42 protein-coding genes (2 of these 42 cut by a window edge) are annotated in these 57,671 nt (G+C 72.8%); 10 read left to right on the top strand and 32 right to left on the bottom strand.

Annotation, left to right across the window (positions count from 1 at the left end):
• On the bottom strand, window positions 1-869 hold the 5' portion of the coding sequence (locus ABTZ91_RS26155; protein WP_352079684.1) for a GTP-binding protein. Its footprint begins 190 nt before the window's first position; 869 of the gene's 1,059 nt are visible here — the first part of the coding sequence; the start codon lies at window positions 867-869; its stop codon lies beyond the left edge, outside the window.
• Window positions 870-1,078: 209 nt separating this feature from the next.
• On the opposite strand from ABTZ91_RS26155, the gene ABTZ91_RS26150 reads away from it, so the two are divergent.
• Window positions 1,079-2,746, top strand: coding sequence for a sensor histidine kinase (locus tag ABTZ91_RS26150; protein WP_352079683.1), 1,668 nt, complete (start codon window positions 1,079-1,081; stop codon window positions 2,744-2,746).
• The gene (locus tag ABTZ91_RS26145; RefSeq protein WP_352079682.1) at window positions 2,743-3,435 is read left to right on the top strand and encodes a response regulator; all 693 of its coding nucleotides are present in this window, start codon (window positions 2,743-2,745) and stop codon (window positions 3,433-3,435) included. Before ABTZ91_RS26150 ends, ABTZ91_RS26145 begins: the two co-directional genes overlap by 4 nt.
• A 204-nt stretch (window positions 3,436-3,639) precedes the next feature.
• On the opposite strand, the gene ABTZ91_RS26140 is transcribed toward ABTZ91_RS26145, so the two are convergent.
• From ABTZ91_RS26140 to ABTZ91_RS26130, 3 genes are all read right to left on the bottom strand, one after another.
• Window positions 3,640-5,232 carry a cation acetate symporter gene (locus ABTZ91_RS26140; protein ID WP_352079681.1) on the bottom strand — a complete coding sequence of 531 codons (1,593 nt, stop codon included), beginning with the start codon at window positions 5,230-5,232 and terminating at the stop codon, window positions 3,640-3,642.
• Window positions 5,229-5,783 (bottom strand): DUF485 domain-containing protein, encoded by a 555-nt coding sequence (locus ABTZ91_RS26135; protein WP_352079680.1) that lies wholly within the window; start codon window positions 5,781-5,783, stop codon window positions 5,229-5,231. Before ABTZ91_RS26135 ends, ABTZ91_RS26140 begins: the two co-directional genes overlap by 4 nt.
• Window positions 5,784-6,027: 244 nt before the next feature.
• On the bottom strand, window positions 6,028-8,145 hold the full coding sequence (locus ABTZ91_RS26130; protein ID WP_352079679.1) for a DNA topoisomerase IV subunit B: 2,118 nt from the start codon (window positions 8,143-8,145) through the stop codon (window positions 6,028-6,030).
• 432 nt (window positions 8,146-8,577) lie between these two features.
• Between ABTZ91_RS26130 and ABTZ91_RS26125 the strand changes: the two genes are divergently transcribed.
• On the top strand, window positions 8,578-8,808 hold the full coding sequence (locus ABTZ91_RS26125) for a hypothetical protein (protein ID WP_046910811.1): 231 nt from the start codon (window positions 8,578-8,580) through the stop codon (window positions 8,806-8,808).
• A 132-nt stretch (window positions 8,809-8,940) separates the two neighbouring features.
• Here the strand turns inward: ABTZ91_RS26125 and ABTZ91_RS26120 are convergent, their stop codons facing one another.
• The 7 genes from ABTZ91_RS26120 to ABTZ91_RS26090 form a co-directional block, all read right to left on the bottom strand.
• Window positions 8,941-9,759 (bottom strand): serine protease, encoded by an 819-nt coding sequence (locus tag ABTZ91_RS26120; protein WP_352079678.1) that lies wholly within the window; start codon window positions 9,757-9,759, stop codon window positions 8,941-8,943.
• 142 nt (window positions 9,760-9,901) lie between these two features.
• Window positions 9,902-11,449, bottom strand: coding sequence for an RNA polymerase sigma factor (locus ABTZ91_RS26115; RefSeq protein WP_352079692.1), 1,548 nt, complete (start codon window positions 11,447-11,449; stop codon window positions 9,902-9,904).
• Between the two features lie 420 nt (window positions 11,450-11,869).
• Window positions 11,870-12,754, bottom strand: a complete 885-nt coding sequence (locus ABTZ91_RS26110; RefSeq protein ID WP_352079677.1) for an FCD domain-containing protein — start codon at window positions 12,752-12,754, stop codon at window positions 11,870-11,872.
• 160 nt (window positions 12,755-12,914) lie between these two features.
• Window positions 12,915-14,801: an ABC transporter ATP-binding protein gene (locus tag ABTZ91_RS26105; RefSeq protein ID WP_352079676.1), complete on the bottom strand. Its 1,887-nt coding sequence runs from the start codon at window positions 14,799-14,801 to the stop codon at window positions 12,915-12,917.
• A gap of 120 nt (window positions 14,802-14,921) precedes the next feature.
• The gene (locus ABTZ91_RS26100) at window positions 14,922-15,692 is read right to left on the bottom strand and encodes an NUDIX domain-containing protein (protein WP_352079675.1); all 771 of its coding nucleotides are present in this window, start codon (window positions 15,690-15,692) and stop codon (window positions 14,922-14,924) included.
• Between the two features lie 141 nt (window positions 15,693-15,833).
• Window positions 15,834-17,888 carry a glycogen debranching N-terminal domain-containing protein gene (locus tag ABTZ91_RS26095; protein WP_352079674.1) on the bottom strand — a complete coding sequence of 685 codons (2,055 nt, stop codon included), beginning with the start codon at window positions 17,886-17,888 and terminating at the stop codon, window positions 15,834-15,836.
• Between the two features lie 760 nt (window positions 17,889-18,648).
• The gene (locus tag ABTZ91_RS26090; RefSeq protein ID WP_352079673.1) at window positions 18,649-20,226 is read right to left on the bottom strand and encodes a DUF4192 domain-containing protein; all 1,578 of its coding nucleotides are present in this window, start codon (window positions 20,224-20,226) and stop codon (window positions 18,649-18,651) included.
• 133 nt (window positions 20,227-20,359) lie between these two features.
• Between ABTZ91_RS26090 and ABTZ91_RS26085 the strand changes: the two genes are divergently transcribed.
• Both ABTZ91_RS26085 and ABTZ91_RS26080 read left to right on the top strand, forming a co-directional pair.
• Window positions 20,360-22,543 (top strand): RecQ family ATP-dependent DNA helicase, encoded by a 2,184-nt coding sequence (locus tag ABTZ91_RS26085; protein WP_352079672.1) that lies wholly within the window; start codon window positions 20,360-20,362, stop codon window positions 22,541-22,543.
• Window positions 22,544-22,759: 216 nt separating this feature from the next.
• Window positions 22,760-23,386, top strand: coding sequence for a hypothetical protein (locus tag ABTZ91_RS26080; protein ID WP_352079671.1), 627 nt, complete (start codon window positions 22,760-22,762; stop codon window positions 23,384-23,386).
• A gap of 141 nt (window positions 23,387-23,527) precedes the next feature.
• Here ABTZ91_RS26080 and ABTZ91_RS26075 read toward each other — a convergent pair whose 3' ends face one another.
• The 6 genes from ABTZ91_RS26075 to ABTZ91_RS26050 form a co-directional block, all read right to left on the bottom strand.
• The gene (locus ABTZ91_RS26075) at window positions 23,528-24,154 is read right to left on the bottom strand and encodes a hypothetical protein (RefSeq protein ID WP_352079670.1); all 627 of its coding nucleotides are present in this window, start codon (window positions 24,152-24,154) and stop codon (window positions 23,528-23,530) included.
• Between the two features lie 160 nt (window positions 24,155-24,314).
• Window positions 24,315-25,025, bottom strand: a complete 711-nt coding sequence (locus tag ABTZ91_RS26070; RefSeq protein WP_352079669.1) for a ribonuclease HII — start codon at window positions 25,023-25,025, stop codon at window positions 24,315-24,317.
• Window positions 25,026-25,366: 341 nt separating this feature from the next.
• Complete coding sequence (locus ABTZ91_RS26065; RefSeq protein ID WP_352079668.1) at window positions 25,367-27,193, bottom strand: DUF4173 domain-containing protein; 1,827 nt, start codon at window positions 27,191-27,193, stop codon at window positions 25,367-25,369.
• A 258-nt stretch (window positions 27,194-27,451) separates the two neighbouring features.
• Window positions 27,452-28,363 carry an ADP-ribosylglycohydrolase family protein gene (locus ABTZ91_RS26060; RefSeq protein WP_352079667.1) on the bottom strand — a complete coding sequence of 304 codons (912 nt, stop codon included), beginning with the start codon at window positions 28,361-28,363 and terminating at the stop codon, window positions 27,452-27,454.
• Window positions 28,364-28,375: 12 nt separating this feature from the next.
• The gene (locus ABTZ91_RS26055; protein WP_352079666.1) at window positions 28,376-29,035 is read right to left on the bottom strand and encodes a histidine phosphatase family protein; all 660 of its coding nucleotides are present in this window, start codon (window positions 29,033-29,035) and stop codon (window positions 28,376-28,378) included.
• Window positions 29,036-29,069: 34 nt separating this feature from the next.
• Entirely contained in the window at window positions 29,070-30,680 is a 1,611-nt protein-coding gene (locus tag ABTZ91_RS26050) for an ABC-F family ATP-binding cassette domain-containing protein (protein ID WP_352079665.1), read from the bottom strand.
• A 112-nt stretch (window positions 30,681-30,792) separates the two neighbouring features.
• On the opposite strand from ABTZ91_RS26050, the gene ABTZ91_RS26045 reads away from it, so the two are divergent.
• Complete coding sequence (locus ABTZ91_RS26045; protein WP_352079664.1) at window positions 30,793-31,494, top strand: TetR/AcrR family transcriptional regulator; 702 nt, start codon at window positions 30,793-30,795, stop codon at window positions 31,492-31,494.
• A gap of 147 nt (window positions 31,495-31,641) precedes the next feature.
• On the opposite strand, the gene ABTZ91_RS26040 is transcribed toward ABTZ91_RS26045, so the two are convergent.
• Window positions 31,642-32,247, bottom strand: a complete 606-nt coding sequence (locus ABTZ91_RS26040) for a YdbC family protein (protein WP_352079663.1) — start codon at window positions 32,245-32,247, stop codon at window positions 31,642-31,644.
• A gap of 325 nt (window positions 32,248-32,572) precedes the next feature.
• On the opposite strand from ABTZ91_RS26040, the gene ABTZ91_RS26035 reads away from it, so the two are divergent.
• Complete coding sequence (locus ABTZ91_RS26035; protein ID WP_352079662.1) at window positions 32,573-33,103, top strand: TerD family protein; 531 nt, start codon at window positions 32,573-32,575, stop codon at window positions 33,101-33,103.
• A gap of 56 nt (window positions 33,104-33,159) precedes the next feature.
• Here the strand turns inward: ABTZ91_RS26035 and ABTZ91_RS26030 are convergent, their stop codons facing one another.
• From ABTZ91_RS26030 to nrdR, 3 genes are all read right to left on the bottom strand, one after another.
• Entirely contained in the window at window positions 33,160-33,918 is a 759-nt protein-coding gene (locus ABTZ91_RS26030; RefSeq protein ID WP_352079661.1) for a DUF6215 domain-containing protein, read from the bottom strand.
• Between the two features lie 144 nt (window positions 33,919-34,062).
• Complete coding sequence (locus tag ABTZ91_RS26025) at window positions 34,063-36,954, bottom strand: vitamin B12-dependent ribonucleotide reductase (protein WP_352079660.1); 2,892 nt, start codon at window positions 36,952-36,954, stop codon at window positions 34,063-34,065.
• 176 nt (window positions 36,955-37,130) lie between these two features.
• The gene (gene nrdR, locus ABTZ91_RS26020; RefSeq protein WP_352079659.1) at window positions 37,131-37,640 is read right to left on the bottom strand and encodes a transcriptional regulator NrdR; all 510 of its coding nucleotides are present in this window, start codon (window positions 37,638-37,640) and stop codon (window positions 37,131-37,133) included.
• Window positions 37,641-38,141: 501 nt separating this feature from the next.
• On the opposite strand from nrdR, the gene lexA reads away from it, so the two are divergent.
• On the top strand, window positions 38,142-38,933 hold the full coding sequence (lexA, locus tag ABTZ91_RS26015) for a transcriptional repressor LexA (RefSeq protein ID WP_352079658.1): 792 nt from the start codon (window positions 38,142-38,144) through the stop codon (window positions 38,931-38,933).
• A gap of 204 nt (window positions 38,934-39,137) precedes the next feature.
• Here the strand turns inward: lexA and ABTZ91_RS26010 are convergent, their stop codons facing one another.
• The 5 genes from ABTZ91_RS26010 to ABTZ91_RS25990 form a co-directional block, all read right to left on the bottom strand.
• A complete protein-coding gene (locus ABTZ91_RS26010; RefSeq protein WP_352079657.1) occupies window positions 39,138-41,120 on the bottom strand; it encodes an ATP-dependent DNA helicase in 1,983 nt (660 codons plus the stop codon).
• A 49-nt stretch (window positions 41,121-41,169) separates the two neighbouring features.
• Window positions 41,170-42,972, bottom strand: coding sequence for an IucA/IucC family siderophore biosynthesis protein (locus ABTZ91_RS26005; protein ID WP_352079656.1), 1,803 nt, complete (start codon window positions 42,970-42,972; stop codon window positions 41,170-41,172).
• Between the two features lie 60 nt (window positions 42,973-43,032).
• Window positions 43,033-43,755, bottom strand: a complete 723-nt coding sequence (locus tag ABTZ91_RS26000; protein WP_352079655.1) for a GNAT family N-acetyltransferase — start codon at window positions 43,753-43,755, stop codon at window positions 43,033-43,035.
• Window positions 43,756-43,875: 120 nt separating this feature from the next.
• Window positions 43,876-45,750 carry an IucA/IucC family protein gene (locus tag ABTZ91_RS25995; RefSeq protein WP_352079654.1) on the bottom strand — a complete coding sequence of 625 codons (1,875 nt, stop codon included), beginning with the start codon at window positions 45,748-45,750 and terminating at the stop codon, window positions 43,876-43,878.
• Between the two features lie 47 nt (window positions 45,751-45,797).
• The gene (locus ABTZ91_RS25990; protein ID WP_352079653.1) at window positions 45,798-47,213 is read right to left on the bottom strand and encodes a diaminobutyrate--2-oxoglutarate transaminase family protein; all 1,416 of its coding nucleotides are present in this window, start codon (window positions 47,211-47,213) and stop codon (window positions 45,798-45,800) included.
• 321 nt (window positions 47,214-47,534) lie between these two features.
• Between ABTZ91_RS25990 and ABTZ91_RS25985 the strand changes: the two genes are divergently transcribed.
• Together ABTZ91_RS25985 and ABTZ91_RS25980 are read left to right on the top strand one after the other, a co-directional pair.
• Entirely contained in the window at window positions 47,535-48,716 is a 1,182-nt protein-coding gene (locus ABTZ91_RS25985) for a hypothetical protein (protein ID WP_352079652.1), read from the top strand.
• A gap of 154 nt (window positions 48,717-48,870) precedes the next feature.
• Window positions 48,871-50,046 (top strand): hypothetical protein, encoded by a 1,176-nt coding sequence (locus ABTZ91_RS25980; protein ID WP_352079651.1) that lies wholly within the window; start codon window positions 48,871-48,873, stop codon window positions 50,044-50,046.
• Between the two features lie 104 nt (window positions 50,047-50,150).
• On the opposite strand, the gene hflX is transcribed toward ABTZ91_RS25980, so the two are convergent.
• The 6 genes from hflX to miaA form a co-directional block, all read right to left on the bottom strand.
• Window positions 50,151-51,644, bottom strand: coding sequence for a GTPase HflX (hflX, locus tag ABTZ91_RS25975; protein ID WP_352079650.1), 1,494 nt, complete (start codon window positions 51,642-51,644; stop codon window positions 50,151-50,153).
• 133 nt (window positions 51,645-51,777) lie between these two features.
• Window positions 51,778-53,286, bottom strand: a complete 1,509-nt coding sequence (locus tag ABTZ91_RS25970) for a M1 family metallopeptidase (RefSeq protein ID WP_352079649.1) — start codon at window positions 53,284-53,286, stop codon at window positions 51,778-51,780.
• A 219-nt stretch (window positions 53,287-53,505) separates the two neighbouring features.
• Window positions 53,506-55,662 (bottom strand): HD domain-containing protein, encoded by a 2,157-nt coding sequence (locus tag ABTZ91_RS25965; RefSeq protein ID WP_352079648.1) that lies wholly within the window; start codon window positions 55,660-55,662, stop codon window positions 53,506-53,508.
• Between the two features lie 195 nt (window positions 55,663-55,857).
• A complete protein-coding gene (dapF, locus tag ABTZ91_RS25960) occupies window positions 55,858-56,736 on the bottom strand; it encodes a diaminopimelate epimerase (RefSeq protein WP_352079647.1) in 879 nt (292 codons plus the stop codon).
• A gap of 230 nt (window positions 56,737-56,966) precedes the next feature.
• On the bottom strand, window positions 56,967-57,431 hold the full coding sequence (locus ABTZ91_RS25955; RefSeq protein WP_352079691.1) for a hypothetical protein: 465 nt from the start codon (window positions 57,429-57,431) through the stop codon (window positions 56,967-56,969).
• Between the two features lie 108 nt (window positions 57,432-57,539).
• On the bottom strand, window positions 57,540-57,671 hold the 3' portion of the coding sequence (gene miaA / locus ABTZ91_RS25950; protein ID WP_352079646.1) for a tRNA (adenosine(37)-N6)-dimethylallyltransferase MiaA. 807 nt of this gene lie beyond the right edge of the window; the window shows 132 of its 939 coding nt (coding positions 808-939); its start codon lies beyond the right edge, outside the window — the gene reads right to left on this strand; it ends in the stop codon at window positions 57,540-57,542.

Below are 57,671 nucleotides of genomic sequence, written 5' to 3'. Positions count from 1 at the left end.
CAGGGCTCGGGGTAGAAGCGCAGGAAGCGGCCGACGGCGTGGACGCCGTAGCGGTTGGCCGGGTCGGCGGGGCCGAAGTCGACGAAGCCCTTGATGCGGTAGAGGCCCTCGGGGCGTGAGTCGAGGAATGCCATCAGGCGGCGCGGGTGGAGCGGGGTGGAGGTCGCCAGCGAGACGGTCTCGTAGGCCGCGTGCGGGTGGGCGTGGTCCTCGTCCTCGGGGCCGTACAGGATGTCCTCGATCGACATCTGGCCGGTGATCTCGCCCTCGGGGACGACCCGGTCGAAGAGCAGTTCCGGGTCGACGCGACCCTGGACGGCCTCGACCACGGCCGCCCGCCCGGCGAGGGCCGTGACCGTCTCCCGTACGGTACGGAGCTCCTCGGGCGCCACCCGGTCGATCTTGTTCACGACGACGAGGTCGGCGGCGGCGAGGTGGCGGTCGGTCTCCGGGTGGCGGGAACGGGTGGACGCGAACTCGGCCGCGTCGACCACCTCGATCAGCCCGCCGTACACGGTCCGCTCGTTGTCACTGGCCAGCACCATGCGGACGAGCTCCTGCGGCTCGGCGAGACCACTGGCTTCGATCACGATCACGTCGAGGCGGAGCTCGGGGCGGGTCAGCACCTCCAGGTACTCGTCGAGTTCGCTCGCGTCCACGGCGCAGCACAGGCAGCCGTTGCCGAGGGAGACGGTGGAGCCGACCTGGCCGGCGACGGTCATGGCGTCGATGCCGATGTCGCCGAAGTCGTTGACCATGACCCCGATCCGCGTCCCGCGCGCGCTGCGCAGCAGATGGTTGAGCAGGGTCGTCTTCCCCGCCCCGAGAAACCCGGCCAGGACGACGACGGGGATCTGCTGGGTGGTCAAGGGTGATGCCTCCGGGGCCGTCGGTGGTACGTACGTCGACACGTCGGTTCGTCGCTGTGTCGCTGTGTCGCTGTGTGATGGTGTCGCCGCCACGGGCGGTGACCGCGCCGGCGAAGCCCCAGGATAGGCAGACCGCCCCGGTGGTCGGCCCCGGTGGTCGGGCCGGCGACATTTCCGGTCGGCGCCCTCCTCCCCGTACCGTTTCCGCCATGAGCCCCGCACCCTCCTCCCCCGCGCGGCCGCCCGTCCGCCGGCGCAGGTTCGGGTGGCCGCAGCGGGTGTTCTCGCAGGTCCTGCTGATGCAGCTGGCCATCGCGACCGGTGTGACGGTGCTCGCCACGGGCCTGTTCCTCGCCCCGCTCAGCGCCCAGCTCGACGACCAGGCCATGCGCCGCGCCCTCGCCATCGCCCAGACCACCGCCTCCACGCGGGTGGCCGGCGATCTGCTGTCCACCCGTCCGTCGGCCACGGGACCGGTGCAGGCGGAGGCGGAGCGGATCCGGCGTGCGACGGGCGCCGAGTACGTGGTGGTCATGGACACGCACGGGGTGCGCTGGTCCCACACCGACCCGGCCCGCATCGGCGGGCGCGTCTCCACCGACCCGAGCGACGTGCTCGCGGGCCGCGAGGTGATGGAGATCGACAGCGGCACCCTGGGCCGCTCCGCCCGGGGCAAGGCCCCGCTGCGCGACAGGCGCGGGGAGATCGTCGGCGCGGTCTCGGTGGGCATCGAGTACGACAGCGTCCGCGACCGGCTCGTCGCCGCGATCCCGGGTCTCCTCCGCTACGCCGGCGGCGCCCTCGCGGCGGGCGCGCTCGCCGCGTACCTGATCTCACGGCGGCTGCAGCGGCAGACGCACGACCTGGCCTTCTCCGACATCTCGGCGCTGCTCGCCGAGCGCGAGGCGATGCTGCACGGCATCCGCGAGGGCGTGGTGGCCCTCGACCGCACCGGCAGGATCCGGCTGATGAACGACGAGGCCCAGCGGCTGCTCGGGCTCGGCCCCGAGGCCACCGGCCGGCCGCTCGACGAGGTCCTGGGCTCGGGTCGTACCGCCGACGTCCTCGCCGGCCGCGCGACCGGCGAGGACCTGGTGACCGTACGGGGCAGCCGGGTGCTCATCGCCAACCGGATGCCGACGGACGACGGAGGCGCCGTCGCCACCCTGCGCGACCGCACCGAACTGGAGCGGCTCGGCCGGGAGCTGGACTCCACCCGCGGCCTCATCGACGCCCTGCGCGCCCAGGACCACGAGCACGCCAACCGGCTGCACACGCTCCTCGGCCTGCTGGAACTGGAGATGTACGAGGACGCCGCCGCCTTCGTCACCGAGGTGGTCGGCGTCCACCGCGCCACCGCCGAGCAGGTCACCGAGAAAGTCCACGACCCGCTGGTCGCCGCGCTCCTGGTCGGCAAGGCCACCGTCGCCGCCGAGCGGGGCGTCTCGCTGCGCGTCGCGCCCGGGTCGCTGCTCCCCGACCGGCTCGTCGACCCGCGGGAGCTGGTCACGGTGGTCGGCAACCTCGTCGACAACGCCTTGGACGCCGCCTCCGGCACCCTCCACGCGCGCGTGGAGGTGGATCTGCGGGCCGAGGGCCGCACGGTCGTGCTGCGCGTCACGGACAGCGGTGCGGGCGTGCCGGAGGAGCACCGCGAGCTGATCTTCACCGAGGGCTGGACCACCAAGGAGCCGCCGGCGCACGGCAAGCGCGGTCTGGGGCTCCCCCTGGTGCGCCGGCTCGCGGAGCGCCGGGGCGGCAGCGCCCGGGTGGGGACGGGGGCGGACGGCGGCGCCGAGTTCACCGTGGTCCTGCCGGAGGCGCTGAGCGCGGCGGACGACGAGCTCGCCCCCGTGTCCGCGCAGGAGGCCCGATGATCGGCGTCCTGGTGGTCGACGACGACGTACGGGTCGCGCGGGTCAACGCCGCGTACGTGGCCAAGGTGCCGGACTTCCGTGTGGTCGGGGTCGCCCACTCGGCGGCCGAGGCCCTGGCCCGGCTCGCGGAGGCGGAGCCGCCGGTGGACCTCGTGCTGCTCGACCACTATCTGCCGGACGGCAACGGGCTCGCGGTCGTACGGGAGCTGCGCGCCCTCGGCCGGCAGTGCGACGTGATCATGGTGACCGCGGCCCGTGATGTCGCGACCGTGCAGGCCGCGATGCGGCACGGAGCCTTGCAGTACCTGGTCAAGCCCTTCGGCTTCGCCGGGCTGCGCGCCAAACTGGAGGCGTACGCGGCGCTGCGGCGCACCCTCGACGGCGGCGGCGAGGCGGAACAGGCCGAGGTGGACCGGATCTTCGGGGCGCTGTCGGCCGGCTCGGCGGAGCCGGACCTGCCGAAGGGGCACTCGCCGACGACGGCGGAGCTGGTGCGACAGGTGCTGCTCGGGGCGGACGGGCCGCTGTCGGCACAGGAGATCGCCGAGCGGGCGGGGGTGAGCCGGCAGACCGCCCAGCGCTATCTGAAGCTCCTGGAGCGAGCCGGCCGGGTGCGGCTCTCGCTCAGGTACGGCGAGACGGGCCGCCCCGAGCACCGGTACGCCTGGGTGAACTCGGCCGCCGGCTGACCGGGCGTGAGGTCTCCGGGGCCGGGCCGAAAGGACCGGGCCCGGGGGGCGAGGGCCGGGGAGGCGAGGGCCGGGGGCCGGGGAGGCGAGGGCCGGGGGCCGGGGGCCGGGAGCAGGAGTCCAGGGCCGGACACACGTCTCCAGGCCCCTTCGGCGAGGCTCCGCCCTCGCCACTCGCCCTCGCCCCCCTGCCGTTCCCCCTCGTCACACCGCGCCCGCCCCCGTCAGCGCCCGTACCTCGGTCTCGGCGTGCCGGGCCTCGTCCGGCGGCTCGGGCGAGGTGACGGTGCCGAGCCAGCCCGCGAGGAAACCGAGCGGGATGGACAGCAGACCCGGGTTCTGCAGCGGGAAGAGCTGGAAGTCGACGCCGGGGAAGAGGGCGTCGGGGCTGCCGGAGACGACCGGCGAGACCACCACGAGCAGAACGGCGGGGACGAGGCCACCGTAGACCGACCAGACCGCTCCGCGGGTGGTGAACCTGCGCCAGAACAGCGAGTAGAGCAGCACGGGCAGGTTCGCGGAGGCGGCGACCGCGAAGGCGAGGCCGACGAGGAAGGCCACGTTGAGGTCGCGGGCGAGCAGGCCGAGGCCGATGGCCGCCACGCCGATCCCGGCGGCGGCGAGCCGGGCGACGGTCACCTCGCTGTACTGCTTGCCGTGACGGCGGCGCAGCGAGGCGTACAGGTCGTGGGCGACGGAGGTGGAGGAGGCGAGGGTGATGCCGGCGACGACGGCCAGGATGGTGGCGAAGGCGACGGCGGCGACGACGGCGAAGAGGACCGTGCCGCCCGTGGAGCCCGCTCCGCCGCCGAGGTCGAGGGCGAGCAGCGGTACGGCGGTGTTGCCGGCGCTGTTGGAGGCGCGGACGGCGTCGGGGCCGACCAGGGCGGCCGCGCCGAAGCCGAGCACGATCGTCATCAGGTAGAAGCCGCCGATGAGGCCGATGGCCCAGACGACGGACCGCCGGGCCGCCCGGGCGGTGGGCACGGTGTAGAAGCGGGACAGGATGTGCGGGAGTCCGGCCGTGCCGAGGACGAGGGCGATGCCGAGGCTGACGAAGTCGGCGCGGGCGGTCCAGTCGCCGCCGTAGCGCAGGCCGGGGGCGAGGAAGTCCCGGCCGTGGCCGCTGTGTTCGGCCGCGGTGGTGAGCAGCTGGCCGAAGTCCCCGTGGAAGCGGACCAGCACGAGGACGGTGAGGGTGATGGTGCCGGCCATGAGGAGCACGGCCTTGACGATCTGGATCCAGGTGGTGGCCCGCATGCCGCCGAGCGACACGTAGACGACCATCAGCGCGCCGACGCCGATCACCGTCCAGGAGCGGGCGGCTTCGCTGGTGCCGCCGAGCAGCAGGGCGACGAGGCTGCCGGCGCCGACCATCTGGGCGACCAGGTAGAGCACGGACACGGTGACGGAGGAGGCTCCGGCGGCGATCCGGACCGGGCGCTCGGCCATCCGGGAGGCGATGACGTCGGCGAGGGTGAAACGGCCGCAGTTGCGGACGAGTTCCGCGACGAGCAGGAGCACGACCAGCCACGCGACCAGGAATCCGACGGAGTACAGCATGCCGTCGTAGCCGAAGAGGGCGATGAGGCCCGAGATGCCCAGGAAGGAGGCGGCGGACATGTAGTCGCCCGCGATGGCGAAGCCGTTCTCCATCGGGGAGAACAGGCGGCCTCCGGCGTAGAACTCCTCGGCCGAGCCGTGCCGGTTGCGGCTGACCCAGGTGGTGATCCCCAGGGTGACCGCGATGAAGGCGCTGAACAGCAGCAGCGCGAGGGTCTGGTGGTCTCCGGTCACCGCCGCACCCCCCGGGTCATCTCCTGGGTGTCCCAGCGCAGTTCGAGCGCGGCCCGGTCCCGGTGCCGGCGCGCGTGGCGTGCGTAGGCCCAGGTGAGCAGGAAGGTGGTGGCGAACTGGCCGAGTCCGGCGAGCATGGCGACGTTGACCGCCCCGGCGACGGGGCGGGCCATGAGGCCGGGGGCGGCGGTCGCCGCGACGACGTACGCCAGGTACCAGAGGAGGAAGGCGAGGGCGGCCGGGAAGACGAAGCGGCGGTAGCGGCTGCGCACGTCCTGGAAGGCGGGGCTGCGCTGGACTTCCAGGTAGATGTCGGCGGCGTGCTGCCGGGGCACGGTCCCGGAGAGGTGCGGGGCCGCCGTGCCGTCCCGGCCGGACACGGCGCCGTCGGGTTCGCCGCCGCCCTGCTCGTGGCCGACGGGCCCTTCGCCGTCGTGCTCGTCGCCGTTGTGCTCGTCGCCGTTGTGCTCGCCCCAGCCGGCGGCCAGCTCGTCGTACCAGGGGTCGTCGATCCCCACCGCCGCGGGGTCGCGCCCTTCCTGCTTCTCCACCGGTGAACTCTCCTTGTCAGCGAACCGTTTCGGCCGCGTGCCCAAGGATGGACAGAGCGGGAAGATCCCGGACTCTTCTCCCGTCCCTCTTCACCCCATCAGGTGACGTAATCCCCGATGCGCCTGACCGGCCCGTCCGATAGGCATATCGGGGGCCGGTCAGGGCGGTGTGCGGTGCCTCGGAGCGGCGCCACGGTGTGACGCCGGGCGCGCCGGGCGCGGCGCGGGAGGCCGTCAGGTCCCGTCAGGCGTCGATGCGGGAGCGGTCGAGGGTCGCCGCGGAGCTGGTGATGAACTCCTTGCGGGGCGCCACGTCGTTGCCCATGAGCAGGTCGAAGACCTGCTCGGCCGCCTCCAGGTCGCCGATGTTGATCCGGCGCAGGGTGCGGTGGCGCGGGTCCATGGTGGTCTCCGCCAGCTGGTCCGCGTCCATCTCGCCGAGGCCCTTGTAGCGCTGGATGGAGTCCTTGTAGCGGACGCCCTTGCGCTGGAACTCGAGCAGGGTCTGCCGCAGCTCGTTGTCCGAGTACGTGTAGACGTACTTGTCCTGGCCCTTCTTGGGCTGGACCAGCTCGATGCGGTGCAGCGGCGGCACGGCGGCGAAGACGCGGCCCTGCTCGACCATGGGGCGCATGTAGCGCTGGAAGAGGGTCAGCAGCAGCGTACGGATGTGGGAGCCGTCGACGTCGGCGTCGGTCATCATGATGACCTTCCCGTACCGGGCGGCGTCGATGTCGAAGGTGCGGCCCGAGCCCGCTCCTATGACCTGGATGATCGCTCCGCACTCGGCGTTCTTGAGCATGTCCGACACGGAGGACTTCTGGACGTTGAGGATCTTGCCGCGGATCGGCAGGAGGGCCTGGAACTCGCTGTTGCGGGCGAGCTTGGCGGTGCCGAGCGCGGAGTCTCCCTCGACGATGAAGAGCTCGCTGCGCTCGACGTCGTCGCTGCGGCAGTCGGCGAGCTTGGCGGGCAGCGAGGAGGACTCCAGAGCGGTCTTCCTGCGCTGCGCCTCCTTGTGCTGGCGGGCCGCGATCCGGGTGCGGGCGGCGGCGACGGCCTTCTCCAGGACGGCACGGGCCTGGGCCTTGGCGTCGCGCTTGGTGGAGGTCAGGAAGGCCTTGAGCTCCTTGGCCACCACGTTGGCGACGATCCGGCGGGCCGCCGAGGTGCCCAGCACCTCCTTGGTCTGGCCCTCGAACTGCGGCTCGGCGAGGCGGACGGTCACGACGGCCGTGAGGCCTTCGAGGGCGTCGTCCTTGACGATGTCGTCCTCGGCCACGCGCAGCATCTTGGTGGCGCGCAGCACCTCGTTGACCGTCTTGGTGATCGCCTGCTCGAAGCCGGAGACGTGGGTGCCGCCCTTGGGCGTGGCGATGATGTTGACGAAGGAGCGGACGGTGGTGTCGTAGCCGGTGCCCCAGCGCAGGGCGACGTCGACGCCGAGCTCGCGGGTGACCTCGGTGGGGGTCATGTGGCCGCGGTCGTCGAGGACCGGGACGGTCTCCTTGAAGGTGCCCTGTCCGGTGAGGCGCAGCACGTCGCAGACGGCCTTGTCCTGGGCGAGGAACTCGCAGAACTCGCTGATGCCGCCGTCGAAGCGGAAGGTCTCCTCGCTCTTGCCCACTCCGTCCAGGTCGCGCTCGTCGCGGACGACGATGGTGAGGCCGGGGACGAGGAAGGCGGTCTGGCGGGCGCGCTGGTGCAGCGTCTCCAGGGAGAGCTTGGCGTCCTTGAGGAAGATCTGGCGGTCCGCCCAGTACCGCACGCGCGTGCCGGTGCGGGTCTTGGGGACGCGCTTGGTCTTGCGGAGGCCGCCGGCCGGGTCGAAGGGGCTGTCGGGGCCCTGCTCGGTGAAGATGCCGGGGACGCCGCGGCGGAAGCTGATGCTGTGGGTGGAGCCGTTGCGGTCGACCTCGACGTCGAGCCGGGCGGAGAGCGCGTTCACGACGGAGGCGCCGACGCCGTGCAGACCGCCGGAGGCCGCGTACGAGCCGCCGCCGAACTTTCCGCCGGCGTGGAGCTTGGTCATGACGACCTCGACGCCCGAGAGCCCGGTCTTCGGCTCGACGTCCACGGGGATGCCGCGGCCGTTGTCGCGGACCTCGACCGAGCCGTCGTCATGGAGGACGACGTCGATGTGGTCGCAGTAGCCACCGAGGGCCTCGTCGACCGAGTTGTCGATGATCTCCCACAGGCAGTGCATCAGGCCACGGCTGTCGGTGGACCCGATGTACATGCCGGGGCGCTTGCGGACGGCTTCGAGCCCTTCGAGGACGAGCAGGTGCCGCGCGGTGTAGTTGGAACCGTCACGGTCTGCGGTCAGCAGCGCACTGGACGGCACGGACGTCTCGGCGGTCACGCGGTTCGCTCCTCGCTGAATTTGAAATCTGGCCCGGTGGGGTAAGGCCCGGCGTCGGTCACCGGTCAGAGGGTACCGATGCCTGGTAGAGGCGTTGTCACGCCACCCTCCTGATTCCTCATGCTAGTCCAGTGTCGTATGAGTGTTCGATCCCTCGATGGGGTGACGTGAACATCACGTTCCCTTCCAGGCATGAACCATTTAGGGTTCGGGCACGTCCTGATGAACAACCGGCAACCCGCCGGAGGGACTCAACCACACACAGCAATGCGAAACCCGTAGAGCGAAGCAATACGGCTCATTCGCCGCCAACCGGCAGCAGACAGCCACCTTGGGAAAAAGTTTCGAGGAAAAGCCACGAGCGGGAACGTTTTCGGCCTGGTTGGATGTTGACCCTGGTACGACAGCTCGTCGAGCTAGAGAAGAGGCGACGTGACTACTGTTCTGACCCCCGCGAGCCCCCTGACGGCCGCTGACCGCTGCGACCGCTGCGGCGCCCAGGCGTACCTGCGTGTCGTCCTGACCAGCGGTGGTGACTTGCTCTTCTGCGCCCACCACGGGCGCAAGTTCGAGCCGGAACTCAAGAAGATCGCCGCAGAGATACAGGATGAGACGGACCGGCTCACCGACGTGCCGGCCCGCACCATGGGAGACGAGCACTGACGCCTCGCGTCCACGACGAGCCAGGGGCCGGCTCCTGACGACCGGCCGACGGGCGGTCACCCCCCGCGACATGAGGGGGGTGGCCGCCCGTTCTCATACGGTGACGATGACCGGCCCGAGAGTGACCGGCCCTCAGGAACGCCACGCCTGCAGTTCGGAGACCCGGCTGTAGACCCCGGGGTTCTCCGCCTGCCCGCAGCCGCTCCCCCAGGACACCAGGCCGATCAGCTTCCCCTGCGCTACCAGCGGTCCTCCGCTGTCGCCCTGACAGGCGTCCTTCCCGCCGTTCGGGTCGCCCGCGCACAGCATGGTGTCGCCGCGGTAGGCGGCACCGGGGCCGCTCGGGTAGGCGCGCTCACAGGCCGCGTCGGGCAGCACCTCGACCCGCGCCGAGCGCAGCGACATCGCGTACGTGCCATGGCCGGTCGTGTCGCCCCAGCCGTACACCTGCGCCGGTGTCCCGGGGGCGGTGGCCGGATCGCCGGGCTCGGCCACGGGGATCACGGAGGAGGCCGGCAGGGGCTTCTCCAAGGTGAGCACCGCCAGGTCGCCCGAGTTGGTCGAGGGGTCGTAGTCGGGATGGACCCACGTGTCGGAGATCCGCACCTCCTGGCCGCCCTGTCCGCGCAGTGAGGTGCGTCCGGCGATCACCTTGAAGTCGGCGAGCTGCCACGGCTCCCCGCCCAGGACCTCGCGGCCCAGGCAGTGGGCGGCGGTGAGGACCTTGGTGGGGGCCACGAGGGCCCCTCCGCAGAACTGACCGGCGCGCGTACCCCCGAACCGGTCACGACTGGACAGCGCCACCACCCAGGGCGCCTCGGTGATCCGGGTCGGCTGCCCGCCGACCACGACGCTGTCGGCGGACGCGGGAGCCGCGGCGGTGAGCGGTGCCGCCGCCGCGGCGATGAGGCCCAGGGAACCGGTCAATGCTCGGGCGATGGGACGACGCATGAAGCCTCCTGACTCTCCGGTGATGTCGGTTCACCCAGCGTCGTCCAGACGGACGCTGCGTGCACCCCGCCAACGCCGAAGGGCCCGGTTCCCTCGCGGGGGAACCGGGCCCTTCGTTCGTCGTACGCGTCCTTCGGCGGGATCAGTCCAGGTAGTCGCGCAGGACCTGCGAGCGCGACGGGTGACGCAGCTTCGACATCGTCTTCGACTCGATCTGCCGGATGCGCTCACGCGTCACGCCGTAGACCTTGCCGATCTCGTCGAGGGTCTTGGGCTGACCGTCGGTGAGACCGAAGCGCATGGAGACGACGCCCGCCTCACGCTCGGAGAGCGTGTCGAGGACGGAGTGCAGCTGCTCCTGCAGAAGCGTGAAGCTGACCGCGTCGGCCGGGACGACCGCCTCGGAGTCCTCGATGAGGTCACCGAACTCGCTGTCGCCGTCCTCGCCCAGCGGGGTGTGCAGCGAGATCGGCTCACGGCCGTACTTCTGGACCTCGATGACCTTCTCCGGGGTCATGTCGAGCTCCTTGGCCAGCTCCTCCGGGGTGGGCTCGCGGCCCAGGTCCTGGAGCATCTGGCGCTGCACACGGGCGAGCTTGTTGATGACCTCGACCATGTGCACCGGGATACGGATGGTGCGGGCCTGGTCGGCCATGGCGCGGGTGATCGCCTGGCGGATCCACCAGGTGGCGTACGTGGAGAACTTGTAGCCCTTGGTGTAGTCGAACTTCTCGACGGCGCGGATCAGACCCAGGTTGCCCTCCTGGATCAGGTCCAGGAAGAGCATGCCGCGGCCGGTGTAGCGCTTGGCCAGGGAGACCACCAGTCGGAGGTTGGCCTCTAGGAGGTGGTTCTTGGCGCGGCGGCCGTCCTCGGCGATGATCTCCAGCTCGCGCTTGAGCTTGGGGGCCAGCTTGTCGGAGTTGGCCAGCTTGTCCTCGGCGAACAGACCGGCCTCGATGCGCTTGGCGAGCTCGACCTCCTGCTCGGCGTTGAGCAGCGGGACCTTGCCGATCTGCTTGAGGTAGTCCTTGACCGGGTCCGCGGTGGCACCGGCGACGGCGACCTGCTGGGCCGGCGCGTCGTCCTCGTCCTCGTCGGACAGGACGAAGCCCTTGCTCTCGCCCTCGGCCTCCTCGTCGTCGCCCTTGCCGGGCGCGACGTCGTCGAGCAGCTCCTCACCCTCGAGCAGCTCTTCGTCGTCCTTCTTGGACGTGGTCTTCTTGGCCGCCGTCTTCTTGGCGGTGGCCTTCTTCGCCACCGTCTTCTTGGCGGCGGTCTTCTTGGCGGCGGCCTTCTTGGCCGGGGCTCCGGCCTCGTCGGCCGGGTCCGCGCTCTCGGCCGCCGGGGCCGCGGAGGCGGCCGAGACGGTCTTCGTCACGGTCGTCCTGGCGGTGACGGTCTTGGTGGCGGTGCGCTTGGCCGGGCTCTTCGCTGCGACGCTCTTGCGGGCGCGCTTCGGCGACTCCGCTGCACTGACCATCAGCGTCACACCCTCTTCCTCGAGGATCTGATTGAGGCTGCGCAGAACATTCTTCCACTGGGTTGGCGGAATCTGGTCAGCCTCGAAGGCCCGACGCACGTCATCGCCGGCGATCTGCCCATCAGCCTTTCCCCGCTCGATGAGCGCCATCACAGACTCGGACTCGGCGATCTCCGGCGGGAGCGTACGGGATGTGCTGGCCGACACGAACAACCTCTCGGAACGATGGAAACGGCTTCCGGCCCCGCCCTGGATCGGGCCGGAGCCGACGACCGTCGGCCGGGAATGTGCCGACGGCGCGGGCTGGACCGGGGAACTGCACAGCGCCATGGGCGGCTGCTGTATTCCTTCCTCGGCTGTCACCTCTTAGGTCATCGCGCGGCTTCGAGGAGTGTTACGCCCAATCCGCGTGGCCCGAGTCACACCTCATTTGCGACGATCCGCCATCAAACATACGGAACGCGACACGATCACGTCGTTTCGCGGCGTCCCGGCCCCGCTTCCGCGCGCCCCGGCGCCTGCCGCCAGACCCTGGCGCACCCGGGGACGGATTCCGCCCCCGGGTTCCGCTCGGGACCGGCGGCACGCGATGCGGGCTTCACGGTGCTCCTGCCCACGGCCGGCGGATCAATGCTCGCGGGGTGCCGGCACGACGCGCTCCACCTCGGGGTGGACGGTCAGCAGCTGGCGCATGGCCGTCTCGGCGCCCAGGGCGTCCCCGGCGGCGAGGGCGTCGACGATCCGGGCGTGGTGGGCGAGGCAGTTCTCGCCGGGCCGGTCGCAGCCGGTGGCGGTCGCTCCGGAGACCTGGAGGGCGGCGCCGACGATGCCGGAGAGGTGCTCCAGCATGCGGTTGCCGGCGAGCTGGATGAGCAGGGCGTGGAACTCGGCGTCGGCGCGGGAGAAGGTGATGCCGTCGCCCTGGGTGTAGGCGTGGCCCATGATCTCGACCATGTCGGAGAGCCGCTGCTGGACGTCCTCGCGGCCGTGGCCCGCGGCGAGCCGCGCGGCGAGGGGCTCGATGGTCCAGCGGAGCTCGTTGAGCTCGCGGCGCTGGTCGTCGCGCTGTGGCCCGAAGGCGCGCCATTCGATGATGTCCGGATCGAGCAGGTTCCAGTCGCTGACGGGGCGGACCCGGGTGCCGACGTTGGGGCGCGCGCTGACCAGGCCCTTGGCCTCCAGCACGCGCAGCGACTCGCGGACGACGGTGCGGGAGACCTCGAAGCGCTGGCCGATCTCCTCGGGGACGAGGGGGCGGTCGGCGCCGAGGTCGCCGGAGACGATCATCTGGCCGAGCTGCTGGACGAGCTGTCCGTGCAGTCCGCGGCCGCGGCTGCCGGCGGCCCTGCGGCCGACCCGGCCGAGGTCCTCCGTGGCCTCCCAGGCGGGCGGGCCGACGCGGTCGGCTCCTGGCGTCTCCGCGTAGGGGTAGCGGTCGAGGTCGCCCGGCGCGCCGAGGCCGGACTCGACGGGGCGGGCGGGGGTCATCATCGTGTGCGCAAGGGTACTCACGCATCCTTTGTCGGCGTGGCTCTCACCCCCCTTGAGGTCTTTGGTGAAAAGCACACGAAAGGGTGATCGGCACTCGCTACACAATTGACGATTAATCGGACATAACGCACATCTCTCAAGGGAGTTGCCGCCGATGCGGAAACTCCCGATCGGAAGGCGATCACCAACGAGCTCTGCTGTGACGGCCGGTGAACACATAGGCACAGAGCAGGACCGTCAACGTCAGGGTCAGAGCCACTCCCACGGGCTGCCCCAGCACCCGCAGCGCACCCATCAGCCACCGGTCGGCGGCCGACGACCACTCGAAACCGGCGAACTCGCGCAACCGGCCCGGGAGTCCGGCGACGGAGCGCCGGGGAACGCCGGCGAGCAGCCGCTGGAGCGGCGGGGCGAAGACCACGGGCACGGCCAGGACCGCCGCGACACCGGCCGCCGCGGCCCGGAAGACCCCCGCCCCCAGCACCCCGGCCCAGGCGCAGCCGATCACAAGGCCGCACCAATTCGCGCAAAGTGCGGGCCAGTTGCGCGGTACGGGAATCAACTCGCCGCCGTAGACGAGGCGCAGCGCCTCCAGGTCGGCCACCACCACGAGCACCGCGAGGAGCGCTCCGACGGCGGCCGCGACCGTGAGTTTGGCAAGGAGGAGTCCCAGCCGGCGCGGTACGGCACCGCGCCCGGTGGTGAGCGCCGGATAGCGATACTCCTCCGCGAACGAAAAGGCGCCGAGCAGTCCCGCCCCCAGCGCCGCGGGCGGCAGCGGGGAGATCCCCGGCCATCCCGCCAGGACGGCCGGCAGCGGCGTGCGCCCGCCGCGCGCGAGCAGCACGGCCAGGGCGACGGACACCAGCACCACCCCGGCGACGACGAGCGGCGTGGAGGGGACGCCGAGCAGACGTCGGATCTCGTAGCGCAGCGGACGCAGCGGGGAACGGTACGGGGCCCGGTGCGCCCGGCGCGGGGTCGGCGGGGCGGAGGCGGGAGCCGGGGCGGTGGTGGTGGGGGCGGTGTGGGCGGTCTCGGGGACGGGGGCCGTGGTCGGGGACGGCGTGGCTGGGGAGGATGTGGTTGGGGAGGATGTGGTTGGGGACGGCGTGGTCGTGGAGGGCGGGGCGGTGGTCGGCGGGGCGGGGGCGCCGGGGGGCTGGGGCGTGGGGCGCTGTCCGTCGGCGGACGTGCGGGTGTCACCGGTCTCGTCGGCGAGTCGGTGGAGGAGCACGCCGTTGCGGAAGGCGGTCTCGCCGACGGTGGCGCAGTCGCTGCCGTAGACGGAGAGGCGGTTTCCTCCCTCGGTGACCACCTCGACCGGGCGGCGGGAGGCGCGGGACTCCTGGGTGAGGACGGCGGCCAGCCGGGCGGCGTGCGGGGTGCGGACCGCGACCCGGGGGCGCAGCCTGGTCCGGGCGAACTCGGTGGCGTCCTGGTCGGCGGTGAGCCGGCCGCCGTCGAGGGTGATGACCCGGTCGGCATTGCGCGCGGCGTCCTTGGGGTCGCTGGTGGTGTAGAGGACGGTGCCGCCCTCGTCGGCGTGGGTGCGCAGCAGTTCGTAGAGCCAGGTGCTCTCGCGTACGGAGAGTCCAGCGGCGGGCTCGTCGAGGAGCAGGGCGTGCGGGTCGCCCAACAGGGCGGAGGCGAGGCCCAGTCGGCGGTCCATGCCGAGCGAGAGGGTGCCGATGCGCTGATCGTGGACGCCGGTGAGCCCGACGACCCGCAGCATCTCGTCGGCGCGGGTACCGGGGACTCCGGCGGCGGCGCAGAGCATGCGCAGTTGACTGCGCAGGGTGCGGGAGGGGTGGCCGGGGACGTCACCGAGCAGGACGCCGACCTCCCGGGCGGGGTTGGCGACGCGGTGCAGCGGGCGGCCCCGGAAGTAGGTGACGCCTCGCCCCGGTTCGAGCTGCAGCATGAGCCGCAGGGCGGTGGTCTTGCCGGCGCCGGCCGGCCCGAGCAGCGCGGTGACGGTGCCCGGCCGGGCCTCGAAGGTGAGATCGTCCACGGCGGGCGGAAGGTCCCGGCGGGGGGTGCTGGTGAGTCCGATGGCCTGGAGCATCGCTTCTCTCGCGGGTAGGTGAGACCGCTCCGCGGCAGGGCGGCTGTCCCAGCAAGATAACGTCCCATTTCGGACTTTTGGCGCAGGATTGACGGTTCGGGGCGGGCGGCCGGCCGCCGCTCAGACCTCCGGGCGGAGCATGGGCGGGTTCAGCAGCGTGGCCCCACCGGCCCGGAACAGCTGGGCGGGGCGGCCGCCCTGACGCGTCGTGGTCCCGCCCGCCGGAACGAGGAAGCCGGGCGTGCCGGTCACCTTGCGATGGAAGTTGCGCGGATCGAGCGCCACTCCCCACACCGCCTCGTAGACCCTCCGGAGCTCGCCGACCGTGAACTCCGGAGGGCAGAAGGCGGTGGCCAGCGAGGAGTACTCGATCTTGGAGCGGGCGCGCTCCACCCCGTCGGACAGGATCCGGGCGTGGTCGAAGGCGAGCGGCACCGGCGGCTCGCCGTCCGGCTCCCCCGCTCCGTCCTGCCCGAGGAGCTCCTCGACGGGTGCCCAGCGCGCGCTGTTGGCGTCGCCGCCCGCCCGCGGCGCCGGCAGGTCCGGCGCGAGCGCCAGGTGCGCCACGCTCACCACCCGCATCCGCGGGTCCCGGTCCGGCGCTCCGTAGGTCGCCAGCTGCTCCAGATGCGCACCGTTGCCGGGTACGGGCGGCGGGGCCCCCGGATCGTGGACACAGAGACCGGTCTCCTCGACCAGCTCGCGCGCGGCGGCGGCGTCGAGGTCCTCGTCGGCCCGGACGAACCCGCCCGGCAGGGCCCAGCGTCCCTGGAAGGGAGCCTCCCCCCGTTTCACGACCAAGGCGCACAGGGCATGGCGCCGCACGGTGAGCACGACCAGATCGACGGTGACGGCGAAGGGCGGAAAGGCCGACGGGTCGTAGGGAGGCATGCCCGTGATCATAGTCGTCTTCCTGACGATAAACACGCCCGTGGAGAGGATCCGCCGCCACTTCTTCTCCGTCCAGCCCCTGTCCGTCCTCCAGTTCTTTCCGCTCCGCCCGTCGAGCGCCGTCAGAACATCTGTGGCGGGTCACACCCCCAGCTGGAGGCCGGGTGCCGCCTCCTCGACCATGCCGAGCCCCAGCCGTCCGACGCGGCCCGCGAACGGCTCCCCGGCCACCCGGAGACCCGACAGCCGCACCTCTCCGAGCGGGGCCGAGCGCAGCGGGTGCAGGGCGACCGTGCGCCCGGGGACGTCGGGGCGGACGCCGAGGACCGCGGTCAGCAGCTGCACGCCGGCCGCGGCGGCCACCGCGGCGGGCCGGCAGGCCGCCGGGTGCGGCACCGGGAACGCGCCGGCCGTCCGCCGCTCCCCCGCGTACATCTCGGGGAGCCGGTGGTCGAAGGCCTCGGCGGCGTCCAGAACGCCACGCAGCAGTGAGGCCGCCTCGTCCTCGTGTCCGGCCGCCGCGAGCCCGGCGACGGCGACCGCCGTCTCGTGCACCCGGACCGCTCCCGAGCGGTGCCCGAACGGGTTGTAGCCGGGCTCCTTCTCCCCGAGTCCGCGCAGGCCCCAGCCCGAGTCGAGCGCCGGGGCGGCGAACAGCCGGGCCAGCCGCTCGGTCTGCCCCTTGTCGAGCAGTCCGGGTGCCTGCCGACCGGCGGCGGTGAGCCCCGTGTCGAGGAGGTGCGCGGCCCAGCCGCCGAGGTGCGGCAGCGGACGGCCGTCGGGTGTGCGGGCGAGGACGGGCCGACCGCCGGACGGGTCGTCGAGCCAGAACCGCCTGCGGAACCGCTCGCGCAGCGCCCGCGCCCATTCCCGCCACGCGTCCCCGCCGGGTCTCCCGCAGGCGTCGAGCAGGTCGGCGCCGAGCACGGCCGCGCGGTGCGCGTGGGCCTGGGTCTCGGCCCGTGCCGGCCCGGCGGGCCACGGATCCGGCACGAAGCCGTCGGCGTCGACGGCCCCACGCAGCCAGTCGAGGCACCGTTCGGCGACGGGGAGCAGCTCCGCCAGGTCCTGCTCGGTGAGTCCCCAGCGGCGGGCCTCGGCGAGGACGACGGGGAAGGCGAGGGTGGCTTCGACGCCGGTGCAGCGGGGCGGCAGCAGGGGGCCTGCGTCCCTGAGCGGACCGGGGATGAGGCCCGACTCCGGTCCGCTGCCGTCGCGTTGGGTACGACCGAGGGCGCGGAGCGTGGTGACGGCGAGCCGGGTGCCGAGCGGCAGGGCCATGCGGGCGGCCCAGAGCGCTTCCGCGGTGACGGGGCCGCAGCGCCAGGGCACTCCGGCCGCGAGGTGCACGTCGGCGGGGTGAGCGGGGTCGCGCTGGAGCAGTGCGCGCAGGTCGTCGACGGAGGAGCGCAGCAGCGGACCGAGGCGCGGGTCGTCCCCTTCGGCGACGGCGTCGGCGAGAACGTGGCCGCCCGGCCGGCCGGTGCCGGGGTTCTGCCGGCGGCGGGAGTGCTCGCTCCTGATCCGGAGGGTGAGGACGCAGCGGTCGCCGGGGGCCAGCTCGGCCTCCCAGCGGAGGAGCCCGGCCGCCGCCAGCGCGTCGCTGGGCGGCGGGTCCGCCGCGATCGTGACGGCGGTGCCGTCCTCATGGGCCCAGCGGAGCCCGGTGCCGTGGACGCTCGCGGCCAGCTCGGGCCCCGGCCGCCCACCCGCCACCGCGCCCAGGTCCGCGAGATCCGTGCCCAGAGCGAGCTCCACGGGAACCCGAAGAGACCGGAGCGCGGAACTGCGCAGGGTGATCCGTTCCGTCCCGTCGGCCTCACGGCTGCGCTCGACGCGGAGGCCGGGGTCCGGGCCGGTGTCGCCGGGCGCGCGCAGGACAGCCACGAAGTCGGCACGGTCCGCGGCGGCCCGCCGGCCGTGGAGGGAGACGGGTTCACGCCCGGCCACGCGCAGGACGCAGCGGGAGAGGAGGCGGCGTCCGCCGAGGAAGACCCCTTCGAGTCCGGTGCCGGTGAGCTGTCCGTGGCGAGGGCTGATGGTGAGGGCCGGGAGCGCGACGCAGACGAGGGTGTCGTGCAGGGCGGGCAGATCGCCGGAGCGGACTGCCCCGGCTCCCGTTCCCGGTGACGGAGCTCCGGGGTGGGAGGGGTGACCGGTGGAGGGTCCGGGGGCCTGGGCGGGGCTGGGGGCCATGACAGGTGTGCGGCGCTCTCTGTGCGGTCCGGACGGCGCGGCCGGGCCCCGTGGCGTCCACGGTGGACGCCGCTCGGGTGGTCCGGGGTTCCGGCCATGGGGCGGTACCGCTCCTGCGCGACCGCCACAGAGGTGAACGCCGCCGCGGGCCACCGGGTCACGGCCCGACTCGCCCTCGACCGGAAGACGCCCCGCGGCCGGGTGATGAGCCGTAGGCCCGGCTGGAGGACGCCCCGGCCCCGTGCGGCAGGCCGCGTGCCCAACCGGAGGACCTCCCGGACCTCCCCTGCGAGCCGCGTGCCCAACCGGACGACCCCCCGGACCTCCCCTGCGAGCCGCGTGCCCCGAGGGACGACGCCCCGGCCCCGTGCGGCGAACCGCGTGCCCGGCCGGAGGACATCCCGGACCCCGATGCCGAACCGTGCGCACAGCCGGAAGACACCCGGCGGTCCGGCTGCGAACCGCGCCCATGACCGGAAAGCGGCTCGCCTCCTTGCGGCGGGTCGCCCGCTCGGCCGGAAGACACCCCGCGGTCCGGCGCCGAGCCGCATGACCGGCCGAGAGACACCCCGATCCCCTGCCCCAAGGGCCGTGCCCGACCGGAAGACACCCCGGCCCCCTGCCGCAAGCCCCGTGCCCGACCGGAAGACACCCCGGCCCCCTGCCGCAAGCCCCGTGCCCGACCGGAAGACACCCCGCGGTCCGGCGGCGACCCGTGTGCCCGGAAGGGGGACCGCGCCCCTCGTGGCCCGCGCGCGGCTCATTCGCCGCTCCTGGCCCCGCGCCGTCCGGTCCGTCGCACCACCGCGGTCCTCGGCGGCCTCGGCTGGGCGTCGCGGCGGCGGGCCGCCGAGGGGGCACGCGCCGGGCCTCGGCCTGCGCCAGCGGCGCGGAGTCCCGCCTGCCGGGCGGTTCGCCGCGCGACCTGGCGGGCCTGCTGCCGCTGTCGGTTCCCAGCCGGCACCGGGGCGGTGCCATGACCGTCGGCCTGGGTGGCCGCCGCCCGCACCGGTCCCGGCCCGGACGGCGCGTACCGGGGCTGGCCCTCCACCTCGGCGCTGGTGCCGTCCGGCTCCCAGCTCTCCCCCGTGATGGCCGGCCTCCCTTCGGACGCGGCGGCGAGACGCGCGTCCCGCTCCTTGCGCAGGCAGTCGCGCAGCGACTCGGGGTCCAGTCCCTCGTTGCACGCCTGATGGAGCAGCCGCGCGAAGAGGTACTCGGGGTCGGCCTCCAGGGCGAGGCCGAGGGCCACCCGCGCGGAGGGTTCGTCACCGGTGGACCAGGCGACCCAGCCGGCCAGGGTCAGGGGTGCGGCCGCGTACTCCTGGTAGGGGGCGACGCAGCGCCGGGACAGGGCGCGCCAGAGCCGCAGCGCGGGGGCCGCCTCCGGGCCTTCCATCCATTCGGCGGCCTGGTCACGGGTGTCGCGGTCCTGCAGTCCGAGGATCACGATGGCGGCCTCGTCGGGTGTGAGGAGCGCGTCGTCGCGGGCGTCGGCGCTCGCCGTCCCCGCCGCCGCCCCGTTCACGAGGCCGGCGAGTCCGGGGGGAACGACGCTGCGACCGGTGGGGGTGCCTGCCACCGGGGCCTCGGGCGGTGCGGCGAACCGTGCGATGAGCCGGCGGACCAGGGCGAGGGTGGTGTCGCGCGTCTCCTGGCGCCCCACACCTCCCGGCGCACCGGCCAGGATCCTGGGCACGATGACCGCGGCGGCGTCGTTCAGGGCCGCGCGCTGCGCCGCGTCGCCTTCGGAGCCCCATGGCTTCAGCCGTGCCTCCATGTCCTTCAGGCTGCCGCGCACCTGGATCCCCGCGTAGGCGGCGGACGCCGCCATCACCGACGTACCGGAGAGGGCGAGGGGCGTGCCGTCGGGCGGGCAGCAGCGCGCGTCGGGGCAGCAGTAGGAGAAGTACAGGCCGTCGGAGATGCAGAGGGCTTCGAGGACGGGGGCGTCGAGCGCGCCGCAGGCGGTGCGCAGACGCTGGGCGAAAGGACGCAGCCGCTCCATCACCCGCTGCCCGGTCTCGCCCGGTGCGGGGTCCTGGCAGAGGAAGACGACGATGGCGTCGGGGCGGTCGCCGCGGCGGGTGGAGCCTTCGACGAGGCATTCGGCGAGGTGGTCCGCGGTCGCGGACCACTCGGCCGGCGACCTTGGGATGCCGACCCTGACCCGGCCGCCGAAACGTCCGCGCTCGCCGTGGAGGGCGACGAGGACGACGGAGTCGCTGGGGTGGAAGCCGAGCATGAACGGCAGCGCGTCGGCCAGCTCCGCCGGGCCGCGCAGGGTGATCTGCTGGGTCGAGGACGCGCCGTGGAATTCGTGGTGGTTCGAGTTCATGGCACGACGGTCCCGCGATCACGGTCGGTAGCGAAACCCCTGTGGATAACTCCCCCTCCGACCGCTCCGCCAGTTTTCCACAGGCTCGGCCGCTCGTTCGCGCTTTGTCGGACCGATCAGGTTGCATGGGGGCATGACCAATGCAGACCGCCCCGAGGACCGTGCCGCCCTGCGCGCGGCCGCCGACGCCGTGCTCGCCCGTCTCGTCTCGGACCCGACGGGGACGGCGAGACTCCGCGAGGACCAGTGGCGCGCCATCGAGGCGCTGGTCGCGGACAGACGCCGGGCGCTGGTCGTGCAGCGCACCGGCTGGGGCAAGTCGGCGGTGTACTTCGTCGCGACCTCGCTGCTGCGCGAGCGCGGCGCCGGGCCGACCGTGATCGTCTCGCCTCTGCTCGCGCTGATGCGCAACCAGGTGGAGGCGGCCGCCCGCGCGGGCATCCGCGCCCGCACGATCAACTCGTCGAACACCGAGGAGTGGGACACCGTCCAGGAGGAGGTGGCGGCCGGTGAGGTCGACGTGCTGCTCGTGAGCCCCGAGCGGCTCAACAACCCCGACTTCCGTGACCAGGTGCTGCCACGCCTTGCCGCTGCCACGGGCCTGCTCGTCGTGGACGAGGCGCACTGCATCTCGGACTGGGGGCACGACTTCCGGCCCGACTACCGGCGGCTGCGGACGATGCTGGCGGAGCTGCCGGGCGGGGTGCCGGTGCTGGCGACGACGGCGACGGCCAACGCCCGGGTGACCGCGGACGTCGCGGAGCAGCTGGGGACGGGCGGGGACACGGACGCGCTGGTGCTGCGCGGCCCGCTGGACCGCGAGAGCCTGAGCCTCGGCGTGGTCCGGCTGCCGGACGCTGCGCACCGGCTGGCCTGGCTGGCCGACCACCTCGACGAGCTGCCCGGCTCGGGGATCATCTACACGCTGACGGTCGCCGCGGCCGAGGAGGTGACGGCCCATCTGCGCCAGTGCGGGCACACGGTCGCCTCGTACACGGGGCGGACGGAGAACGCCGACCGGCAGCAGGCGGAGGACGACCTGCTGGCCAACCGGGTCAAGGCACTCGTGGCCACCTCGGCGCTCGGCATGGGCTTCGACAAGCCGGACCTGGGCTTCGTGGTCCATCTGGGTTCGCCCTCCTCCCCCATCGCCTACTACCAGCAGGTGGGCCGTGCCGGGCGCGGTGTGGAGCACGCGGAGGTGCTGCTGCTGCCGGGTAAGGAGGACGAGGCCATCTGGCAGTACTTCGCCTCGGTGGCCTTCCCTCCGGAGGAGCAGGTGCGCCGCACCCTCGACGTGCTGGCGCAGGCCGGTCGCCCGCTGTCCCTGCCCGCCCTGGAGCCGCTGGTCGAGCTGCGCAGGACGCGACTGGAGACGATGCTGAAGGTGCTCGACGTGGACGGTGCGGTGCACCGGGTGAAGGGCGGCTGGACGAGCACGGGCCGTCCGTGGGTCTACGACACGGAGCGATACGCGTGGGTGGCCCGGCAGCGGGCGGCCGAACAGCAGGCCATGCGGGAGTACGCGGCGACGTCCGGCTGCCGGATGGAGTTCCTGCGCCGGCAGCTGGACGACGAGGCCGCGGCTCCGTGCGGTCGCTGCGACAACTGTGCGGGGGTCAGATTCGACGCCAAGGTCTCCGAGGCGGCGCTCGACATGGCCCGGGGCGAGCTGGGCCGGGCGGGCGTGGAGGTGGAGCCGCGCAAGATGTGGCCGACCGGTCTCGCTGCCGTGGGCGTGGATCTGAAGGGTCGTATCCCGGTGGGCGAGCAGTCGTACACGGGCCGGGCGCTGGGCCGGCTCTCGGACATCGGCTGGGGCAACCGGCTGCGTCCGATGCTGGCCGACTCCGCGCCGGACGGGGAGGTTCCGGACGACGTGGTGCAGGCGGTCGTGAGGGTGCTCGCCGACTGGGCGAAGGGGCCGGGCGGTTGGGCTTCGGGGGCTGCGGACGCCCCGCCCCGCCCGGCCGGCGTGGTGACGGTCGCCTCGCACCGCAAGCCGCAGCTCGTGGGCTCGCTCGGCCACCGGATCGCCGAGATCGGGCGGATGCCACTGCTCGGTTCGGTGGAGTACGCGCCGGAGGCGGAGGACCTGCGGATCTCCCGGACGAACAGCGCACAGCGCGTGGTCGGGCTGCAGCGCGCGCTGGTGGTGCCGCCCGATCTCGCGGAGCGGCTGGCGTCGGCGGGCGGTCCGGTGCTGCTCGTGGACGATCTCGCCGACAGTGGCTGGACGTTGGCGGTGGCGGCGAGGCTGCTGCGACGGGCGGGAGCGGAGGGAGTGTTCCCGCTGGTCCTCGCCGTCCAGGCGTAGAACGGGGCGTGAACAATAGGTAACTGGGCAGGGATATGGGAGGCATACCGGTTCATTCCAGTCAGCTGCCTCAATTGCTCGTTGCCGCCCGCGCACGGGCCAGGAAGAATTGGGAATCCGCCCCGCACGGCCCGTACGTGGACCGGTTGGACCATGCCGTGGTGCGCCCTCACCCGACCCTGCCCGCGGAGCGGGCGCGTATCCGAAGGGAGGATCGTGACCCTCGGATTCGCTCCGTCCTCAGCCGCTCGGGGCAACTCGTCGTCCGGGTCGGCCAGCCGCCTCGCTCGGATGCTGGAACCGGCCGAATGGGCCGCGGCGGGGATCCCGCTGCTGCGCAATCCCCGGGATGTCGTCAGCGGTCTGCACTCCCGTCACCGGCCGACGCCGTCGACGGCGGTGATCGCCGTGCTCGACCACGAGGAACGGCTCGCGGCCAGCGCGTCCTTCGCCCACAGGCCGACTCCGGCGGACGGCTGGGAGTTCCGCAACGCGCTCCTCGCCCATCTGCGCCGGGTCATCCCGCATGACCTGCGGCGCCGTTCGCCGGTGCGCACGGCCGTGCTGCTCTACTGCCGCGAGGGCGACGAGCGTTGGACCGAGGAGGACGGCGCGTGGATGTGGGGCCTGCGGGACGCCTGCACGCTGCACGGGCTGCGCTGCGGTGCGTACATCACCCTGACCGCCGGCGGCTGGCAGGTGCTCGGCGAGGGCCGGGGCGGACGCAGGCCGAGCTCCGACTCGCGCCCCACCCCCCTGGGTGAGGACTCCCACTCCGACCGGCTGGCACCGCGGATCGCGAGCGGTGCGCCCGAGCCGCTGCGCCGGGCCGCCGCCCGCTGAGCGGACGGCCTCCAGCGCCTCACGTACCGCCCCCGGACACACCGGCTCCGGTCGGCGTTCCACCGCCCCGATGCAAAAGGACGGCGCGGGGAAAGGGTGTCCGCCCGGCCGCCGGGCGGCGGCCGGGACGTGGACGGGCGGTCAGACGCCTGCGCCGAGCGCGGCGTTGACCCGCTGCGGGTCGCCGCAGACGATCAGCAGGGCGGTCGCCCGCCGCATCGCCTCGGGCAGCCGGCGCGCGAGGTCCTCGTCGGAGCCGCCGTTGACGGCGACGACCACGACGGGCCGGGCCGCGGCCCGGGACACGGCGGCGGCGTCCGCGAAGAACACGTCCTCGCGGGCGTCCTGCTGCGCCCAGTAGGCGGCCTCGCCGAAGGACAGCTCGTGCGCCGCCCACGGGTGCTGCTCGCCGGTGGTGAGCACCAGGACGTCGCCGGGGGCACGACCGGACTCCAGGAGCAGGTCGACGGCCTCCTCGGCGGCGTCGACGGCACCGTCGGCGGGGGCGGGGATCAACTGGACCTGCGGCCCGGAGCGTTCGTCGGAACGATTCTCCGTGGCGGCGGGCGCCGTTGCGGCAGTGGGCGGGCGCGGAACCGGCGGTGCGGGCCTGGCCGGACCGGGACCCGGACGCCCGGGACGCGGAGAGGCCGCGGAACGCGGGCCGGGTACGGGTCGAGGGGTCGGCGTGGGGCGGCCTGCGGGCGCGGTCACGCGGGGACCCTGGGCACTCTCGTGAATCTGAGGCTCCTCGGGGATGAGAGGCATGGGTGGATGTCTATCAAACGCCGTCGCGCGGGGCTCCGGCGGGTGGGCGCACTGGTGCGCCCCGGCTGCTGAGACGGCTCTGCCGGAGGGTTCCCCCAAGGGCCCCGCCGGAGCATCCAGAAACCAGATTCAGAAGCCGGAAGTCGGTAGTCGGAAGTGGTCAGAAGTCGAAGCCGAGTTGGCCCCCGCTTTCCAGTGCGGCCGCCTCGGCGGAGATCCGGACCTTCTTGAGATGCCGCCAGCGGGGCATCGCATCGAGATACGACCAGGAGAGCCGGTGGTACGGACTGGGCCCCAGCTCTTGCAGTGCCGCCTTGTGGACCGGCGACGGATAGCCCGCGTTGGCCGCGAAGGCATAGGCGGCGCAGTCCTCCGCCTCGGCCTCCAGCTCCGCCATCAGCGCGTCGCGGCGGACCTTGGCGATCACGGAGGCGGCGGCGACGGCGACGCAGGACTGGTCGCCCTTGATCACCGTACGGACCTGCCAGGGGTTGCCCAGGTAGTCGTGCTTGCCGTCGAGGATCACGGCGTCGGGGCGGACGGGAAGGCCCTCCAGCGCGCGGATCGCGGCCAGCCGGAGCGCCGCGGTCATCCCCAGTTCGTCGATCTCGGCGGGCGAGGCGTCGCCCAGCGCGTACGCCGTGACCCACCCCTCGAGCTCCACGGCGAGCGCGGTGCGGCGTTTCGGGGTGATCAGCTTGGAGTCGGTGAGCCCTGGGGGCGGGCGGCGCAGGCCGGTGACGGCGGCGCACACCGTGACAGGACCGGCCCAAGCCCCGCGTCCGACCTCGTCGACCCCGGCAACGATCTTGGCGCCGGTGGTGGCCCGGATCGATCGCTCGACGGTGTGGGTGGGTGGTTCGTACGGCATGGCGCCTGACAGGTTACGCCGATGGATACCTCCCTTGGTACCCGGATTCCATGTGGTGGTCCACCCATGGCCGAAACCGGACCGCTCCGGCATCGGAAAACCGGCATCGGGGACACGGCGGCGGCACCATGACCGGGCCGCTCATCCCGGTGATCTGGGCGGCTTCTCTTCGCTGCCGCACACCCCGGTGCGGTGCATCGTCATCGCCGGATTCACCTCACGGAGGGCGCCGACCCCTCACGCGGCATCTCGTGGTCGCGTTCGTGAACGCCCTCCGCCGCGCGACGCCACAGGCGGGTTCTCCCCTCCGTACGGTCGGAAGGGAGAACCCGCCTGTGGCTTCAGGGTGCGTACGGGTCGGCGTCGCCGGAGTAGGGGTCGGCGTCCGGGTCGTACTGCTCCTCACGGGTGGGGTCGCCGCACGAGCCCGTACGGCTCGCCTCGCGCTCGGCCAGGATCTCCCGGGCCCGGGCCTCCGCCAGGCTGGTCTCGTACCAGGCCTCGTCGCTGTCCTCGCGGAGTCGGTCGGCGATGTCCCGCAGGGCGCAGGAGCGCAGGGGTTCGGGCAGCCGGTCGAGGGCGGGCACGGCATCCGCCGAGAGGCCCTCCAGGTAGTACACGTCGATCTTGCCGAGCCGTTCGTGGCGTTCGACGTTCTGCTGGGCGATGACGGCGTCCGGCTGGATCAGTCCGAAGGCGAGGACGAAGCCGGCGGCGCTCGCCGCCAGGGCGCGGGGCAGCAGACGGGCGCCCCAGATCCCGGCCGCCATGATCAGCAGGATCACCACGCCGAGCCAGAGCTCCATGGTGAGGACGGAGATCCGGAGCCGGGTGAGGCCGTACGCGTCGACGTACAGGTCCATCCTGCGCAGGGCGGAGGCGACCACGACGAGGGTGAGGACGCACAGGGTGCCGAGCACGGCCCGGACCAGACGCCGGTCGCCGGCGTCGGCGCGGGGCGCCCACCGCAGCGCCAGGCCGATCACGCCCAGGGTGAGCAGGGTCGCCATGAGGAGCTGCCAGAATCCCTGGCGCGCGTACTCGGCGTAGGTGAGGCCGGTCTCGCTGAGGACCTTGTCGTAGCCGCCGAACAGCACGGTGAGCTGGACCGCGTTGAAGGCCGCGAAGAGCAGGTTCAGGACGACCAGGGGGAGCGCCCATTCGAACCGGCCGCGGGCCCGGCCGGGGCTGAAGGACAGGCGGTCCCAGCGCAGCGGGGCCGCCGCGGTGCGGGCGACGGCGAGGGCACCGAACAGTCCGAGCAGGAAGAGCAGCAGCCGCCAGGGCGCCTGGTCGAGCGAGATGTCCGGGATGAGGGAACCGAGCAGGTCGGCGAAGGCGGCGTCGGCCCCGGCGAACAGCGCGCCGAAGACGACCAGCAGGCCGATCGCGATCAGGCCGGTGCGCAGGAGCGGCCCCCAGCGCCCCTGGGAGCCGCCCGCACGCTCGCGTACGCCCCGCCAGCCCCACATCATGCCGGTGCCGACGGAGTCGAAGAGGCCGATCGGACTGAACAGCATGCTGGGCCAGCCCCGACCGCCGTGCAGGGCGAAGCCGGTGAGGCCGAGGGCGCTGACGACGGCGAGGAAGGTCGGCCAGCTCGCGTCGCTCAGCGCGGGCACGAGGAGCAGCGCGGCGGCGCCGAGCGCCCAGACCAGGGTCCAGGGCCGCAGTCGGCGGCCGGCCGCACGGGCGGCGAAGGCGCCGGCGAGGGTGGCGGGCACCGCCACGAGCAGCAGGTTCACCCCGGCACCCGCGCCGAGCAGCAGGGCGGCGCACAGGGCGGTGGCGAGGACGGCCCACAGGGTGGCGGTGGTCGGCTTGGCCGGTGCGGCGGGCCTCAGTCGGCTGGGCGCCGGCTTCCTCGGGGGACCCCAGGCCTGGTAGGCCGGGTGGGTTCCCGGCCCGTACGGCCGGCCCGGCCCATACGCCCCTGGCGGCGGCCCGCCAGGTGCGGCGGACCCACCAGGTGCACTCGGGCCGCCGGGTGCGGGCGGGCCACTGGGCGCTACGGCACTCGTGGCGGCCGCGGCGGCAGGCGGGGCGTCGGCGGGCCTCCCCGGCTCCGGCGTTTTCGCCTGCGCCGTCGGTGCGGCGTCCTTGGGTGAGGCACCGCCCTTCGGCGGCGGGTTGTCCTTCGATGGCTCTGCGGACGGTGTATCGGTCACGGGACCCCCTCCCGGCCCGGTCCCCGCGGCCGTGCGGCCGGAAAGGCGGTCCCGGGTGTCTCTTCGGCGCGCTGTTGTCATGATCAGCGCTGCGGAGTGGCCGACTCTAACCGCGCCACGCCCTGCCGAACCGCCTCGGACGCGGATGTGGCAGGACCGTGACACTCAATCCGCCGGAGTCCGTCGGCCACCGAGGGATTCCGCCCGGAAGGTCCGATTCCGGAAACTGCCCCGGTGCCGATCCGGGAAACTTCCGCTCTACGAGCGCGCGGCCGAGGGGACCCAGTCAGGCAGGTCCTCGGTCTGTGCCAGCCACTCGGCGGGCGGGGCCCCGGCCGCCGTGGCGGCGACGACCCCACCGGCGATGGCGCAGGTCGTGTCGACGTCGCCGCCGACCTCCGCCGTCGTCCAGAACATCCGCTCGAAGTCGCCGAGCGCCCGAGCCGCGGACCAGAGCGCGAACGGGACGGTGTCGTGCGCGCTGGTACGCCGACCACTGCCGAGCACGGCCGCGACCGTCGCCGCGTCGTCGTAGTCGAGCATGTCGCGGGCCCGGCGCAGACCGGCGCCGACGGCGCTGCGCGGAACGAGGGCGACGACGCCGTCGAGCAGCGCCTCGGGCGTGGGCGGTCCGGCCGGGTTCGCGGCGAGGGCCGCCGCGGCGGCGACGGCCATCGCTCCGACCACGGCCTCGCGGTGCTGATGGGTGGTGTACGCGGAGATCTCCGCCTGGTGGGTGGCCTGCTCCGGGTCGTCCGCGTACCAGGCGCCGAGGGGCGCGATCCGCATGGCGGCGCCGTTGCCCCAGGAGCCCTGGCCGTTGAAGAGGGCCGCCGCGAGCTGCCGCCAGTCGCCTCCCTCGCGGATGAGCCGGAGCATCCGGTTGACGGCCGGTCCGTAGCCGCGGTCGAAGTCGTGGTGGCGGGCGAACGACTCGGCGAGGGCGTCCTGGTCGATGCGGTCGTGGCTGACCAGCACGGCGAGGACCGAGCAGGCCATCTCCGTGTCGTCGGTCCACTGCCAGGGACCGGACGGCAGCTCGTGCCGCTTCAGCAGGGGGTAGTTGACGGGAACGAAGAACTGGGAGCCCAGGGCGTCTCCCACGGACAGCCCACGCAGGCTGGCCAGGGCGCGGTCGAAGCGCCGGTCGAGAGTGGAGTCAGCGGTCATCGCTCCGCCACTCTATCCGGTGGGGCCGTACGGCTCCGGGGTACGCCAGCGTTCGAAGGGCCGGTCGAGCCGGTACTTCCCGTCCTCTCCGAGCAGCAGCGTCCGGGTCTCCGCGTTGCCCGGGTTGGAGAGGGACTCGAACTCGGCGACCGTCCAGTGGAACCAGCGCATGCAGAAGAGGCGCATGGTCAGGCCGTGGGTCACGAGCAGGACGTTGGGCGGGTGGTCGGGCGCCTCGAAGCTCCGGTAGAGGCTCTCCAGGAAGGCGCCCACCCGGTCGTACACATCGGCTCCCGACTCGCCCTGGGCGAAGCGATAGAAGAAGTGCCCGTAGGCGTCCCGGTACGCCTTCTGGAGGCGCACGTCCTCCCGCTCCTGCCAGTTGCCCCAGTCCTGCTCGCGCAGCCGGGGCTCCTCCCTCACCCGGACGCGGTGCGGGTCGAGCCGGAAGGCACGCAGCGTCTCGTGTGTGCGGCGATACGGCGACACGTAGACGCTGACCCGCTCCTGACCGAACAGCGCCCGCAGCCGCTCCCCCGTCTCCTCGGCCTGCCGCCATCCGGTCTCGGTGAGCCGGAGCGCGTGGTCGGGCTCCCGCTCGTACACCGTGTCATCGGCATTGCCCTCGGACTCTCCGTGCCGTACGAGGACGATGCGCCGCGGTCGTGCCATGCGAACGACCCTAGACGGACCCCCATCGGCCGGCTCAGTCGAGCAGGCGTCCGGAGTCCATCCGGCGTATGCGGCCGGTGAACCGGCGGCACAGCTCCCTGTCGTGGGAGACGATCACCACGGCCCCCTGCCACTGCTCGAGGGCCCGCTCCAGCTCCTCGACGAGGCCGAGGGCCAGGTGGTTGGCGGGCTCGTCGAGGAGCAGCAGGTCGGCGGGCCGGGCGAGCAGCCGGGCGAGCGCGAGGCGGCGGCGCTGTCCGGCGGAGAGGCTGCCGACCGGCACGCCGAGATCGGTGGGGCGGAACAGTCCGTAGGAGAGGAGCAGTTCGGCCTGCTCGTCCTCGCTGAGGGCGAGACCGCGCCCGAAGGTGGCGAGGACCCGCTCGGCCGGGCGGTGCGCCGGTATCTCCTGGGCGAGGAAGCCGATCCGTCCACGGCGTACCACCCGTCCGGTGTCCGGCTCGAGGAGGCCGGCCAGCACCCGGAGGAGGGTGGACTTGCCCGCGCCGTTCCCTCCGTGGACGAGCAGGCGCTCGCCCGCCCCGACGGTCAGCTCGTCGACCGCGAGCCGGTCGGCGACCCGTACGCCGCTGAGGGTGATCAGCTCGCCCTCGGCGCGGCCCATGACGGGCCGGGCCGTGAAGGCGAGGGGCCGTGGAGGCTCGGGCACGGCTTCCTCGTGGAGCCGGTGCAACCGTTCCCGTGCGTTGCGCACACGGCCCGAGACGGAGGCCTGCACCCGGCCGCCGGCACGGTCGTAGGCCATCTTGTTGTTGTCCTTGAGGGGCCGTCCGGCGGCGACGCCGAGCGCGGTGGTCCGCGCGTACTCCTTCAGCCGGGCCGTCTGCGCGCACCACTCCGCGTAGGCCTGCTCCCAGCGGCGGCGGGCGGCGACCTGCTCGGCGCGGAATCCGGCGTACCCGTCGCCGTAGCGCACGACCGTGCGGCGGTCGGCGTCGACCTCCAGGATCGCGGTGGTGACCCGTTCCAGGAAGACGCGGTCGTGGGAGACGGCCACGACCGTGCCGCGGTGCGAGAGGAGCGCGTCCTCCAGCCAGTCGAGGGCCTGGGCGTCGAGGTGGTTGGTCGGCTCGTCCAGGAACAGCACCTCGGGCGCGGCGGCGAGCGTGCAGGCGATACCGAGGCGGGCCTGCTCGCCGCCGGAGAGGCTGCCGAGCCGCCGCTCGCGGCCTATGTGGGCGAGGCCGAGGCCGTGCATGGCCTTGTCGACCCGCGCGTCCGCCTCATAGCCGCCGCGCAGCTCGAAGGCGGTGAGCAGCTCCCCGTAGGCGTCGAGCGCCCGCTCGTCCGCCGCGCCGAGCCGCGCCTCCAGGCCGCGCAGCCGCCCCTCCATGTCCCGCAGCTCGGCGAGCGCGTCGTCGATCGCCTCGGCGACCGTGGCGCGCGGGGGTGATGAGGGCGTCTGGGCGAGGAGGCGCGCGCCACCGTCTGCCACGGTGACGACCTCGCCGGAGTCGGGCGCTTCGAGCCCGGCGAGTATCCGCAGCAGGGTGGACTTGCCCGCGCCGTTCTCCCCCACGATCCCGATCCGCTCGCCGGGGCGCACGGCGAGCGAGACCTGATCGAGCAGCAGCCGTTCGCCACGGGTCACGGTCACGTCCTGAAGAGAGATCTGCGTGGGCAAGGGGCGCCTCCGTGCGGCATCATGAAAGGGACTAACGCAACGGGTGTCGCGTTACGTCGAGTGTGGCACACTCGACCCACTAACGCAACGGGAGTAGCAATTGAATGATCCGATGAGTGTCCCGACCGAGGAAGACCCCGCCCCGACCCCGGGCAGCCGCCGCCCCGGAGGCAGAACGGCCCGCACCCGCGCCGCGGTCCGCGACGCCGTTCTGACCGGCCTCGCCGAGCACGGATATCCGGCCCTCACCGTCGAGTACGTGGCCGAGCACTCGGGAGTCCACAAGACGACGCTCTACCGTCGCTGGGGCGGCGTCGAGGGCATGGTCGCCGACGCGCTCGCCCTCGCGGGCGAGGACGAGTGGACGGCCCCGGACACCGGGAGCCTCGCCGGCGATCTGCGGGCGCTCGCCCGTGAGGTGGCCGACGCCTTCGCCGACCCGGCGCGGGCGGCGGCGCCGACCGCGTTCGTCGCCGCCGCCTTCCAGTCCCCGCGCGCCGCCGACTCCCTGCGGGCGTTCTACGAGGAGCGCTTCCGGCGCTGCGAGAAAGTGGTGGACCGTGCGGTGGACCGCGGCGAGGCACCGTCCGGCACGGACGCCGCCGCGGTGGTACGGGCGGTCTCCGCGCCCCTCTTCCTCCGCCTCTTCGTCACCCGCGAGCCGGTCGACACGGCGGTCGCGGACCAGGCGGCCCGAACGGTCCTGGCGGCGGTGGAAGCCGGTGCGTTCGCGAGCGAGACCACCGACGGAGCCGAGTCTCGCCGAGCTCAACCGGATCGGATCCAGCCGGACCGGGCGGCCGGGCCGAACTAGCCGGCCGCGCCGGACCACCTTCGGCGACGCCGTACCGGGAGCCGCCCCCGAAGCCCCGGGAGCCGCCCCGGGCAGCCCGGCTCACCGGGCTCACCAGCTCCCGCCTCACCAGGGCCCGGCCGGGCCGGACCCGGCCCGTCGGTCCGATCACACCGTCCAGGCGGATTCGAGCTGCACCACGTCGCCGGTCATCGCCGCCACGTCCGCCTCGGTCTGCGCGCGCAGGCCGAGGCGCTCGACCCGCTCCGCCCGGTACTTGCCGTGTTCCGCCGCCGAGTTCCACATCGACAGGATCAGGAACTCGTGCCCCGGCGCCTCCCCGAACATGCCCCGGAGCATGCCGGGGGACCCGGCCATCGCCGGGTTCCACACCTTCTCCTGCATGAGGGCGAAGTGCTCGACCTTCCCCTCGCGCACCCGGCAGTGGGCGACCCGGGCCACGTCGGCGTCACCGAAGCGCGGTTCGAAGCCGGTCTTCACGTCGAAGCGGTGGTCGAACAGCTTGACCTGGGCGTTGCGGTAGGTACCGACCTGCGCCGCCGCCAGCCGGTCGTGCGAGCGCGCCATGAACGAGTCGTAGAAGGCACGGCTCTCCCAGAACGCGAAGACATGGGCGACATCCGGCCTCAGCCGGCTCCATCCCCCGCCCTGCCCCCGGAACCCCGGCTCACCGAGCAGCCCCGCCCACTTCCGCTGCCCCCGCTCGAACCCTCGACGGTCCACCACGGTGCAGCGAATCCACTTGACCAGCACCGCGCCATGGTACGGGGCGGAGCGGCGCGCCGTCAGACCTCCGCCGAGTGCACCCGCACCAGGCCCGCGGCCTCCCCGTCGCTTCCGGGCGCCGCGACCCGCGACCCGACAAGCCCATCCGCTCCAGGGACGCGCCCGCCGCACGGCGCGCAGGGTGGTGAGATCGGCCGCGAGCGCCCCCGAGTGCCCGATCCTCGCCAGATATGCGTCCAGATCCAGCTCTTCCCCGCCCCACATACGGCGCCCGCCCCTCGACCGATGACAGGTTGATCGCATGACACCATGAACGCCTCGTCAGGAACCGCGCAGCGAGAGGGGATTCACGATGAGCGGACTCAACAAAGGGGTCGGCAAGGTCGAGGTGGCGCTCAAGTGGGACCCGAGTCCGGCCGGCGCCGCCCCGCACGACCTGGACATCGTGGCCGGGGTCTACACGACGGACGCTCCGTATGGCCCTCCGGCCTATCTGGTGCACTTCGACAGCCGCTCCCCCGACGGCACCATCACCCTCCACCGCGACAGCCGCACGGGCCAGGGCTTCGGCTACGACGAGGCGATGACGCTCGAACTCCCGCGGCTCGCTCCCCGCTACGCGCGCGTGGTGGTGGGCGTGGCCATACAGCAGAGCAATGGCCGGGTGACCTTCGGGCAGGTGGCCCGGACGGGCGTCCGCGTCCGTGAGGGCTACACCGACCTCCTGGGCGACGACCTCACGTCCGTGGCGGACGCGACCGCCGTGGTCGTGGCCGAGTTCGTCCGCGGCGAGACGGAAGGCTGGACGTTCCGTCCCCTCCTCCACGGCCTCGACACGGACCCGAGTGACTTCGGCGCGCTGATGGGCGCGCAGCACTCCTGAAGGGCGTCGGACACCACGGGTGGACCGCTCGGAGGGGCCGGTCCACCCGGCCCGCCTCAGCCCGTGGCCACCCAGCCCGGCACCGTCGGCAGCACCCGCTCGGCCACCCGCACCAGCGCGGCGTCGTCGACCGGAACCCCCTGGTCCTGGCGCCAGATGACGAGCTCGTACGAACCGCCGCCGTCCTTCGGGTCCCTGGCGACCAGCAGGTGCCGGGCGATGCCGCCGGTCGTGGTTTCCGCCTTCCCGCCGCCCAGCGGCGCCCTGAACGCCAGGGTGCGGTCCGAGTAGAAGAGCGCGGTGCGCCCCAGAACCTTCGTGGGCTCCACCGTATTCCCGAGCAGCCGTCCCAGCCGTGCGACCGGAAGGCGGTCGTAGGAGACCGAGAGCTTCACGGAGTACGTCGGCAGATCGACGGCACCCGAGGGCGTCGGGATCCTCCCGCTCCCGGTCCCACTCCCGCTCCCGGTCCCGGTCCTACTCCCGCTCCCGCTCCCGCTCCCGCTCCCGCCGAGCGTCGTCCACCCGTGCGTGCCGTACGCGTTCGTGGCCTCTTCGCCCGGCGTTCCGAGCAGCGCCGGCAGGTCCGGCCGGTTCAGCGCCTCGCACAACCGCGTCCCGGACACGTACCGCGGCGGCACGGAATCCCTCGCCGCCGTCGTGCAGACGGCCGGGCCCCGGTCCCCGGAGCCTTCCTGGGACGTCTTGGCCAGGAACCAGAAGCTGCCCGCCAGCACCCCGCCCAAGGCCAGCGCCGCCGCCACCTGCGCGCCCACCCTCGGCCCCTTCACCGATCCGCCCACGTCACCGGCCATGTTCCACCCCCACCCCTGTGCGCGCTCCCTGCGCGCGACGGCAGAGCCTAACCGGTGATCGTTCTCGCGCGAACGGGGGTTTCCGCGCATGCGGAAGAGGGTGCCGACCACCGGTCGGCACCCTCTCACACGCTAGTCAGTCGGTCAGCTGCAACCGCTGGTCGAGCCGCAGCCCTCGCAGATGTAGCAGGAGCCGGCGCGCTGCATCTTCGTACCGCAGGAGAAGCAGAGCGGGGCGTCCGCGCTGATGCCGAGCTGCATCTCCACGAGCTCCGCGGAGGTGTGGGCCTGCTTGGGGGCCGGGACCTCGGCCTTCGGGGCCGGGGCGGCGACGGCCTTCAGCTCCTGGGCGCGGGGCGCGGACTGGGCCAGACCCTCGACGTCGACGTCCTCCTCGGCCGGCTCGTACGAACCGGTCTCCAGGTGGCGCTGGCGCTCCTCGGCCGAGTGGATGCCGAGGGCGGAGCGGGTCTCGAAGGGCAGGAAGTCGAGCGCCAGGCGGCGGAAGATGTAGTCGACGATCGACTGCGCCATCCGCACGTCGGGGTCGTCCGTCATGCCGGCCGGCTCGAAGCGCATGTTGGTGAACTTCGAGACGTAGGTCTCCAGCGGGACGCCGTACTGCAGACCCACGGAGACGGCGATGGAGAAGGCGTCCATCATGCCGGCGAGGGTGGAGCCCTGCTTGGACATCTTCAGGAAGACCTCGCCGAGACCGTCGTCCGGGTAGGAGTTGGCGGTCATGTAGCCCTCGGCGCCACCGACGGTGAAGGAGGTGGTGATCCCCGGGCGGCCCTTGGGGAGGCGCTTGCGGACCGGGCGGTACTCGACGACCTTCTCGACGGCCTCGCGGATCGTCGCCTCGGTCTTCGCGGTCACCTCGGCCTTCTCGTCCTCCTTCTTCTTGGCGGAGAGCGGCTGGCCGACCTTGCAGTTGTCGCGGTAGATCGCGAGCGCCTTGACGCCCATCTTCCACGCCTCGAAGTAGATCTCCTCGACCTCCTCGACGGTCGCCGACTCCGGCATGTTGACCGTCTTGGACAGGGCGCCCGAGATCCAGGGCTGGATGGCGGCCATCATGCGGACGTGGCCCATCGCGGAGATGGAGCGCTCGCCCATGGCGCAGTCGAAGACCTCGTAGTGCTCGGTCTTCAGGCCGGGGGCGTCGATCACGTTGCCGTGCTCGGCGATGTGGGCGACGATCGCCTCGATCTGCTCCTCCTGGTAGCCCAGGCGGCGCAGGGCCTGCGGGACGGTGCCGTTGACGATCTGCATCGAACCGCCGCCGACCAGCTTCTTGAACTTGACCAGGGCGAGGTCGGGCTCGAGGCCGGTGGTGTCGCAGGACATCGCGAGGCCGATGGTGCCGGTCGGGGCGATGACCGAGGCCTGGGAGTTGCGGAAGCCGTTCTTGGCGCCGAGACGGATCACGTCCTGCCAGGCCTCCGTGGCGGCGGCCCAGATCGGGGTGTCCAGGTCGTCCATGCGGACGGCCTTGTCGTTGGCGTCGGCGTGCTGCTTCATGACCCGCTGGTGCGGCTCGGCGTTGCGGGCGTAGCCGTCGTACGGGCCGACGACCGCGGCGAGCTCGGCGGAGCGCCGGTAGGAGGTGCCGGTCATCAGGGAGGTGATGGCACCGGCGAGGGCGCGGCCGCCGTCGGAGTCGTACGCGTGGCCGGTGGCCATCAGCAGGGCGCCGAGGTTGGCGTAGCCGATGCCGAGCTGGCGGAAGGCGCGGGTGTTCTCGCCGATCTTCTGGGTCGGGAAGTCGGCGAAGCAGATGGAGATGTCCATCGCGGTGATGACGAGCTCGACGACCTTGGCGAAGCGCTCCACGTCGAAGGACTGGTTGCCCTTGCCGTCGTCCTTGAGGAACTTCATCAGGTTCAGCGAGGCGAGGTTGCAGGACGTGTTGTCCAGGTGCATGTACTCGCTGCACGGGTTCGAGCCGTTGATGCGGCCGGACTCGGGGCAGGTGTGCCAGTGGTTGATCGTGTCGTCGTACTGGATGCCCGGGTCGGCGCAGGCCCAGGCGGCCTCGGCCATCTTGCGGAAGAGCGCCTTGGCGTCGACCTCCTCGATGACCTCGCCGGTCATACGGGCGCGCAGGCCGAACTTGCCGCCGGACTCCACGGCCTTCATGAACTCGTCGTTCACGCGGACGGAGTTGTTGGCGTTCTGGTACTGGACGGACGTGATGTCGTCGCCGCCCAGGTCCATGTCGAAGCCCGCGTCACGGAGGGCGCGGATCTTCTCCTCCTCCTTGACCTTGGTCTCGATGAAGTCCTCGATGTCCGGGTGGTCGACGTCGAGGATGACCATCTTGGCGGCGCGGCGGGTGGCGCCGCCCGACTTGATCGTTCCTGCGGAGGCGTCGGCGCCGCGCATGAAGGAGACCGGGCCGGAGGCGTTGCCACCGGAGGAGAGCAGCTCCTTGGAGGAGCGGATGCGGGAGAGGTTCAGGCCGGCGCCGGAGCCGCCCTTGAAGATCATGCCCTCTTCCTTGTACCAGTCGAGGATCGACTCCATGGAGTCGTCGACGGACAGGATGAAGCAGGCGGAGACCTGCTGGGGCTGCGGCGTGCCGACGTTGAACCACACCGGGGAGTTGAAGCTGAAGATCTGGTGCAGGAGGGCGTAGGCCAGCTCGTGCTCGAAGATCTCGGCGTCGGCGGGCGAGGCGAAGTAGCCGTGGTCCTCGCCGGCCTTGGTGTAGGTCTTCACGATCCGGTCGATGAGCTGCTTGAGACCGGTCTCGCGCTGCGGGGTGCCGACGGCCCCGCGGAAGTACTTGCTGGTGACGATGTTGACCGCGTTCACCGACCAGAAGTCGGGGAACTCGACGCCGCGCTGCTCGAAGTTGATCGAGCCGTCGCGCCAGTTGGTCATGACGACGTCACGACGCTCCCAGGTCACCTCGTCGTACGGATGCACGCCGGGGGTGGTGTGGATGCGCTCGATACGCAGGCCCTTGCTCGCCGCCTTGGCTCCCTTGGTGCGGGAACCACGTGCCGGACCGCTCGCCGTCTCTGTCATGCCGCCTCCCATATACGGGCAAAACACCCTGGAGCACCCGGAAAATTCCAGGGCTCTGTTTTCTGTACTGCTGTCTGTACTGCTGTTGCCACGAGCGCCTCACGAACCGCTCGGGGCAGGTCCTTCCCCGGCCGCGCGGCGGCCGGCCGCCGGACCGTCGCGGTCCGGCCCGCCGGTCAGTCGGCGGCGTGGGCGGGAACGGGGACCCCTGGGGTCGCCGCGGTCCCGCCGCCCTCAGCGGGAGGCCGCTCACGGAGTTCCGCGATGGCGGCCTCGAAGTCTTCGAGGCTGTCGAAAGCCTTGTAAACGGACGCGAAGCGCAGGTAGGCGACCAGGTCGAGTTCCTGCAGCGGGCCGAGGATGGCCAGCCCCACGTCGTGGGTGGTCAGCTCGGCGCTCCCGGTGGCACGCACCGCCTCCTCGACCCGCTGGCCGAGCTTGGCGAGGGCGTCCTCGGTGACGGGCCGTCCCTGGCACGCCTTGCGCACGCCGGAGATGACCTTGGTACGACTGAAGGGCTCGGTGACCCCGGACCGCTTGACCACCATGAGTGAACACGTCTCCACCGTCGTGAAACGACGGGAGCAGTCGGGGCACTGGCGGCGGCGTCGGATCGACGTTCCGTCGTCGGTGGTGCGACTGTCGACGACGCGGCTGTCGGGGTGCCTGCAGAAGGGGCAGTGCATTGGTTCCGACCCTCCCTCATGGCACGACTGAATAGCCTCGCCGGGCCCGTCAAGGCCCCTCGAAGCGACCACCAGCATAGGTGATCCGAGCACCCCCGGCCGACCGGGGACCACTACTTGTGGGTGGCGGATGCAATCCAACCACTAGATCTTGGGGCGATGCGCAATTTCGGCACGATGCGCGTGTCGCGCCGCCGACGGCTGCGCGAAGCAGCGCGGAGACGGCCACGAGGGTACGGGAAGGGCGCGGCGACGCGGATTCCGGGGTGGCCGGTGCGACACTGGGAGGGCACCTTCGAGGAGCGATTTGCCCGCTCCGGGCCGGCGGTGAAGGCTACCGTGACGACCGAATTCGATCGGTGGCCGGGCTGCATATACACCCACCTATGCGCACGCGTAAGGCGAACTGCGAATTTTCACTCGAACGTGTGTTTGGCGCAACCTTTCGAAAGCTACTACCGTTGTGCCAGCCAGGGAGACCATTCGAGAGGGGCCGACGACGTGACCACCACCGCAGACAGTGCCACCATTACCGCCCAGGACCGCTCCCAGGGCCGACTCGAGCCGGTGCATGCGATGAACGACGCAGTCATGAACGGGGAGGGAGAGCCCGGCCGCCCCGCGCGCTCGCTTCCCGGCCGACCTCCAGGCATCAGGGCCGACAGCTCCGGCCTCACCGACCGGCAGCGCCGGGTCATCGAGGTCATCCGCGACTCCGTGCAGCGCCGTGGATACCCTCCGTCGATGCGTGAGATCGGCCAGGCCGTCGGTCTCTCCAGCACCTCCTCCGTGGCACACCAGCTCATGGCCCTCGAGCGCAAGGGCTTCCTCCGTCGCGACCCGCACCGGCCCCGGGCGTACGAGGTGCGCGGCTCCGACCAGCCCAGCACCCAGCCGACGGACACCACGGGCAAGCCCGCCGCCTCCTACGTTCCCCTGGTCGGCCGCATCGCGGCCGGTGGCCCCATCCTGGCCGAGGAGTCCGTCGAGGACGTGTTCCCGCTCCCCCGGCAGCTGGTCGGTGACGGTGAGCTGTTCGTCCTCAAGGTGGTCGGCGACTCCATGATCGAGGCCGCGATCTGCGACGGCGACTGGGTCACGGTCCGCCGGCAGCCCGTCGCCGAGAACGGTGACATCGTGGCCGCCATGCTCGACGGCGAGGCCACGGTCAAGCGCTTCAAGCGCGAGAACGGCCACGTCTGGCTGCTGCCGCACAACGCGGCCTACCAGCCCATCCCCGGCGACGAGGCCACCATCCTCGGCAAGGTCGTCGCCGTCCTGCGACGGGTGTGACCCCGCCACGTCGGCCCTGAGCCGGGCCCCGGGACCCACTGCGCCGGTCCCGGGGCTCCTTTTTTCTGGGCTCGGTTCTCCTCCGGGGCGTTGGAGCCGAGCTCACGGCACCGACCGTGCTCTCCCCTCGTTCATCGGAGCCTGCGCGCGCTCAGCACTGTTCCCTCGGCACGCCCCTTCGGTTCACTCGCCTCGGGACGCGCCTCAGGGCTGGTCGGCTGCCGCCTTGAGGGCGGCCGCGTCGATGGCCGCCAGCGACCGCCGCACCTGATTGCGATCGGTCGTGTACCAGAAGTCCGGCAGCGAGGCCTTCAGATAGCTGCCGTACCGTGCGGTGGCGAGCCGCGGATCGAGGACCGCGACCACACCGCGGTCCCCCGTCGCCCGTACGAGCCGGCCGGCACCCTGCGCCATGAGCAGCGCCGCATGGGTCGCCGCCACGGCCATGAAGCCGTTGCCGCCCGCTTCCTCGACCGCCTTCTGCCGCGCGCTCATCAGCGGATCGTCCGGGCGCGGGAACGGGATCTTGTCCATGACGACCAGCTGACAGCTGGGGCCGGGGACGTCCACGCCCTGCCACAGCGACAGCGTGCCGAAGAGGCAGGTCTTCGGATCTGCGGCGAAGTTCTTGATCAGCTCGCCGAGGGTGTCCTCGCCCTGGAGCAGGATGGGCAGCTCGGGAATCCTGGTCCGCAGCTCCTCGGCCGCCTGCTGGGCGGCGCGCATCGAGGAGAACAGTCCCAGCGTCCGGCCGCCGGCCGCCTGGATCAGCTCGGTCAGCTCGTCCAGCATGTCGCCGCGCTCGCCGTCCCGCGCGGGCCGGTTCAGGTGCTTGGCGACGTACAGGATCCCCTGCTTGGGATAGTCGAAGGGCGAGCCGACGTCGATGCCCTTCCACACCGGCAGGTCCTCGCCCTGGGTGCCCTCCGGGGCGAGGCCCAGCGAGGCCCCCACCCCGTTGAAGTCGCCGCCCAGCTTGAGGGTGGCGGAGGTCAGCACCACCGAGCGGTCCGCGAACAGCTTCTCCCGCAGCAGGCCCGAGACGCTGAGCGGCGCCACCCGCAGCGAGGCACCGAAACGGTCGTGCCGCTCGTACCAGACGACGTCCCACTCCGAGCCCTGGGTGATCCGCTCGGCCACCCCGTGGACCGTCTCCACCGAGGCGAGGGCCTGCTTGCGCACGGCGTCCTCGTCCTGCACGGAGCGGTCGCGGGTGGAGCCGAGGGCCGTGATCACCGCTCGCGAGGCATCGCGGAGGGCCATCAGCGCGTAGCCGAGGTCCTCCGGGATCTCCTCGAGCCGGCCGGGCAGAGCCAGCTCCATCAGCTTCTCGAAGCCCTCGGCGGCGGTCTGCAGCTGATCGGCCACCTTCTCGTCGACCAGCTTCGCCGCCCGCCGCACCGCCCGGTTGACCTGGCCCGGCGTGAGCTCGCCGGTGGCCACGCCGGTCACCCGGGAGACCAGCTCGTGGGCCTCGTCGACGATCAACACCTCGTGCTGCGGCAGCACCGGCGCGCCCTCGATCGCGTCGATGGCCAGCAGCGCGTGGTTGGTGACGACGACGTCCGCCAGCTTGGCCCGCTCACGGGCCGCCTCGGCGAAGCACTCCGCCCCGTACGCGCACTTGCTCGCGCCCAGGCACTCGCGCGAGGAGACCGAGACCTGGGCCCAGGCCCGGTCCGAGACGCCCGGCGTGAGGTCGTCCCGGTCGCCGGTCTCCGTCTCGTCCGACCAGTCCCGCAGCCGCAGCAGGTCCTGGCCGAGCTTGCTGGTCGGCGCCGCCGCCTCGAAGGGATCGAAGAGACCGTCCTCCTCGTCCTGAGGGACGCCCTCGTGCAGCCGGTGCAGGCACAGATAGTTCGACCGGCCCTTGAGCATGGCGAACTCGGGGCGGCGGCGCAGCTGCGGATGCAGCGCGTCGACCGTCCGCGGCAGGTCGCGCTCGACGAGCTGGCGCTGGAGCGCCAGCGTCGCCGTCGCGACCACCACCCTCTCGCCCTGCGCGAGGGCCGGCACGAGATAGCCGAGGGACTTACCGGTGCCGGTGCCGGCCTGGACGAGGAGGTGGGAACCGTCGTCGATGGCCTCGGCCACGGCCTCGGCCATGGTGACCTGGCCGGGGCGCTCCACACCGCCGACGGCGGTGACGGCGGCGTGGAGGAGATCGGGGAGGGATGGCTTCGTCATAGCCCTTCCACCCTACGGGGCGGCACTGACAAGCCGGGCCCTCCCGTGATCATGCGAGCGGGTTCGGGACGGTGCCGTGGACGGCCGCGTGGGGCCGCTCGGGGCGGTCGCGGTAGCCGTCGAGATGGAGGCGGTTGCGGTTGAGGCACAGCCGCTCGATCCTCGGGACGAGGAGATCGAACAGCTCGAACCGTTCCTTCAGCTCCGGGAAGCGTGCCTGGTGGCGGAGGATCTCGGCGCGCACCAGGGTCCAGAACTCCTCCTCGGACACATCCAGTTGCTCCTCGCACAGCGGCGCGAGGTAGCGGAAGACGCCCACGAAAAGGCCCGAATGGATGAACTGGGTGAGGAAGTCCGGCTCCTCCGTGAGGAGCACGGCCCGTACGTCGTCCGGCATCGAGGCGTGCTCGGGGAGCGGCACGGCACTGATGTTGACGTCGTCGACGAAGTCCTTGATCGCCAGGCGGACCGGCACGTCCTGTTCGTCGTAGACGACGATCGCGTTCTCGCCGTGCGGGGAGAAGACGGTGCCGTACTGGTAGAGGAAGTGCAGCAGGGGCGGCAGCAGGGCGGCGAAGAGGCGCTGGAGCCAGGCCCGGGGTGCGAGGTCCGAGCGGGCGACGAGCTCGGCGACGAAGGCCCGGCCGTCGGGGTCGGTGTGGAGCAGCGAGGCGAGGGTACGGGCGCGCTCGCCCGGGGGCAGCCGGAGGGGTTCGCGCCAGATGGCGCCGAGGAGTTCCTTGTACTGGTACGGGACTTCCGGAAGCCGGTCGTACAGCGGGTGCTCGACGGTGACGGACGCGACCTCGCCGAGCAGGATCACGCCGCACTCCTCGCGGAGGAAGGGGTCGGCGTCGCGCAGGCCGTGGACCCAGGAGGTGACGGCGGGGGCGGCGAGGGTGCGCTCGGTGGGCAGGCCCCGCCAGACCAGGGTGTTGAGGATGGAGAGCGGCAGCTTGACGGTGTGCCGGTCGGGGCGGGTGGTGTTGAGGAAGGTACGGACGGACTGCTGCGGCAGGCGGAGGTCGGGGTCGGCCGGGAGCGGGACCACGGCCCCGGTGGCGATCGCGGGGGCGTAGAGCGGCAGCAGGATCTCGTCCCACTGCCAGGGGTGGACGGGCAGGAGCAGATAGCCGTCGGGGTCGAGGCCCCGGGAGCGCAGCGCGCCGTGGAAGCTCTCCCGCACCTCGGGGTCCAGTTCGCGGGCGTAGAGCAGGTCGGGGGTGTCGAGGCCGGGGACGCCGCGATAGGCGGCGATGCGGCTACTGACGGCGATCCAGGGCAGGCGGGCGGGGCGGCGGGCCTCGGGGGCCCAGCGGGCGGCGTCGGTGGCCGAGAAGCCGATCCGGCCCTTGTTGACGACGAGCCAGGGGTGGCCGGTCTGGTGGCCTTCCAGCTCCGCGTAGCCGAGGTCGGCGAGGCGGGCGGCGGGCAGTGCGGTGTGGTCGAGCCGGGTGTCGGCGGCGAGGGTGGTGGTCAGCTCGCGGATGAGGTGGCCGAGGGTGGCGCCGTCGAGGCCGAGGAGCCGGCGGGCGCGGACGAGGAAGGCGAGGGGGTCGGTGGCGGGCCTGCCGTCGAGGGTGAGCGAGCCGGGGTCGACCCGCCAGCTGTCGTAGGCGCCGCGGCGGGCGGTGAAGGCGAGGGTGCCGCCGTCGTCGAGGGTGAGGGTGTAGCGGCCGGGTCCGTCGCCTGGCCGGGGTCGGACGATGTCCTCGTAGGCGAATTCGGCGACCGTCTTGGCCAGCAGGCGGGCGCCGGCCCGGGTCCAGGCGGCTGCCTGGAGCTCGGGGGGATCGTAGAGGTCCGACGGTGTGGATGGTGCGGAGTCGTGGGGTGCAGGGGACGTCGACACGAGGACTCCTCGGAGTGGGAACCGCTGTGGGTCGAGCGGTGTATGTAAGGCAGAGGGTGTTCAGAGGACGTGGCGCAGGGCGCGGTCGCGGACCATGAGCGCGGCTCGTTTGTCGGGCAGGTCGACTTCCGCGGAGAGGCGGAAGCCGGCGGCGAGGAAGGCTGCTACGGAGGGGGTGTTGCGCAGGTCGGGTTCGGCGATGACCCGGGTGCACCGGGGCCGGTGGTCCAGGACGAGGTCGGCGACGGCCCGCAGGAGTGTGGTGCCGATGCCGCGGCCGCGGTCGGCGGCGCCGCCGATGAGCAGGTGGATCCCCGTGTCGTGCGGGCGCGCGGGGTAGTGGCGCGCGAGCGGGTCGAGGTCGGCGCGGTAGATCTCGAAGTAGCTCATGGGCGTGGAGTCGAGGACGCCGAGGCAGGGGACGCTGCGTCCGTCGCCGTGGAGTTGGGCGCGGAGGTGGTCGGCGGTGACGCTGTCGGGGCCTTGGAGTTCCCAGAAGGCGGCCACGGCCGGGTCGTTCATCCAGTGGGTGATGAGCGGCAGGTCGCGGTCGAGCCGGACGGGGACGAGCTGGAAGCGGCCGGCGGGCGTGGCGGCCGGGCGCCAGCCGGCGAGGTCGTCGAGGAGGTCGCCGGTGGCGCTCGGGTGCGGCTCCTCCTGGGCGAGGAGGGCGGTGAGCTCTTCGGGCAGGTGCAGGTCGAGGGTGTCGTCGGCGCTCGGGTCGGCGACGTGGTCGGCGCCGGGTGGGGCGGTGGTGCCGGGGTGCGCTTCGGTCGGAGGCACGGGGCGCTCTCCTCTCGGCGGGTCGGTGGCCGGTGGTCGTGTCGGGGTCGGCGGTCGGCCGGCCGGGGTGGCCGGGGCGGTGGGTTCAGGTCGCCGGCCGGGGTGGCCGGGGCGGTGGGTTCAGGTGCGGAGGGGGTTGGTGATGGTGACGTAGACGGACTGGGTGTCGACGGGGCCGACGAGCTCGTCGAGGCCGTGGAGGCGGGTGAGGAGGTTCGCCTTGCAGCGCAGGGTCGCCGCCTCCAGGAGCCGGTGCGGAAGGGGTGAGCCGAGGCTGGTGGCGCCGGTGAGGAACCGGCGGAGGGCGGCGAGCAGGACGCGTTCGTCGGCGAGATGCTGGGAGCCGAAGGCGCCGATGAGGCCGAGGACGTTGTTGATGCCGAGGTAGTAGGCGAAGCGTTCGTCGGTGACCTGGTCGGAGACGAAGGTGTCGCTGACGGTGCCGATGCCGGGGAGGCGGCTTTCGAGCTCGTCACGGCGGGATTCGCGGAAGTAGTAGCCCTGGTTGTCGCGGTACCGGCCGCCGGTGGGCCAGCCTTCGGGGTCGAGGAGGACCAGGGTGTTCTGCTGGTGGGCCTCCAGGGCGACGCCGGCCTGGCCGTCGAGCCAGAGCACGGGGCGGACCACGTGGTCGAGGTAGCGCAGGAACCACTCGGCGGCGACCGCGGTGGTGGGGCGTCCGGTGCGGGCGGCGAGGCGGAGGACGATCTCCGCGAGGCGTGAGCGCATCCCGGTGGAGCCGGGCCAGGGGCGGGGGGCGGTGAGTCCGGCGAGGCAGACGGCGTCGTCTCCGGCGGTGAAGGGGTTGTGGCGGATCATGACGTCGAGTCCGGGGACGGGTTCGCCGTCGGGGGTGTCGACCGCGAGCCAGGCGGGGTCGCGGACGATGTCGAAGCCGGGGTGGGCGGCCTGCCACTGGTCGACGAGGCCGGTGCGCAGCAGCCGGTGGACCTCGACGCCGCGGTGGAGTTCCTTGCGGAGGTTCTCCCGGCGGGAGTTGGTGATCCGCACGCCGAGGGAGAGCTTGAGCATGGCGCGGGCGCCGGGGCGGTGCACGGTGCGGACGGAGGAGGTGGGGTGCCAGCGGCTGCCGTGGGGGCCGAGGTCGTGCAGGAGGCCGGCGTCGAGGAGGGCGGCGACGGCGGGGCGGTGGCGGAGTTCTCTGGCCTGCCAGGGGTGGAGGGGCAGGGCGGCGGTGCCGGCGGGGAGGTCGAGGCCCTCGGCGAGGCCGGCGGTGAGCTGGGCGGCGAGGACGGGGCGGCCCTGTTCGGTCCAGGCGGAGTCGGTGGCGAGGACGGCGGGGTCGACGGCCATCCAGTGGAGGGGGAAGGAGCCGTGCAGTTCGGGTGAGTAGAGCCGAGCCTCGGCGTCGGAGAGTCCTTCGCGGCTCTTGGGGGTGGGGTGGAGGGGGTGGCCGAGCAGCAGGGACTGTTCGGCGGTGAGGAAGAGGTCGGCCTCGGGGGCGGGCCGGGGGTCGCGTCGGCGTGCGGCGATGAACTCGGCGGTGCGGCGGGTGGAGTCGGCGACGCGGCCGACGAGTTCGGTGGCTTCGGGGCGGCCGGTCTCGCGGCTGAGGAGGGCGGCGAGGGTGACGGCGTCGACGGGAGGCGCGGAGGTGGGGAGGCCTTCGATGATGGGGGCGCCGAAGCGGTGCCAGCCGGTGGGCGACCAGTGGCGGACGGGGACGAGGAGGGCGGTGCCGCTGGTGTCGAGGGGGATGCGCAGGGGGCCGCCGCCGTCGGGGCCGGGGAGGTTCTTCTCCCGTACCCAGCAGCGCAGCAGGTTCTCGACGGAGGCGCTGTCCGCGGCTCGGGCCGGGTCGGGGTCGTCCAGCGGGTCGGGCGCCGCCGCCCGGGTGCCAACGGGCGCGGTGCCGCGCGGCTCGTACGGGGCCGGGTGGGGGCCCTGGTACTGGCGGGGGACGGTGGGCTCGGCGGCCAGGGGGCCGCCGGGGGTGCCGGTGCCGGGCGCTTCGGGGGCTGGGGTGGGGTTCACGGGGGTTTCCTCGGGAGGGGACGGGGACCGGGCGGGGGCGGTCCGGTTCAGCGGGTCGAGCCGGACGGTCGGGGCCGGTGGGCCCGTTCGGCGGCGGCCAGGGCGTCGGCGAAGCGGTCGAGGACGGCGGCCGCCTGCTCGTCGGTGAGGGTGAGCGGGGGCAACAGGCGGACGACCGCGCCCAGCCGGCCGCCGAGTTCGACGATGAGTCCGCGGTCGAGGCAGTGACGCTGGACGGCGAGGGCGAGCTCGGGGTCGGCCGGCGGGGTGAGCCCGTCGGGGCCGGTGGCCCGGGGGTCGACGAGTTCGACGCCGATCATCAGGCCGCGGCCGCGGACGTCGCCGATGGAGGGGTGGGCCGCGGCGAGGCCCTGGAGCTGTCCGAGCATGCGGGCGCCGAGGGTGGCGGCGCGTTCGGCGAGCTTGTTCTCCCGGACGTAGGCGAGGGTGGCGGCGCCCGCGGCCATGGCGAGCTGGTTGCCTCGGAAGGTGCCGGCGTGGGCGCCGGGTTCCCAGGTGTCGAGCTCCGACCTGTAGACGATGACGGCGAGGGGGAGGGAGCCGCCGATGGCCTTGGAGAGGACCATCACGTCGGGGACGACGCCGCTGTGCTCGACGGCCCAGAAGGCGCCGGTGCGGCCGACGCCGGTCTGGATCTCGTCGGCGATGAGCGGGATGGAGCGGGCCGCGGTGATCTCCCGCATGCGGCGCATCCAGTTGTCCGGGGCGGGGATGACACCGCCTTCGCCCTGGACGGGTTCGAGGATCATTCCGGCCGGGGTGGGGACGCCGCTCTTGGGGTCGTCGAGCACGCTCTCGGTCCAGCGGGCGGCGATTTCGGCGCCGCGGTCCCCGCCGACGCCGAAGGGGCAGCGGTAAGTGCGGGGGTAGGGCAGCCGGGCGACGCGGACGTCGGTGGCGCCGCCGGAGGCGTCGAGGGCGCCGGCGGTCATGCCGTGGTAGGCGCCGCTGAAGGCGAGGATGCCGCGCCTGCCGGTGGCGGTGCGGACGAGTTTGAGGGCGGCTTCGACGGCGTCGGTGCCGGCGGGTCCGCAGAACTGGACGCGGGCGTCGGCGGCGAGCCCCGCGGGGAGGGTGGCGAACAGTTCGGTGACGAAGGCGTCCTTGACCGGGGTGGCGAGGTCCAGGACGTGGAGGGGCGCGCCCGAGTCGAGGACCTTGCGGATGGCCTCCAGGACGACGGGGTGGTTGTGTCCGAGGGCCAGGGTGCCCGCGCCGGAGAGGCAGTCCAGGTAGCGGCGGCCGTCGGCGCCCTCGATGGTGAGTCCTCTGGCCCGCACGGGGACGATCGGCAGGGACCGCGCATAGGTGCGCGCGGCGGATTCGCGCTGCGCCTGGCGGCGCAGGATGCCCTCGTGGGCGCTGCCCTCGACGGCCGTGCGGGGTTCCTCACAGGTCCGCGCGGCCGGTGGTACGGCCGGAGCTGGTTCGGTCACGGCCACGGCTGGGTGTCCTCCCGCTGTCACGGTTGCGTTGCACGTCGGTACGGAGCAGGACCGCCCCGAGGGGCGTCCTGAAGGCTGCCGTCGTGTCCCCCGCCCGTACCAACGACGGCGTCTGCCGGGGATCACGGTCGGGCGGCAAGATCCTTGGCGGGCTTCCGGATCACGGCACGGCAACGACCGGTGCGGGGCCGGAACCGCGGCCCTGCGTCGTACCGTCCCCACCGGCACCGGCATAGTGGGGGCTTCGTGCGACGCGGGCGTCCGCGCCGCCGCTGTTCACCGATGCACAAGTAGACGTAGTCCCAGGGGGATCACGAGATGCGATCGATTCGTCCGCTGCTGGCCGCAGCGTCCGCCGTCGCGGCGCTGACGCTGACGGCGACTGCCTGCGGTCCGACCGAGGACAACGCGGGGGGTGACAAGCAGCCCACCGCCTCCGCGACCCCGTCCGCGGGCGGCAAGATCACGATTCCGGACGACCTGAAGGACCGTCTGAAGGAGCACGGGATCGACGTCGACAGGTGGCGGGGCGGCGAGTGGAAGAACTGGGACCGGGACAAGTGGCTGCGTGAGGCCAAGGACTTCGTCAACCCGATCATCGAGGACCTCTGGGACCCGGACCGGATGCGGGACGCCGAGCGTCCGGACAAGCCGGTCGAGGAGGAGGACATCTCGGGCGACAAGGGCGTGACCGACCCGACGCCGGAGCCGGTGCGGGCGAAGGCCGTGCCGCCGCCCTACCACTCGTCGGAGCCGGCCTCCGGCAAGGTGTTCTTCGACGGCCCCGAGGGCTCGATGGTCTGCTCGGCGACCGTCGTGCAGGACCCGGCGCACCCGGGCAAGTCCAACCTGGTCTGGACGGCCGGGCACTGTGTGCACGCGGGCAAGAAGGGCGGCTGGTACCGCAACATCGCGTTCGTCCCGTCGTACAACGACGGCGGCAAGCCGACGGCCGCGCTGGAGAGCGCGACCCGCGAGGAGATCGCTCCGTACGGCGTGTGGTGGAGCGACTGGGCGCAGACCTCGCAGCAGTGGATCGACCAGGGCGGCCAGACGGGCGGCAAGGGCGCTCCGTACGACTACGCGGTGCTGCACGTGACGCCGGAGAAGGGCGGCACGGGCAAGTCGCTGGAGGAGACCGTCGGCGCGGCGCTGCCGGTGGACTTCAACGCCCCGGCGGTCCCGAAGATCGCGAGCATGACGGCGACGGGCTACCCGGCGGGCAAGCCCTTCGACGGCCAGAAGATGTTCCAGTGCGCGGACAAGCCGGGCCGTCTGTCGGTGAAGGCGGATCAGCCGACGATGTACCGGATCGGCTGCACCATGACCGGTGGTTCGTCCGGCGGCGGCTGGGTGGCCACGGGCAAGGACGGCAAGCCGGCGCTGGTGTCGAACACGTCGATCGGGCCGGTGTCGGCGGGCTGGCTGGCCGGTCCGCGGCTCGGCGCCGAGGCCAAGGCGCTGTACGACGGCGTGAGCCGGAAGTACGCCAACCAGTAGGACACGTACGGATGTCGGGCGGGACCGATGCGGTCCCGCCCGGTCCGTACGGGCATACTGTGCACCGCTAGTGACGCGTCCATGGCAAACCACCCGGTGGCGGCCGTAGCCGGCCCGGGGCGGACGCGCGATTACCCCAGGGGGACACCACTTCATGCGTTCCATACGACTCATGCCCGCCGCCACCGGCGTGGCGGCGGCGCTCGCGATCGCGCTGACCGCGACGGCCTGCGGCCCGACGGAGACTCCGGCGGCGGACAAGCCCGCCGACACCACCGCCACCGCCACCGCGAGCCCGGCCGCCGGCGATGCCGGCGCAGCCCTCGCCGACGGTCTCGACAAGCTGAAGAAGCACGGCGTCGACATCGACAAGTGGAAGAACGGCGAGTGGAAGAACTGGGACCGGTCCACCTGGCTCCGTGAGGCCGAGGACTTCGTCAACCCGGTGATCGACGGCCTGTGGGACACCGAGCGGATGCAGTCCGCGAAGAGCCCCGACCCGACCGTCGAGACGCAGGCGACCGGCGGCGGCAGCGACCCGGTGCCGCGGCCGGTGACGGCGCAGCGCGAAAAGACGCCGTACCACCGCAACGCCGCTCCGGTCGGCAAGATCTTCTTCGACTCGCCGAAGGGCCACATGGTCTGCTCCGGCACGATCGTGAAGGACCCGCGCCGCCCCGGCAAGTCCAACCTGGTGTGGACCGCGGGCCACTGCGTCCACGCGGGCAAGCAGGGCGGCTGGTACCGCAACATCACCTTCGTCCCCGCCTTCAACGACCTGGGCAAGTCGCCCTCGGCGCTGCGCAACGCGCAGCCGCACCAGGTCTACCCGTACGGCCAGTACTGGGCCGACTGGGCCGTGACCTCCGGTGAGTGGATCAGGAACGGCGGCACCAACCAGGCCTGGCCGTACGACTACGCCGTGCTGCACGTCCAGCCGCAGAAGGGCCGCAAGTCCCTGGAGGAGACGGTGGGCGCGGCCCTGCCGATGGACTTCTCCGCTCCGGCGCCCGCGCAGACCGGCACCGTCGGCGCCTGGGGCTACCCGGCTGCGCCGCCGTACAACGGCGTGATCATGCACAAGTGCCTGGACCGGGCCACCCGCTACACCACGGCCCCGGCGACGCCGACCATGTACCGGATCGGCTGCACCATGACGGGCGGTTCGTCCGGCGGCGGTTGGTTCCGCGTCCTGCCGAACGGCAAGACGGCGCTGGTGTCGAACACCTCGATCGGCCCCGCCGGCCGCAACGGCTGGCTGGCCGGACCGCAGCTGGGCAAGGGCGCCAAGGCGGCCCACGAGATGGTCAGCAAGAAGTTCGCCCGCTGACCGGCTCTGGCTGACCGGATACACACGAAGGGCGCCGGCCGTCTCCCTCTCGGGAGGCGGCCGGCGCCCTTCTTCGTGTGCCTGGGCGTGCGCGGCGTACGGCGTCAGTGCGCGGCGGGAACGAACGGCGAGAGCATCGCCGCCAGCTCCTCGTGCACCCGCGCCTTGAGCAGCGTGCCCTCCGGGGTGTGCTCCTCGGAGAGGAGCTCGCCCTCGGCGTGCACCCGCGAGACGAGACCGCCCTGCGTGTACGGCAGGAGAACCTCGATCTCGACCTGCGGCCGCGGCAGCTCGGCGTCGATGAGGGCCAGCAGCTCCTCGATGCCCTGGCCCGAGCGGGCGGAGACCGCGATGGAGTGCTTCTCGACCCGCAGCAGCCGCTGGAGCACCAGCGGGTCGGCCGCGTCCGCCTTGTTGATCACGACGATCTCCGGCACGTCCACCGCGCCGACGTCACGGATCACCTCGCGGACGGCCGCCAGCTGCTCCTCCGGGGCCGGGTGCGCGCCGTCGACCACGTGCAGGATGAGATCGGAGTCGCCGACCTCCTCCATGGTGGAGCGGAACGCCTCGACCAGGTGGTGGGGCAGGTGCCGGACGAAGCCGACGGTGTCGGCCAGGGTGTAGATCCGGCCGGTGGGCGTCTCGGCCCGCCGCACGGTCGGGTCGAGGGTGGCGAACAGCGCGTTCTCCACCAGCACGCCCGCACCGGTGAGGCGGTTGAGCAGGGACGACTTGCCGGCGTTGGTGTATCCGGCGATGGCGACCGACGGCACCTTGTGACGGCGCCGCTCCTGCCGCTTGATGTCGCGGCCGGTCTTCATCTCCGCGATCTCCCGGCGCATCTTCGCCATCTTCTCGCGGATCCGGCGCCGGTCCGTCTCGATCTTGGTCTCACCGGGACCACGGGTGGCCATGCCGCCACCGCCGCCGCCACCCATCTGGCGGGAGAGCGACTGACCCCAGCCGCGCAGTCGCGGCAGCATGTACTGCATCTGCGCGAGGGCCACCTGCGCCTTGCCCTCTCGGGACTTGGCGTGCTGGGCGAAGATGTCGAGGATGAGGGCGGTCCGGTCGACCACCTTCACCTTGACGACGTCCTCGAGGGCGATCAGCTGGCCGGGGCTGAGCTCACCGTCGCAGACGACGGTGTCGGCGCCGGTCTCCAGGACGATGTCCCGGAGCTCCTGCGCCTTGCCCGAGCCGATGAAGGTGGCCGGGTCCGGCTTGTCGCGGCGCTGGATGACGCCGTCGAGCACGAGGGCGCCCGCCGTCTCGGCGAGGGCGGCGAGCTCCGCGAGGGAGTTCTCCGCGTCCTGCACCGTCCCCGAGGTCCACACACCGACCAGCACGACGCGCTCGAGGCGCAGCTGGCGGTACTCGACCTCGGTGACGTCCTCGAGCTCAGTGGAGAGGCCGGCGACACGGCGCAGAGCCGCGCGCTCGGAGCGGTCGAACTGGTCGCCGTCCCGCTCTCCGTCGATCTCGTGGCTCCAGGCGACGTCCTCTTCCATCAGGGCATCGGCCCGAAGGCTCTCGGTGCGGCTCGTCTCCGCGAAGCTCTGCTTGTCCTGGGAAGGGGAAGAAGAGGAGGTCATTGGATCCTTACGTCGAAGAAAAGTCCGTTACGGCAGTCACAACGCGTGATGCCCGGAAAGAATTCCCGGGGCCCCGGCCGCGCCGCCGACCTGACGATGGTGGCACGGCCAGGCGGCCCCCGTCACCCGGGTTTCACCGGGCCCGGCCCGCCTCCGGCCCGGCGGCGCGCTCCGGGGCCCGGCTGCGCCAGTCGGGGTGTCCCGGCATGGGCGGGGTCTTCGCCGCGTAGAGCCAGTCGGCGAAGAACCGGGTCAGGTCCCGCCCGGAGACCTCGGCCGCCAGGGCGGTGAAGTCGGCGGTGGTGGCCGTGCCGTCCCGGTGGTCCTCCACCCAGCGGCGTTCCAGACGCCGGAAGGCCTCGGCGCCGATCTCGTGGCGCAGGGCGTAGAGGACCAGGGCGCTGCCGTCGTAGACCACGGGGCGGAACAGGCTGATCTTCTGGCCGGGCGCCGGCGGCCTGGGCGCGGCGGGCGGGCCGCCCGCCGCCCGCCACCCGTCGGAGGCGGCGTACGCGGCCTTCATGCGGCGCTCCAGGGTGGGCCCGCCGTTCTCCTGCGCGTACAGCGCCTCGTACCAGGTGGCGTGGCCCTCGTTGAGCCAGAGGTCCGACCAGGTGCGCGGCGAGACACTGTCGCCGAACCACTGGTGGGCGAGCTCGTGGACCATGACGGAGTCGACGAACCACTCCGGGTAGCCGGGTCCGGTGAACAGACGTCGCTCGAAGAGTGACAGGGTCTGCGTCTCCAGTTCGAAGCCGGTGTCGGCGTCGGCGACCAGCACCCCGTAGTTCTCGAACGGGTACGGGCCGACGTGGCCCTCCATCCACTCCAGGTGGCCGGGGGTCCGCCGGAGCCAGGGCTCCAGGAGCTCCCGGTCGGCGGTGCGCACGACGTCCCGCACCGGAAGCCCGCGGGGGCCCTCGCGGTGCACGACGGTCGACTTCCCGATGGAGACCTGGGCGAGCTCGGTCGCCATGGGGTGGGCGGTGCGGTAGGTCCAGGTGGTGGTCGAGCCCTTGGGAACGGGCTCGCCGGCCAGGCCGCTCGCCACGGCCGTGAGGTCGTTCGGCGCGGTGATCCGGAAGGTGAAGAACGCCTTGTCGGAGGGGTGGTCGTTGGACGGGAAGACGCGGTGGGCGGCATCCGCCTGGTTGGCCATGGCGAGGCCGTCGCCGGTACGGACCCAGCCGCCGGACGTGGCCGGGCCGGTGGGGTCGCTGGTGTGGGTGACGGCGATCTCGACCGCCTCGCCCCGGTCCACCGGCCGTGCGGGGGTGATCACCAGGTCCTCGCCGCTGGTCGTCCACTCGGCACGCTCGCCCGCCACGGTGACGGTGGAGACGGTGCCGTGCGTGAAGTCGAGGTTGATCCGTTCCAGATCGCCGGTGGCCAGCGCCTTGATCCGGGTGACGCCGTCGAGCGGGGTGGTGTTGCGGCCCTTGTAGGTGAGGTCGATGTCGTAGGTCAGGACGTCGTAGCCGGGATTGCCGAGGTGGGGGAAGAGCGGGTCTCCGATGCCCAGCGGCGTGGGGGCGGGCAGAGCGGCGGCGACGAGCCCCGCGGAGAGGGCGACGAGGACGGCGGAGCGCAGGGCACGCGCGCGGGGAGCCCGTTCACGGGGCGTACGGGAGGGGAGCGGCATGGGTTACCGCTACCAGGGGAGGGGGCGCTCCCCGGGGCGGCGCGCGCACCCGCCACTCGAAGGGGGCACGGCGCGCGGATCTTGGATCCAATATCCGATGCTCGGGGTGCCGGGGGGTGCCATGGACGCCGTCGGCGCCGGGGCTGAATATCGGATACCGGATGTTGGATCCAACCTCCAATGTCGCCCAGCGTCGGCCACCGGATATCGGATCCAGTATCAGAGGTCCGGAGCCGCCTGGTGCCGCGCCCGGCTCACGTCGTACACCCCCGGCACGTCCCGCATCGCCTTCATCAGCGCGGGCAGTCGGGCGGCATCGGCGAGTTGGAGGGTGTAGGTGTGACGGACCCGCTGCTCGCTCGGGGGTTCGACGGTGGCGGAGACGACGGCGGCGCCCTCGGCGGCGATGGCCTCGGTGAGGTCGGCGAGGAGCCGCGGCCGGCCGAAGGACTCGGCGACGAGGGTGACCCGGCAGGCGGCCGTGTCGCCCCAGTGGACGGTGACCGGTGCCCGGCCGAGCCGCTTCATGGCGTCGACGGAGGCGCAGCCGGTGCGGTGGACGGTGACGGTGCCGCCGCGGACGACGAAACCGGTGATCTCGTCGGGCGGTACGGGCGTGCAGCACCCCGCCGGCCGTACGGCGGGGGGAGTGACGGTGTCCGGCCCGGGGAGCTCGACGCGGAGCCTGGCCCCGGAGCGCCGGTCCGCGGTGACGCTGGCGGGCGGCCGGGGCGCCGCCGCAGGGGCCTTGGCGGCCTCCGGATGGGCCTGGAGCCAGCCGGTGATGGCGATCCGCGCGGCGGGGGTCCTCGCGTGGTCGAGCCACTCCGGGGACGGCCCGGAGCCGGCGTCCTGGGCAAGCAGCAGCTGGACGGTGTCGCCGTCCTGGAGCACGGTGCCGAGGGGCGCGAGCCGGCCGTTGACCCGCGCCCCCAGACAGCCGTGGGCGGCCTCCCCGTGCTGGGCGTAGGCGGCGTCGACGCAGGTGGCGCCGGCGGGCAGGCTGATCGCGCCGGGGGCGCCGCCGTCGGTGCGGAAGACGGTGATCTCCTGGTCCTGGGCGAGGTCGGCGCGCAGCGAGGTCCAGAAGGTGTCGGGGTCGGGGGCGGACTGCTGCCAGTCGAGCAGGCGGGACAGCCAGCCGGGCCGGGTGGGGTCGGCGCGCTCGCCGTCCTCGACGCACTCCCCCGGCGCCGTCTCCTGGCCGCTGTACGGGTTGCCGAGGGCGACCACGCCGGCCTCGGCGACCTTGTGCATCCGGTGGGTGCGGATGAGCACTTCGGCGACGGCGCCGTCGGGGGCGGCGACGGCGGTGTGCAGCGACTGGTAGAGGTTGAACTTGGGGGCGGCGATGAAGTCCTTGAACTCGGAGATCACCGGGGTGAAGCAGGTGTGCAGTTCGCCGAGGACGGCGTAGCAGTCGGCGTCCTCGGCGACCAGGACGAGGAGCCGCCCGAAGTCGCTGCCGCGCAGTTCGCCGCGCTTGAGACGGACGCGGTGGACGGAGACGAAGTGCCGTGGCCGGACGAGCACTTCGGCGCCGATGTCCGCCTCGCGCAGCACGGCGGAGACCTGTTCGGCGATGGCGGCGAGGGCGTCGGCCGCACCGGGGTTGCCGGCGATGACGGCGCGGGTGGCCTCGTACTCCTCGGGGTGGAGGATCGCGAAGACGAGGTCCTCCAGCTCGGTCTTGAGGGCCTGGACGCCGAGGCGTTCGGCGAGCGGGATGAGGACGTCCCTGGTGACCCTGGCGATGCGGGCCTGTTTCTCGGGGCGCATCACGCCGAGGGTGCGCATGTTGTGGAGCCGGTCGGCGAGTTTGATCGACATGACGCGGACGTCGTTGCCGGTGGCGACGAGCATCTTGCGGAAGGTCTCGGGCTCGGCCGCCGCGCCGTAGTCGACCTTCTCCAGCTTGGTCACGCCGTCGACGAGGTAGGCGACCTCGTCGCCGAACTCCCGCCGGACCTGTTCCAGCGTCACCTCGGTGTCCTCCACGGTGTCGTGGAGCAGGGAGGCGGTCAAGGTCGTGGTCTCGGCGCCGAGTTCGGCGAGGATCAGGGTGACCGCGAGCGGGTGCGTGATGTACGGCTCGCCGCTCTTGCGGAACTGGCCCCGGTGCGAGGACTCGGCGAGCACGTACGCCCGGCGGAGCACGGCCAGGTCGGCGTCGGGGTGGTGGGCGCGGTGGGCCTCGGCGACGTGCCCGATGGCGTCGGGCAGCCGGTCGCGCACGGCGGGTCCCGCGGTGGCGCCGAGCAGGGCGGCGCGGCCGAGCCTGCGCAGGTCGATCCTCGGGCGGCCTCGTCTGCGGCCGGGAGCGTCGGGGCCGGTGGCCCCGGCCTCGCTCACGGGATTGGTGGCCTCTGCGCTCATGGGGGGCACCTCCGGCGGCGTCGACCGGCGGGACCGGGCCGCATGCCCGGTGGGCCGGTGCTTGATGCTACCGACCCCACCACGCGGCGCAGTCGCGCTCTCGCCGAGCGTGAACCGGATCACCCATTCGAGGGACGAATCAGTCGTTGACCGTTTCGAATCCGGTACGCCTGGCGCGAGTGGCGGGACTGTGCCTCAGGCGGACGCGTCGAGCCACGAGGGCTCGACGGTGCCCTCGGCGACGATCACGGCGGGGCCGGTCATCTCGATCTCGCCGTCGGGGTGCTCGGTGATGACGAGCGTGCCGCCGAGGACGTCGACGGTGTACGTGACGGGGGTCCCGGTCTCGGCCGGGTCGAGGCCGTCCCGGCGGGCGGCGGCGACGGCGACGGCGCAGGCGCCCGTACCGCAGGAGCGGGTCTCGGCGGCACCGCGCTCGTGGACGCGCATGGCGACGTGGCGGGGGCCTCGGTCGGCGACGAACTCGATGTTGACCCCGCTCGGGTAGACCCCGGCGGGCTGGTACGGCGGCTCGTCGTACAGGGTGCCCGCGTGGGCGAGGTCGTCGACGAAGGCGACGGCGTGGGGGTTGCCCATGTTCACGTTGCGGGCGGGCCAGCTGCGGCCGTCGACGGTGACGGTGACGCCTTCCTCGGGGAGCGCGGCGCGGCCCATGGAGACGGTGACCGAGCCGTCCTTGTCGAGGTGGACGCGCTTGACGCCGCCGCGGGTGGCGACGGCGACCTCGCCGGCGGTGACGTGGCCGGCGTGCTGGAGGTAGCGGGCGAAGACCCGGACGCCGTTGCCGCACATCTCGGCGACGGAGCCGTCCGCGTTGCGGTAGTCCATGAACCACTCGGCCTCGTCGGCCATGGCGCGCGCCTCCGGGTGGGCGGCGCTGCGCACCACGTGCAGCACGCCGTCGCCCCCGATGCCGGCCCGGCGGTCGCACAGCCGGGCCACGAGGGCCGGAGGCAGGTCGAGGGCGTTGTCGGCGTCGGGGACGATGACGAAGTCGTTCTCGGTGCCGTGGCCCTTGAGGAAGGCGAGGGGCGAGGTCTGCGCGTTGGTCACGGGATCAACTCTACGGGTCGGGTACGACAGGGGCCCGGACGGTCCGGGGAGCGGTACGGGGACGGGACCGGCCAGGGACACGAAGCGGTACGGGGACGGGACCGGCCAGGCACAGGGAGCGGTACGGAGGCGGGACCGGCCAGGGACACGGACCGGCCAGGGACACGGAGCGGTACGGGGACACGGAGCGGTACGGGCCCGGCCGCCGCTCGGCCCCCGGCAGGCGCGGCTCAGCGCAGGCGGGCCACGCGCCAGACCGCCAGGGCGACCAGGAGGGCGCTGATCGACACGTACAGGGCGAGGACGCGCCAGTCGGGGCGCTCGCCGGAGCCGCGGGCGGGCAGGCCGGGCCAGGTGTGGCCGACCCGGCGGGCGGCCATCATGCCCCAGCCGGCCGCGCAGCAGCTGATCAGCAGGCCCAGCATGGCGACGACGGCTCCGCCGTCGCCCGAGCCGAAGGCCAGCGGGAAGGCGAACATCAGGGAGCCGAGGGCGGCGAGCCCGACGATCGGGGCGAGCTGCCAGATCCTCAGGCGGCGCTGCGGGCGCAGTTCCACCTCGACCTCCGCCGCGTCCACCTCGACGGCGCTGCCTTCGGCCTCGTCCGGGCCGTCAGGCGTCAGTCCGGGCGCCCCACCGGGGTTTTCGCCCCGGAGGGCGGCTTGCTGCTCGGTGTCGCGAGGGCCGGCCTCCATCGCCACGCGCCCTCCCAACTCGGACTCCACTTGGTCGATCGATGCTCGATGATGGCACGCTCCCGCCCCCCGGAATGACGGGCATGACGTCCCGATGCCATCACGTGATCAGGCTGTAACCGCTCGTTCGATCAACGCGAGGGCCTGCCCGGGGAGTTCCCCGCGGTCCGCGGCGGCCCCGCTGAGCCAGTGGACGCGGGGATCGCGCCGGAACCACGAGTCCTGACGGCGCGCGAAGCG

The sequence above is a fragment of the Streptomyces sp. NPDC126499 genome (assembly GCF_040302485.1).
Lineage (GTDB): Bacteria > Actinomycetota > Actinomycetes > Streptomycetales > Streptomycetaceae > Streptomyces.
This window is presented reverse-complemented; position numbering and strand designations above follow the sequence as displayed.

What these genes read in the sequence shown, in the direction of transcription:
- ABTZ91_RS26095 (WP_352079674.1), bottom strand. Translation starts at nt 17,888, where the DNA reads ATGGCCCCCAGCCCCGCCCAGGCCCCCGGACCCTCCACCGGTCACCCC.
- ABTZ91_RS26010 (WP_352079657.1), bottom strand. Translation starts at nt 41,120, where the DNA reads ATGACGAAGCCATCCCTCCCCGATCTCCTCCACGCCGCCGTCACCGCC.
- ABTZ91_RS25970 (WP_352079649.1), bottom strand. Translation starts at nt 53,286, where the DNA reads ATGCCGCTCCCCTCCCGTACGCCCCGTGAACGGGCTCCCCGCGCGCGT.
- ABTZ91_RS26105 (WP_352079676.1), bottom strand. Translation starts at nt 14,801, where the DNA reads ATGCTCCAGGCCATCGGACTCACCAGCACCCCCCGCCGGGACCTTCCG.
- ABTZ91_RS26060 (WP_352079667.1), bottom strand. Translation starts at nt 28,363, where the DNA reads ATGACCGCTGACTCCACTCTCGACCGGCGCTTCGACCGCGCCCTGGCC.
- ABTZ91_RS26030 (WP_352079661.1), bottom strand. Translation starts at nt 33,918, where the DNA reads ATGGCCGGTGACGTGGGCGGATCGGTGAAGGGGCCGAGGGTGGGCGCG.
- ABTZ91_RS26045 (WP_352079664.1), top strand. Translation starts at nt 30,793, where the DNA reads ATGAGTGTCCCGACCGAGGAAGACCCCGCCCCGACCCCGGGCAGCCGC.
- ABTZ91_RS26120 (WP_352079678.1), bottom strand. Translation starts at nt 9,759, where the DNA reads ATGCGTCGTCCCATCGCCCGAGCATTGACCGGTTCCCTGGGCCTCATC.
- ABTZ91_RS26025 (WP_352079660.1), bottom strand. Translation starts at nt 36,954, where the DNA reads ATGACAGAGACGGCGAGCGGTCCGGCACGTGGTTCCCGCACCAAGGGA.
- ABTZ91_RS25980 (WP_352079651.1), top strand. Translation starts at nt 48,871, where the DNA reads ATGCGTTCCATACGACTCATGCCCGCCGCCACCGGCGTGGCGGCGGCG.
- nrdR (WP_352079659.1), bottom strand. Translation starts at nt 37,640, where the DNA reads ATGCACTGCCCCTTCTGCAGGCACCCCGACAGCCGCGTCGTCGACAGT.
- ABTZ91_RS26090 (WP_352079673.1), bottom strand. Translation starts at nt 20,226, where the DNA reads ATGAACTCGAACCACCACGAATTCCACGGCGCGTCCTCGACCCAGCAG.
- ABTZ91_RS26100 (WP_352079675.1), bottom strand. Translation starts at nt 15,692, where the DNA reads ATGCCTCCCTACGACCCGTCGGCCTTTCCGCCCTTCGCCGTCACCGTC.
- hflX (WP_352079650.1), bottom strand. Translation starts at nt 51,644, where the DNA reads ATGACCTCCTCTTCTTCCCCTTCCCAGGACAAGCAGAGCTTCGCGGAG.
- ABTZ91_RS25965 (WP_352079648.1), bottom strand. Translation starts at nt 55,662, where the DNA reads ATGAGCGCAGAGGCCACCAATCCCGTGAGCGAGGCCGGGGCCACCGGC.
- ABTZ91_RS26145 (WP_352079682.1), top strand. Translation starts at nt 2,743, where the DNA reads ATGATCGGCGTCCTGGTGGTCGACGACGACGTACGGGTCGCGCGGGTC.
- ABTZ91_RS26035 (WP_352079662.1), top strand. Translation starts at nt 32,573, where the DNA reads ATGAGCGGACTCAACAAAGGGGTCGGCAAGGTCGAGGTGGCGCTCAAG.
- ABTZ91_RS26055 (WP_352079666.1), bottom strand. Translation starts at nt 29,035, where the DNA reads ATGGCACGACCGCGGCGCATCGTCCTCGTACGGCACGGAGAGTCCGAG.
- ABTZ91_RS26085 (WP_352079672.1), top strand. Translation starts at nt 20,360, where the DNA reads ATGACCAATGCAGACCGCCCCGAGGACCGTGCCGCCCTGCGCGCGGCC.
- ABTZ91_RS25955 (WP_352079691.1), bottom strand. Translation starts at nt 57,431, where the DNA reads ATGGAGGCCGGCCCTCGCGACACCGAGCAGCAAGCCGCCCTCCGGGGC.
- ABTZ91_RS25985 (WP_352079652.1), top strand. Translation starts at nt 47,535, where the DNA reads ATGCGATCGATTCGTCCGCTGCTGGCCGCAGCGTCCGCCGTCGCGGCG.
- ABTZ91_RS26150 (WP_352079683.1), top strand. Translation starts at nt 1,079, where the DNA reads ATGAGCCCCGCACCCTCCTCCCCCGCGCGGCCGCCCGTCCGCCGGCGC.
- ABTZ91_RS26070 (WP_352079669.1), bottom strand. Translation starts at nt 25,025, where the DNA reads ATGCCGTACGAACCACCCACCCACACCGTCGAGCGATCGATCCGGGCC.
- ABTZ91_RS26075 (WP_352079670.1), bottom strand. Translation starts at nt 24,154, where the DNA reads ATGCCTCTCATCCCCGAGGAGCCTCAGATTCACGAGAGTGCCCAGGGT.